The 57,671-nt window shown below is 39.7% G+C and carries 46 protein-coding genes, 1 tRNA gene and 1 other annotated feature (1 of these 48 running past the window's edge); of the genes, 28 read left to right on the forward strand and 19 right to left on the reverse strand.

Annotated elements, in window-relative coordinates:
* Positions 1–272: 272 nt before the first annotated feature.
* A complete protein-coding gene (locus FFO06_RS10785) occupies positions 273–707 on the forward strand; it encodes a response regulator (protein ID WP_137908045.1) in 435 nt (144 codons plus the stop codon).
* A 151-nt stretch (positions 708–858) separates the two neighbouring features.
* On the opposite strand, the gene FFO06_RS21520 is transcribed toward FFO06_RS10785, so the two are convergent.
* Positions 859–1,032, reverse strand: a complete 174-nt coding sequence (locus FFO06_RS21520; RefSeq protein ID WP_190371439.1) for a hypothetical protein — start codon at positions 1,030–1,032, stop codon at positions 859–861.
* Positions 1,033–1,170: 138 nt separating this feature from the next.
* On the opposite strand from FFO06_RS21520, the gene FFO06_RS10790 reads away from it, so the two are divergent.
* Both FFO06_RS10790 and FFO06_RS10795 read left to right on the forward strand, forming a co-directional pair.
* A complete protein-coding gene (locus tag FFO06_RS10790) occupies positions 1,171–1,716 on the forward strand; it encodes a DUF2854 domain-containing protein (RefSeq protein WP_137908046.1) in 546 nt (181 codons plus the stop codon).
* Between the two features lie 74 nt (positions 1,717–1,790).
* Positions 1,791–3,482, forward strand: coding sequence for a bifunctional serine/threonine-protein kinase/formylglycine-generating enzyme family protein (locus tag FFO06_RS10795; protein ID WP_137908047.1), 1,692 nt, complete (start codon positions 1,791–1,793; stop codon positions 3,480–3,482).
* Positions 3,483–3,752: 270 nt separating this feature from the next.
* Here FFO06_RS10795 and hflX read toward each other — a convergent pair whose 3' ends face one another.
* The gene (gene hflX, locus FFO06_RS10800; RefSeq protein WP_137908048.1) at positions 3,753–5,489 is read right to left on the reverse strand and encodes a GTPase HflX; all 1,737 of its coding nucleotides are present in this window, start codon (positions 5,487–5,489) and stop codon (positions 3,753–3,755) included.
* Between the two features lie 400 nt (positions 5,490–5,889).
* On the opposite strand from hflX, the gene rplS reads away from it, so the two are divergent.
* From rplS to rplL, 8 genes are all read left to right on the forward strand, one after another.
* Positions 5,890–6,252 carry a 50S ribosomal protein L19 gene (rplS, locus tag FFO06_RS10805; RefSeq protein WP_028084803.1) on the forward strand — a complete coding sequence of 121 codons (363 nt, stop codon included), beginning with the start codon at positions 5,890–5,892 and terminating at the stop codon, positions 6,250–6,252.
* A 161-nt stretch (positions 6,253–6,413) separates the two neighbouring features.
* Positions 6,414–6,486 (forward strand) — tRNA-Trp (locus FFO06_RS10810).
* Positions 6,487–6,669: 183 nt separating this feature from the next.
* Positions 6,670–6,891, forward strand: coding sequence for a preprotein translocase subunit SecE (gene secE / locus FFO06_RS10815; protein ID WP_137908049.1), 222 nt, complete (start codon positions 6,670–6,672; stop codon positions 6,889–6,891).
* A complete protein-coding gene (nusG, locus tag FFO06_RS10820) occupies positions 6,891–7,523 on the forward strand; it encodes a transcription termination/antitermination protein NusG (protein WP_028084802.1) in 633 nt (210 codons plus the stop codon). Before secE ends, nusG begins: the two co-directional genes overlap by 1 nt.
* A gap of 6 nt (positions 7,524–7,529) precedes the next feature.
* Positions 7,530–7,955: a 50S ribosomal protein L11 gene (gene rplK / locus FFO06_RS10825; RefSeq protein WP_137908050.1), complete on the forward strand. Its 426-nt coding sequence runs from the start codon at positions 7,530–7,532 to the stop codon at positions 7,953–7,955.
* Between the two features lie 129 nt (positions 7,956–8,084).
* On the forward strand, positions 8,085–8,801 hold the full coding sequence (rplA, locus tag FFO06_RS10830) for a 50S ribosomal protein L1 (RefSeq protein ID WP_137908051.1): 717 nt from the start codon (positions 8,085–8,087) through the stop codon (positions 8,799–8,801).
* Positions 8,802–8,889: 88 nt separating this feature from the next.
* Positions 8,890–9,057: a sequence feature (ribosomal protein L10 leader region), on the forward strand.
* 101 nt (positions 9,058–9,158) lie between these two features.
* Complete coding sequence (gene rplJ, locus FFO06_RS10835; protein ID WP_028084799.1) at positions 9,159–9,704, forward strand: 50S ribosomal protein L10; 546 nt, start codon at positions 9,159–9,161, stop codon at positions 9,702–9,704.
* Between the two features lie 106 nt (positions 9,705–9,810).
* Complete coding sequence (rplL, locus tag FFO06_RS10840) at positions 9,811–10,197, forward strand: 50S ribosomal protein L7/L12 (RefSeq protein ID WP_137908052.1); 387 nt, start codon at positions 9,811–9,813, stop codon at positions 10,195–10,197.
* 52 nt (positions 10,198–10,249) lie between these two features.
* Here the strand turns inward: rplL and FFO06_RS10845 are convergent, their stop codons facing one another.
* Both FFO06_RS10845 and FFO06_RS10850 read right to left on the reverse strand, forming a co-directional pair.
* Entirely contained in the window at positions 10,250–11,806 is a 1,557-nt protein-coding gene (locus FFO06_RS10845; RefSeq protein ID WP_137908053.1) for an NAD(P)H-hydrate dehydratase, read from the reverse strand.
* 96 nt (positions 11,807–11,902) lie between these two features.
* A complete protein-coding gene (locus FFO06_RS10850; protein ID WP_137908054.1) occupies positions 11,903–12,607 on the reverse strand; it encodes a hypothetical protein in 705 nt (234 codons plus the stop codon).
* Positions 12,608–12,777: 170 nt separating this feature from the next.
* Here FFO06_RS10850 and mnmA point away from each other — a divergent pair, with 170 nt between their 5' ends.
* Positions 12,778–13,833 (forward strand): tRNA 2-thiouridine(34) synthase MnmA, encoded by a 1,056-nt coding sequence (mnmA, locus tag FFO06_RS10855; RefSeq protein ID WP_137908055.1) that lies wholly within the window; start codon positions 12,778–12,780, stop codon positions 13,831–13,833.
* Between the two features lie 87 nt (positions 13,834–13,920).
* Here the strand turns inward: mnmA and FFO06_RS10860 are convergent, their stop codons facing one another.
* The 3 genes from FFO06_RS10860 to arsS all read right to left on the reverse strand — a co-directional run bounded on the left by FFO06_RS10860 (position 13,921) and on the right by arsS (position 16,519).
* Positions 13,921–14,697 (reverse strand): class II aldolase/adducin family protein, encoded by a 777-nt coding sequence (locus FFO06_RS10860; RefSeq protein WP_137908056.1) that lies wholly within the window; start codon positions 14,695–14,697, stop codon positions 13,921–13,923.
* 184 nt (positions 14,698–14,881) lie between these two features.
* Entirely contained in the window at positions 14,882–15,310 is a 429-nt protein-coding gene (locus FFO06_RS10865) for an EVE domain-containing protein (protein ID WP_137908057.1), read from the reverse strand.
* A 234-nt stretch (positions 15,311–15,544) separates the two neighbouring features.
* Positions 15,545–16,519 (reverse strand): arsenosugar biosynthesis radical SAM (seleno)protein ArsS, encoded by a 975-nt coding sequence (gene arsS, locus FFO06_RS10870; protein WP_137908058.1) that lies wholly within the window; start codon positions 16,517–16,519, stop codon positions 15,545–15,547.
* Positions 16,520–16,866: 347 nt separating this feature from the next.
* On the opposite strand from arsS, the gene FFO06_RS10875 reads away from it, so the two are divergent.
* Positions 16,867–17,673: an Rpn family recombination-promoting nuclease/putative transposase gene (locus FFO06_RS10875; protein ID WP_137908059.1), complete on the forward strand. Its 807-nt coding sequence runs from the start codon at positions 16,867–16,869 to the stop codon at positions 17,671–17,673.
* Between the two features lie 105 nt (positions 17,674–17,778).
* On the opposite strand, the gene arsM is transcribed toward FFO06_RS10875, so the two are convergent.
* Positions 17,779–18,747: an arsenosugar biosynthesis arsenite methyltransferase ArsM gene (gene arsM, locus FFO06_RS10880; protein ID WP_137908060.1), complete on the reverse strand. Its 969-nt coding sequence runs from the start codon at positions 18,745–18,747 to the stop codon at positions 17,779–17,781.
* Positions 18,748–19,090: 343 nt separating this feature from the next.
* Between arsM and FFO06_RS10885 the strand changes: the two genes are divergently transcribed.
* The gene (locus FFO06_RS10885) at positions 19,091–19,708 is read left to right on the forward strand and encodes a TMEM165/GDT1 family protein (protein WP_137908061.1); all 618 of its coding nucleotides are present in this window, start codon (positions 19,091–19,093) and stop codon (positions 19,706–19,708) included.
* Positions 19,709–19,781: 73 nt separating this feature from the next.
* Here FFO06_RS10885 and FFO06_RS10890 read toward each other — a convergent pair whose 3' ends face one another.
* Positions 19,782–20,657: a tetratricopeptide repeat protein gene (locus tag FFO06_RS10890; protein WP_137908062.1), complete on the reverse strand. Its 876-nt coding sequence runs from the start codon at positions 20,655–20,657 to the stop codon at positions 19,782–19,784.
* A gap of 495 nt (positions 20,658–21,152) precedes the next feature.
* Here FFO06_RS10890 and patR point away from each other — a divergent pair, with 495 nt between their 5' ends.
* Positions 21,153–22,145 carry a heterocyst master regulator PatR gene (patR, locus tag FFO06_RS10895; protein WP_137908063.1) on the forward strand — a complete coding sequence of 331 codons (993 nt, stop codon included), beginning with the start codon at positions 21,153–21,155 and terminating at the stop codon, positions 22,143–22,145.
* A 90-nt stretch (positions 22,146–22,235) separates the two neighbouring features.
* On the opposite strand, the gene FFO06_RS10900 is transcribed toward patR, so the two are convergent.
* Positions 22,236–23,405 (reverse strand): homocysteine biosynthesis protein, encoded by a 1,170-nt coding sequence (locus FFO06_RS10900; RefSeq protein WP_137908064.1) that lies wholly within the window; start codon positions 23,403–23,405, stop codon positions 22,236–22,238.
* 132 nt (positions 23,406–23,537) lie between these two features.
* Positions 23,538–24,836, reverse strand: a complete 1,299-nt coding sequence (gene hisD / locus FFO06_RS10905; RefSeq protein WP_137908065.1) for a histidinol dehydrogenase — start codon at positions 24,834–24,836, stop codon at positions 23,538–23,540.
* A gap of 473 nt (positions 24,837–25,309) precedes the next feature.
* Between hisD and rpsT the strand changes: the two genes are divergently transcribed.
* The 7 genes from rpsT to FFO06_RS10940 all read left to right on the forward strand — a co-directional run bounded on the left by rpsT (position 25,310) and on the right by FFO06_RS10940 (position 39,415).
* The gene (rpsT, locus tag FFO06_RS10910; protein WP_028090342.1) at positions 25,310–25,597 is read left to right on the forward strand and encodes a 30S ribosomal protein S20; all 288 of its coding nucleotides are present in this window, start codon (positions 25,310–25,312) and stop codon (positions 25,595–25,597) included.
* Between the two features lie 174 nt (positions 25,598–25,771).
* Entirely contained in the window at positions 25,772–26,557 is a 786-nt protein-coding gene (locus FFO06_RS10915) for a TatD family hydrolase (RefSeq protein ID WP_137908066.1), read from the forward strand.
* Positions 26,558–27,356: 799 nt separating this feature from the next.
* Positions 27,357–30,731, forward strand: coding sequence for a DNA-directed RNA polymerase subunit beta (gene rpoB / locus FFO06_RS10920; RefSeq protein WP_137908067.1), 3,375 nt, complete (start codon positions 27,357–27,359; stop codon positions 30,729–30,731).
* Positions 30,732–31,034: 303 nt separating this feature from the next.
* Positions 31,035–32,927, forward strand: coding sequence for a DNA-directed RNA polymerase subunit gamma (locus FFO06_RS10925; protein WP_137908068.1), 1,893 nt, complete (start codon positions 31,035–31,037; stop codon positions 32,925–32,927).
* Between the two features lie 149 nt (positions 32,928–33,076).
* Positions 33,077–37,177, forward strand: coding sequence for a DNA-directed RNA polymerase subunit beta'' (locus tag FFO06_RS10930; protein ID WP_137908069.1), 4,101 nt, complete (start codon positions 33,077–33,079; stop codon positions 37,175–37,177).
* 156 nt (positions 37,178–37,333) lie between these two features.
* Complete coding sequence (locus tag FFO06_RS10935; RefSeq protein WP_137908070.1) at positions 37,334–37,879, forward strand: GIY-YIG nuclease family protein; 546 nt, start codon at positions 37,334–37,336, stop codon at positions 37,877–37,879.
* Between the two features lie 657 nt (positions 37,880–38,536).
* The gene (locus tag FFO06_RS10940; RefSeq protein ID WP_137908071.1) at positions 38,537–39,415 is read left to right on the forward strand and encodes a DUF975 domain-containing protein; all 879 of its coding nucleotides are present in this window, start codon (positions 38,537–38,539) and stop codon (positions 39,413–39,415) included.
* Positions 39,416–39,470: 55 nt separating this feature from the next.
* On the opposite strand, the gene FFO06_RS10945 is transcribed toward FFO06_RS10940, so the two are convergent.
* The 5 genes from FFO06_RS10945 to FFO06_RS10965 all read right to left on the reverse strand — a co-directional run bounded on the left by FFO06_RS10945 (position 39,471) and on the right by FFO06_RS10965 (position 44,950).
* Positions 39,471–40,346 carry a fructosamine kinase family protein gene (locus tag FFO06_RS10945; RefSeq protein ID WP_137908072.1) on the reverse strand — a complete coding sequence of 292 codons (876 nt, stop codon included), beginning with the start codon at positions 40,344–40,346 and terminating at the stop codon, positions 39,471–39,473.
* A 35-nt stretch (positions 40,347–40,381) separates the two neighbouring features.
* Entirely contained in the window at positions 40,382–41,659 is a 1,278-nt protein-coding gene (locus FFO06_RS10950; protein WP_137908073.1) for a M16 family metallopeptidase, read from the reverse strand.
* 146 nt (positions 41,660–41,805) lie between these two features.
* The gene (locus FFO06_RS10955) at positions 41,806–42,696 is read right to left on the reverse strand and encodes a retron system putative HNH endonuclease (protein ID WP_137908074.1); all 891 of its coding nucleotides are present in this window, start codon (positions 42,694–42,696) and stop codon (positions 41,806–41,808) included.
* Positions 42,696–44,033, reverse strand: a complete 1,338-nt coding sequence (locus FFO06_RS10960; protein WP_137908075.1) for an AAA family ATPase — start codon at positions 44,031–44,033, stop codon at positions 42,696–42,698. Before FFO06_RS10960 ends, FFO06_RS10955 begins: the two co-directional genes overlap by 1 nt.
* 203 nt (positions 44,034–44,236) lie before the next feature.
* The gene (locus tag FFO06_RS10965) at positions 44,237–44,950 is read right to left on the reverse strand and encodes a hypothetical protein (RefSeq protein ID WP_137908076.1); all 714 of its coding nucleotides are present in this window, start codon (positions 44,948–44,950) and stop codon (positions 44,237–44,239) included.
* Between the two features lie 207 nt (positions 44,951–45,157).
* Between FFO06_RS10965 and crtD the strand changes: the two genes are divergently transcribed.
* Positions 45,158–46,672 carry a C-3',4' desaturase CrtD gene (gene crtD / locus FFO06_RS10970; RefSeq protein WP_137908077.1) on the forward strand — a complete coding sequence of 505 codons (1,515 nt, stop codon included), beginning with the start codon at positions 45,158–45,160 and terminating at the stop codon, positions 46,670–46,672.
* A gap of 333 nt (positions 46,673–47,005) precedes the next feature.
* On the opposite strand, the gene FFO06_RS10975 is transcribed toward crtD, so the two are convergent.
* Positions 47,006–49,078 carry a chromosome segregation ATPase gene (locus FFO06_RS10975; RefSeq protein ID WP_137908078.1) on the reverse strand — a complete coding sequence of 691 codons (2,073 nt, stop codon included), beginning with the start codon at positions 49,076–49,078 and terminating at the stop codon, positions 47,006–47,008.
* A gap of 136 nt (positions 49,079–49,214) precedes the next feature.
* Entirely contained in the window at positions 49,215–50,120 is a 906-nt protein-coding gene (gene hslO, locus FFO06_RS10980; protein ID WP_137908079.1) for an Hsp33 family molecular chaperone HslO, read from the reverse strand.
* A 96-nt stretch (positions 50,121–50,216) separates the two neighbouring features.
* Here hslO and FFO06_RS10985 point away from each other — a divergent pair, with 96 nt between their 5' ends.
* Complete coding sequence (locus FFO06_RS10985) at positions 50,217–50,603, forward strand: hypothetical protein (RefSeq protein WP_137908080.1); 387 nt, start codon at positions 50,217–50,219, stop codon at positions 50,601–50,603.
* Positions 50,604–50,707: 104 nt separating this feature from the next.
* On the opposite strand, the gene FFO06_RS10990 is transcribed toward FFO06_RS10985, so the two are convergent.
* Complete coding sequence (locus FFO06_RS10990; protein WP_137908081.1) at positions 50,708–51,427, reverse strand: response regulator transcription factor; 720 nt, start codon at positions 51,425–51,427, stop codon at positions 50,708–50,710.
* 306 nt (positions 51,428–51,733) lie between these two features.
* Here FFO06_RS10990 and FFO06_RS10995 point away from each other — a divergent pair, with 306 nt between their 5' ends.
* From FFO06_RS10995 to FFO06_RS11010, 4 genes are all read left to right on the forward strand, one after another.
* On the forward strand, positions 51,734–54,568 hold the full coding sequence (locus FFO06_RS10995; protein WP_137908082.1) for an ATP-binding protein: 2,835 nt from the start codon (positions 51,734–51,736) through the stop codon (positions 54,566–54,568).
* Positions 54,569–54,775: 207 nt separating this feature from the next.
* Positions 54,776–55,981: a hybrid sensor histidine kinase/response regulator gene (locus FFO06_RS11000; RefSeq protein ID WP_137908083.1), complete on the forward strand. Its 1,206-nt coding sequence runs from the start codon at positions 54,776–54,778 to the stop codon at positions 55,979–55,981.
* Between the two features lie 262 nt (positions 55,982–56,243).
* Positions 56,244–57,095 (forward strand): polysaccharide deacetylase family protein, encoded by an 852-nt coding sequence (locus FFO06_RS11005; RefSeq protein WP_137908084.1) that lies wholly within the window; start codon positions 56,244–56,246, stop codon positions 57,093–57,095.
* Between the two features lie 246 nt (positions 57,096–57,341).
* Positions 57,342–57,671 carry the 5' portion of a hypothetical protein gene (locus tag FFO06_RS11010; protein WP_137908085.1) on the forward strand. The gene runs 6 nt beyond the window's last position, so 330 of the gene's 336 nt are visible here — the first part of the coding sequence; its start codon is at positions 57,342–57,344; its stop codon lies beyond the right edge, outside the window.

Consider the following 57,671-nt stretch of genomic DNA (forward strand, 5'->3'; position numbering starts at 1 on the left):
CACCACCCCCCTTTTAATGATATGTATTCTCATTAAGCTTATTTCTCTTTAATTGATCGTTAGTTATTATGTACTACTATCTCTGCTTTTTTGATCTGTGACAGTTCAGGGTGCGGAATGTGGGTTACTAATAATCATAAACTATAAAAGTTCATACTATTTGCGATTTTAAATTGTCAATAAATTACTAAATCAGCACAAAATTGACAACTTTTTAGCTGCGACAATCATTTCTCAAATTAGTATTAATTTACATTTATTCTTTCTCTGGAATGTTAATGTTGTCCCCTGAGTGTTCTAACTTGGATATTCTCGTAGTTGATGATCATGAACTGACTCGTTTAAGCTTACAATTAGTTTTTTCTATTCAAGAAAATATTCATGTTGTTGGTTTAGCCGCTAATGGTCAAGAAGCTATAGAAATGGTTAAATTATATCAACCTCATGTCGTTATCCTCGATTTACAAATGCCAATTATGGATGGTTGGGTAGCGTCTCATTACATTAAAGATATATCTCCAAATACTCAGATTTTAGCTTATTCATCTATAGATGAAACATCTTTTCAGCAAAACCAAACTCAGCATAAATTTGATAAAATTTGCAAAAAAGATATTCGTACAAAAGAACTCATTACCTTAGTTAAACAGTTAGGACAGCGAGTTAAGTATTTTTCCTATTCAGCAGAAAAATTTAACCCCGTCTAGTCTAGTATCAATTAGAAATTATAAATTATCAATTCTGTCACTGTCAAAATTCTTGTCAAAATTCTTATCAAAATTAAATTGCGTCGGGTATATTGTTCATAACAAACACCCGACGCTAATCTTTATTATTAATTAAATCTGCTTAATTATTTCACGCATTAGGAACAGTGCGTTTAAATTCATCCAGTAGATCATCTAGTTCTTCCAATGCTTGATTAACATCAACCCTTAACGTTCCTAAATTAGGTTGTTCGAGTAAACTCAGCAACCGTTCACGTTTAGCTTGAACCGCGCTAATTCGGTCTTTAATTGTCTGAATATCCATTTTTTGCTTCCAGTCCTTAAACACTTCAAATCTAAAGTTAACGCAAAAAACAAGAATATTAATTTCTGTGTCAATTTGCCCCTAATCAGCGATGATAATAGAACTAAGAATGAAAATAAATTATACTAATCTCAAATTATGCTCGGCGGAATTTCTTTGGGAACACTTGGTTTAACAATCGGTAGTATACTCACTATTACAGGTTTTGTTGCCTATTTTGCAGATAACGCTACCCTCAATTTAGTGGGGTTTTTCTATGGTTTTCCGCTGCTATTGGGAGGTTTAGCTCTCAAAGCTAATGAACTCAAACCCATACCCTTCAGCCAAGCCACCACACCATCAATTTTAGCACTCAGAAAACAACAAGCAACTGTCACACAAACTAAAATCCGTAAAGACATCACACGCTACTGCTATGGACAAAAAGCCCATTTAGACGAAGCCCTAGCTTATCTAGGTTTAAGTCCCACGGACGATTCCAGACCAATAGTGACAGGTTTACGAGAAACCGAAATCAATGGGGCTTATACCCTCATTTTAGAATTTGATTCGCCATTAATTAGCTTTGATGCTTGGCAACAAAAGCAAGAAAAAATGACCAAATATTTTGGACCTAATGTAGAGATTAGCATGACACAGCCCAGAGAAGATTATATTGAACTGTCTTTGATGAAGCAGAAATAGTAGCAGCGGGGTTTCCCCGCTTATCTTGTTTCCTGGTATAGTATAATCATCCCTAGAAATACCCAGCAGCTACCATGAGTCAATGTCTTAATCCTACCTGTCTTCATCAAAATCCCCAGGGTACTAACTTTTGTGAAAACTGTGGGAGTAAAATCCTTTTAGATGATCGTTATCGTCCCATTAAATTTCTCGGAGAAGGTGGTTTTGGCAGAACATTTCAAGCAATAGATGAAAAAAGATTAAATACTCCCTGCGTCATTAAACAATTCTTACCCCAACAAGCTGGAAGTGCGGCTTTAGCAAAAGCCACCGAATTATTTCAACAAGAAGCCAAAAGACTGCAAGAATTAGGAAAACATCCGCAAATACCAGACTTAGAAGCCTTCTTTCCCCAAGATGGTAGACTTTATTTAGTCCAAGACTTTATTGATGGTCAAAACCTATTAGAAGAGTTTCAAAATCAAGGTAAATTAAAAGAACCACAAATCAGAATTATCCTCACAGAATTATTGCCAGTTTTGCAATTTATCCATGACAATCAAGTTATTCATCGAGATATAAAACCCGAAAATATTATTAGAAGTAAAACCGGTCAATTATTTCTAATTGATTTTGGCGTTTCCAAAGAAACAAGTGGAACTATTTTAACTAGAGTGGGGACTGTTACAGGTACTCCTGGATACGCACCCCCGGAACAGTTTCGGGGTATGGTTTATCATAGTAGTGATCTCTATAGTTTAGCTGTTACCTGTGTCAGATTATTGACGGGACATTTTCAAGAAGCTGATGGTGCAGATAAATTATTTGATACCAGAAAAATGCAATGGCAATGGCAAAAGTATGTTTCTTTAAGTCAGGAATTAACAACGGTATTAGAAACCATGTTGCAAGATATTCCTACTCGTCGTTATGACTCAGCAGCAGAAGTTTTAGCCGCATTAGCAAATCAAAAAACAATAGTTATTCCCACAGCCACAAACCCACCCAAACCACCAGCAAATATTAACGTAAATATCAATCCCCAATCATCATTTACCGAAGATTTAGGAAAAGGTATTAAATTAGAAATGATCGCCATACCGGGAGGAACTTTCTGGATGGGTTCACCAGCAAATGAAGCAGAAAGGGGTGATAATGAAAGTCCCCAACATCAAGTTACAGTTCCCAGCTTTTTTATGGGCAAATACCCCTTGACACAGGCACAATATCAAGCTATTATAGGGGATAATCCGTCTGGCTTCAAAGGCAATAACCGCCCAGTTGAAACTGTCAGTTGGGATGATGCGGTTACATTCTGTCAAAAGTTAAGCCAAAGGACAGGAAAAAACTACAGATTGCCCAGTGAAGCAGAATGGGAATATGCTTGTAGAGCGGGGACAAAAACGCCATTCTCTTTTGGTGACAACATCACCACGGATTTAGTAAACTACAATGGTAATTATCCCTACAAGTCCGCACCTAAAGGTAAATATCGAGAACAAACTACAGATGTGGGAACTTTTCCCCGGAACGCTTTTGGCTTGTACGATATGCACGGGAATGTGTGGGAGTGGTGTGAAGATGACTGGCATGAAAATTATATAAACGCGCCTACAGACGGTAGTGCTTGGAACAGTCTAAGCGGCAGTAATATAAAGTTAATTCGTGGCGGTTCTTGGCGCCGCAATGCTGGGTACTGTCGGGCTGCGGCTCGCGATAGGGGTTCGCGCGGACTTCGTTACTACTACTGCGGTTTTCGGGTCGTGTCTTCGTTCAGGACTTTGTAGCCCTTTATACTCTTATTCTTTTACTCTCTGCCCTTCTTTTTTTCCCTTCTTAACCTCTCCGCCTCTAGCGTAACAATTTTACAGAAATAACATAGAGCCACTTCACGAATATAGCACACAGATTGTACAAATGGCAATAAAAAGAGAATTATGAAAATACTAATGTAGGGTGTGTTAGCGACAGTGTAACGCACCATAATTGCTGGATCGTTGAATCATCTTTAAGCTTAGATCCCCGACTTCTCAAAGAAGCCAGGGATATGAAAATCATCAACCACCATCAACAGCGTACTGAATAAGCAGAGATAAACGTTGACGCAATGTCTCCAGACCTAAACGCTGACTAGCAGAAATGAAAACCGCTAGGGGAAACTCTTCCCGCGCTAAAGCCAGGGTTTCACTACTAACCTGATCAATTTTATTAAAAGCCACTAAAGCAGGTCCCGGTGTAATGGGCATTTGCGCGAGTATGTCCCGAACTGAGCGAATATGACTTAACCAAGCAGGATGAGATAAATCTACTAAATGCAGTAAAGCATCCGCCTCTGTTACTTCCTCCAAAGTAGCGCGAAAGGCATCCATTAAAGACGCGGGTAATTCATGAATAAACCCTACAGTATCCGTCATTAAAGTTTCCTGGGGTGCGCCGGTTTCCGCGTGGGGAAGCATTAACCGCCGTGTGGTCGGGTCAAGGGTAGCAAATAATTGGTCAGCCGTATATACTTCCGAATTAGTGAGAGCATTAAGTAAAGTAGATTTACCAGCATTGGTATAACCAACTAAAGCCACAGAGGGAACTTCTCGGTGTTGTCGCCGTTGACGTAATCTACAACGATGTGCCTGTAATTGATTAACTTCCTGTTGTAGTCGAGAAATGCGTTTTTGAATAGCCCGACGTTCCGTTTCTAGCTTAGTTTCACCAGGTCCTCTAGTTCCAATACCACCTCCCAATCTGGACATGGCTTGACCCCTGCCAGCGAGTCGTGGCATCATATACTCTAACTGCGCTAATTCTACCTGTAATTTACCTGCACCAGATTGAGCGCGTTGGGCAAAAATATCTAAAATTAATTCCGTACGGTCAACTACTCTGACCCCAATTTGGGACTCTAAATTGCGGACTTGGGAAGGTGAAAGATCACGGTCAAATACTACCAAATTAGCACCTAGAGTTTGCACCGTGAGAGCAACTTCTTGGACTTTACCTTCACCGATAACTGTTTGGGGATGAATACGCGATCGCTTTTGTTGTAAAGTCTGTAATACATCACCCCCCGCCGTATCTACCAACCGTGCCAATTCTGCTATAATGTCCTCGAATTGTTGCGGGCTAGTATTATCCGTTAATACTCCTACAATTACCACCCGATCATGATCAGTGTCTACTTCCTGAGCTACATATTCCCGACTAAATTCCGCTTCTAGACTTTCCACCAATTCGAGAAAATCCTGGTCAGCCAAAGCATCTAAACTTAGAGGCGGTGATATGTGGGAATATATACTAGCGTCAACCATGCTCATGTCAGAGGATTTAGTAGTCACTAACTGTCTATTATTAGCCACAAGGTGAGCTAAATAAGCTTCTTTCACGTATCCAGTTGCACCACCACCACGCTTAGTAAATCCGCCCCCAGTAATATTTAAAACTACTAAAGCATCCAATCTTTGTAAAGCCATAGCCGTTAATGCTGACTCATTTGGTGGTTCTGACTTGAGATTAGTAGATAAACAGCGAATTCCGCTCAGACGTTCTGCACCGTAGCGAGGTATTTCCATGGGTGGGATTTGAGTTTGACGCGGAGTACCCACACCAACCCGAATTACTTGTCCACGACGGTTGATATAAGTACAAACAGGCTGATTAATTTCCGTACTAACTGCTGCAAGACGTTGTGCAAACTCAGATGTAGTAATACAATCCCCTGATATCCGCTGATGGTACAGCCGCTGGAGTTGTTTTAGCTGGCTGGACTTTAAACCTTGAATATTACCAAAAATAGTCTCTATAGGCGTTTAAGACCAGTTACCTGGTTCCCCCTGAATCCTGATACTGTCTATTTTACAACAGAAATTGGTCAGTTGACAGGTGACAGGTGACAGGTGACAGTTGACAGTTGACAGTTGACAGTTGACAGTTGACAGTTGACAGTTGACAGTTGACAGTTGTTAGTTGTTAGTGGACAGTTGTTAGTTGTTAGTGGACAGTAAATAGGTGATAGTAGACAGTAGACAGGTGATAGTAGACAGTTGTTAGTTGTTAGTTGTCATTAGTTAATTTTATTCTTCCTTCTTTCCTTCTTTCCTTCTAACTCCTAACTCGGTGACTCCTTTAATAAATAGCTGGACTATGGGGCGATTATAGATTTATAATTAATGATTGTGAGTTTTTTCAGAAAACAGAAAAGTAATGAACGCCCAAGAGATTATTCGCTCAATTGAAGCGGAACAATTGAAATCTGATTTACCTGATATCTATGTCGGTGACACAGTAAAAGTCGGAGTCAAAATCAAAGAAGGTACTAAATACCGCGTCCAACCCTACGAAGGCGTAGTTATAGCCATGCGGAATGGTGGTATTAACGAAACCATTACAGTTCGCAAAGTTTTCCAAGGTGTGGGTGTAGAACGGGTATTTTTACTCCATTCTCCCCGCATTGAGAGCATTAAAGTATTACGTCGTGGTAAAGTTAGACGTGCTAAACTTTACTATTTACGCGCCCTAGTCGGTAAAGCAACCCGCATTAAACAAAGATTCGACCGCGCCCTCTAATTCCATAGAGGGAATTAACAGACAAAACCCAAGCTGTGAGCGGCATTCGCCGCTAACTTGCCAAAAATAAAAAAATAAGTAACAATTTAGATGACAATTAAAGTCGAATTGTGCTAAACTAAAAAAAGTTGATCACAATGACCGGAAAGAGAAAAGCTTGTGCGCTCTTAGTTCAGTTGGTAGAACGCAGGTCTCCAAAACCTGATGTCGGGGGTTCAAGTCCTCCAGGGCGCGCTCAAAAAGAAAAATATTGCCCGAAGCAATAACGTCACTGCCAAAACAGCAGAAAACGTCAATTATTTCGGGTATAATTTTTTGAAAATATAGCTTTCCTATTGCCAGTCAATTGAGGTCAAAACTGTAAACCTTGAAAAAATGACAAGGTGAAGCTATTCAAGAAACGAGGGTATAACGACTGTGGCCAAAAAAAACGAAGCAGAAATACCAGCAACCGAAAATGGGTTTAGCTTAAACAATTTTTTCCAAGGAACAAAGGAAGAACTTGAAAAAGTAGTTTGGCCCAGTCGGAAACAGTTGGTGAGTGAATCAGTAGCTGTACTATTAATGGTTACACTCTCCGCCTCCTTGATATACTTGGTCGATGGATTGTTCAGTTGGGCAGCAAAACAGGTGTTCTGATGACTTCTGCAACAGACGAACCACGTAATTTAGAATTGCAGTCGGAGGAAGCACTGGGAACAGCGTCTAAAGAGTTACGCTGGTATGCGGTGCAAGTAGCTTCTGGCTGTGAGAAACGAGTCAAGACAAACTTAGAGCAACGTATCCAAACTTTTGATGTAGCTGATAAAATCATCCAAGTGGAAATTCCCCACACACCAACGGTGAAAATCCGTAAAGATGGTAAACGTCAGCCCTCAGAAGAAAAGGTTTTTCCTGGATATGTGTTAGTACGGATGGTAATGAGTGATGATACATGGCAAGTGGTAAGGAATACCACCCACGTCATTAACTTTGTGGGCGCGGAGCAGAAGCGTGGTAGCGGTAGAGGTCGTGGCCACGTGAAGCCAGTTCCCTTAAATCCTGCGGAAGTTGAACGCATATTCAAACAAGCCACGGAACAAGAACCAGTAGTCAAAATTGATATGGCTACTGGTGATAAGATAGTGGTGCTTTCTGGTCCATTTAAGGATTTTGAAGGCGAGGTAATTGAAGTTTCCCCAGAACGGAGTAAACTAAAAGCTCTACTCTCAATCTTTGGACGAGATACACCAGTAGAACTAGAATTTAATCAGGTTAAAAAACAGAGCTAAATACAAATGGCGAAGAAATTAGTAGCGGTCATTAAGTTGGCCCTGAATGCTGGGAAAGCCAACCCAGCACCGCCCGTTGGTCCTGCACTGGGTCAACATGGTGTTAATATCATGATGTTCTGCAAAGAGTACAACGCCAAAACAGCAGACCAAGCGGGAATGGTGATACCAGTAGAAATTTCTGTTTATGAAGACAGAAGTTTTACATTTGTACTCAAAACACCACCCGCATCAGTATTGATTCGGAAAGCGGCGAAAATTGAAAGAGGCTCAGATCAACCCAACAAAAAGAAAGTTGGTAGCATTAGTAGAAATCAATTACGGGAAATTGCTCAAACCAAACTTCCCGACCTCAACGCTAACGATATTGACGCAGCCATGAAAATCGTGGCAGGAACTGCGAAAAACATGGGCGTAACTATCACAGATTAATTAAGTGATTAAGTGATAAATCTTGAGTTTGTGCTTTTGAGTGAATAACTAATAGCCAAATCGAAAATCCCAAATCTAAAATCATATCGGGGGAGAAGCATAACTTCGAGATTACCCCAGGAGAAAAAAATGGCAAAAAAAGTATCACGCCGCTTGCGGGCGTTACTAGAAAAAGTAGAAGATAAGGATTATACACCCTTAGAAGCATTGGCTCTGTTAAAAGAAACAGCAACCGCTAAATTCGCCGAAGCTGCTGAGGCTCATATCCGTTTAGGAATTGATCCTAAGTACACAGACCAACAATTGCGGACAACAGTAGCACTACCTAAAGGTACGGGGCAAATAATCCGGGTAGCAGTGATCGCTAGAGGGGAAAAAGTCACAGAAGCGACTAATGCTGGTGCCGATATAGCTGGTTCAGAAGAACTGATTGAGCAGATTCAGAAGGGCTTCATGGACTTTGATAAGCTGATTGCGACACCAGATGTAATGCCACAGGTAGCAAAGCTTGGTAAATTGCTAGGTCCGCGTGGTTTGATGCCGTCACCCAAAGGTGGTACAGTAACCTTTGATATCGGTAGTGCGATCGCCGAATTTAAAGCTGGTAAATTAGAATATCGGGCTGATCGGACTGGGATTGTTCATGTTATGTTTGGTAAGGCTGGTTTTTCACCTGAAGATTTATTAATCAACCTGAAGGCATTACAAGAGTCCATTGACCGTAACCGTCCTTCAGGTGCTAAAGGTCGTTATTGGCGGTCATTGTATGTGTCCTCGACTATGGGGCCATCAATTGCCATTGATATCAGCGCCTTACGGGAATTAAAACTCACCGAAGCTGCATAATTTGGTAATTGGTAATGGGTAATGGGTAATTGGTGATAGATGAGTATAATCAGCAATGACTAATGACCAATAACTAATCCTAATAACCAAAATTAAATAGATAAAGCCGGAGACAGCAGGTGCTAATAGCTTAATATCCTGCCGAGGTTGTAATTTTAACTACCTAAAGTTTAAACAGTAAAACTGTGACAACGACAGTATTAAAAATACCACTTTGAAACCCTGGCTAAGATAGCTGGGGTTAACTGTTTTCGGCGGGTCAGCAAAAAGGTAATGGGTGATAGGTGACAGGTGACAGGAAATAGAGTCAAAACTAACAACTGACCACTGACAACTGACATTGGAGGTGAGATAAGTATGGGAAGAACGTTAGAAAACAAAAAAGAGATAGTAGCTGATCTCAAGGAAACCTTGAGTAAGTCAACTTTAGCACTGGTAATTGATTATCAGGGGCTAACAGTTGCCGAAATCACCAATTTGCGTCAGCAACTCCGTCCTAGTGGTGCTATATGTAAGGTGACAAAAAACACCTTTATGGGCATTGCCATTAAGGATCAGAAACAGTGGGAGCCAATGTCGGAACTGCTGAAAGGCTCTTCTGCATTTCTGCTAGTTAAAGAAGATTTATCCGCGATTAAAGCTTATCAAGCATTCCAAAAAGCCACCAAGAAAACAGAAATTCGCGGTGGTGTCATGGAAGGTCGTGTCCTGAGTGAAGCTGATGTTAAGGCTCTAGGAGACTTACCATCTAAAGAACAACTCATGGGTCAAATCGCTGGTGCTATCAACGCTGTGGCTACCAAGCTGGCTGTTGGTATCAACGAAGTTCCCAGTTCCTTGGCTCGCGCTTTGCAAGCTATCGCTGAAAAAGAAAATGGTGATAGTTCCGAAAGTGCTTCTTAGTGTATATTAGCAAATACAGAACGCACTAATTAATCGTGGTGGTGCTTAACCACTAACAAATGACAACTGACAAATCAAAACAAATCAAAAATTAGGAGTTATATCCATGTCTGCTGCAACCGAACAAATTTTAGAACAATTGAAAGCCCTCACCTTATTAGAAGCTTCTGAATTAGTCAAGCAAATCGAAGAAGCCTTTGGTGTGAGCGCTGCTGCTACTGGTGGTATGATGATGATGGCCCCTGGTGCTGCTGCTCCTGCTGAAGAAGTAGTAGAAAAGACCGAGTTTGATGCAATTTTGGATTCTGTACCTGCTGATAAGAAGATTGCTGTCTTGAAGATTGTCCGTGAAATCACAGGTTTAGGTCTGAAAGAAGCTAAAGAATTGGTAGAAGCTGCTCCTAAAGCTGTTAAGGAAGGTGTAGCTAAGGACGCTGCTGAGGATATCAAGAAGCGGATTGAAGAAGCTGGTGGTAAGGTAGTAATTAAGTAGTTGCTATCTGGTAATTGGTAATTGGTAATTAGTAATTGGTAAAAACTAATTATTACCCTTTACCTTTTGCCTTTTTTATGACTGGTAATAAATATTGTGTCAGTGTAAAAGCATCAACTCCTAATTCTGTTCTTGCTTGTGCTGCTAAAATTCCTGCTTGAGAATGCCACCAAGTCGCACTTGCGACTACATCCTCTATGGTAAGTTCTGGGGGAGGAATTTGCGCTAATAGTCCACCTAACAGGCCAGTTAATACATCACCGCTGCCTCCACGGGCTAAGGCCGGGGTGCTTTCGGGATTTATCCAAACACTACCTTGAGGATTAGATATAGCCGTTCTTGCCCCTTTGAGCAGGACTACAGCCCCACTTTCGTGGGCTGCTGTTTGTACTGCTTTGACTCTATTTGTGTAATCAATATGGGGAAATAAACGCTTAAATTCTCCCGTGTGGGGTGTAATTACAGTGCCTGATTTTCGTGATTTTAATAGGGGAATAGTTCCTAATTGTGCGAGAATATTTAAAGCATCAGCATCGAGAATTAGAGGACATTCACATTCAATTATTTCGGGAAGAATAGAAATATTATCTGTAGTTAAACCCGGTCCGCAAGCAATTGTAGTAAATGAATTTAAGTCTATAAGGTGCGTTACGCTATCGCTAACACACCCTACTAATGGTAAATTAGCAATTGCTCCTTTTTCTGTTTCAGGACAACCGATAATTAACGCTTCTGGTAAATGGGAAACTAACGACATTTTTAGAGATTCTGGCACAGCAATTGATAACATTCCTACACCAGAAGCTCGCGCACCCAAACCTGTTAAAATTGCTCCACCTGCGTAACGTCGAGAACCACAAATTAATAGTAAATTTCCTTGTTTATATTTGTGGGTAATGAGGGGACGGGGTAAGGGTAGGGTAGATAATGCTGTTGTTTTAGTAATGCGTTTGATTTGGGGGACATTATCTAAAACCGCATGAATATCTGTTAAGGGAATATGAAAATCAATTAATTCAGTTTTACCAACATAAGGTAATGCTTGTTCTTGTAATAAACCCTGTTTCCATAAACCCAAACAAAATGTATAACTTGCCTGAATAGCTGTTCCTAAAACCTCCCCTGTGTCTGTGTGTAAACCGGAAGGTATATCAATACTAATAATAGGCTGATTTCTTTGATTAAAATAATTAATTGCAGCAGCTATAAAGTCGGTAATTTCTCTTTCTAAACCAAAACCAAATAAACCATCAATTAAAAAATCACAATTTGGTAATTCGTTAATTTCTTGATAACAGGGAATTTCCAAACTTTGAATATATTGAAAATGTTGTGAAGTTAATTCTTTCAATTTAGAAAAAGGTTGATAAATCCAAACTTTATAACCGTGAAAATACAATTCACGCGCTACTACTAAAGCATCACCTCCATTATGACCTGGACCGGCTAAAATGCCCACACATTTATCTGGAGAAATAATAGTTTGTAAGCGTTGGAAAATTAATCCCCCTACCTTTTCCATTAAAGCAGCTACAGGCATTCCCGCAGTAAATATTCTGGTTTCAATATCCCGCATTTGCGCTGCGGTAACTACTTGTTCTTTTGTCATTTGTCAATTACCAATTACCAATTACCCATTACCCATTACCCATTACCTATTACCCATTACCCATTACCAATTACCCATTACCAATTACCCATTACCCTATTTTCCATAATAAACTCTAGCATTACCGTAACCTGAATTTTGAAAATAGCTATTCCATATTTCTGCTTCATATTTGTCGCTAAAAGGTCCTATAGCTATATGCGCTCCCCGTGGTTGAGTTCTCATAAATACATTAATATTTGCACTTATTTTCTGTCGAATTTCTGTACCAAAAGAACGTAAATTATTAGGGTGACTAGGAATCACTATATAGTAGTATTTTCTTGCTTCTTGTTGATAGTTATTTGGATTGTTTTGGTTGTTATCATAGGCTGTTTGTTGACCAGAATTATTGGGTTTTATTTCTAGATTTGCAGAATTAACAATTCTAGCACCAAAAACACCATTTAATTCCAATTCTCTCACCCTGATTTCAGCATTAGATTGTTGATGAAAAACACCACATTGAATCACATTCCGTCCATTATAATTGCGGATATAAGCATTGCCTTCAACTTGCTGAACTCGTTGCAATACTTGAAAATCGCTGCTATCAACATAAACAAAATATCGTTCAAAATTTTGGTTATACTGGTTTAATTCCCCAGGTTGTACTTGCTGCGTCCCCTGTGCTAAAAATTGACTATTCTTGGGGATTTGAGCCTGAACTGGAGTACAATCGAACATAAACGCCCAATACCCACCCGCAAGTAAAGATAACATAGATAAAGGAGTAAAGTAACTGACTCTTAAGTTAGACATATTTGTTACTAGCTCTTACAGAAATTTTCTATGAACTATTCGATATATGGACTACCTTAACAGGAAAATTTCTCCTATATGCTACAATCGGAAAACCTCGCACTTTGTGAGTAAATAAAAAACCCCTTTCTTACGAAAATAAGCCGCAAGCACTTTGAAAAGTGTGAATTATGAAAAAAGTTGTCGTTGGTCTTTCTGGTGGCGTTGATAGTTCCGTAGCCGCCGCTATGCTACATAATCAGGGCTATGATGTAATTGGTTTAACCCTTTGGCTAATGAAAGGCAAGGGGCAATGTTGCTCTGAAGGAATGATCGACGCGGCTGATATTTGCCAACAATTGGGTATTCCCCATGAAATTGTTGATATTCGGGATGTCTTTCAAAGGTCAATTGTTGATTTTTTGGTGACAGGTTATAGTGCGGGAATTACGCCATTACCTTGTTCTCAATGTAACAAAACGGTCAAATTTGGTCCGATGGTGGAATATGCACGGGAAAAATTAAAATGCGATCGCATCGCTACAGGTCATTATGCCAAAATTCGTTACGATGACGCTACTAATCGTTACCAATTGTTACGAGCCGTTGACCGCAATAAAGATCAATCTTATTTTCTCTATGATTTATCCCAAGATTTATTAGGGGCTGTAATTTTTCCCCTAGGTGAATTGAATAAAACCGATACCCGGAGAATTGCTACAGAATACAACTTAAAAACCGCCGATAAACCGGAAAGTCAAGATTTATGCTTGGTAGAAAGTAACGGTTCTATGCGGGCATTTTTAGATAAATATTTAGCTCCCAAATCCGGTGATATTGTTGATACTACTGGCAAAATTTTGGGACAACATGATGGTATTCATCATTATACCATTGGCCAGCGAAAAGGCTTAGGTATTGCTGCGGCCGAACCCTTGTATGTGATTTCCTTAGATGCTGTTAATAACAGGGTAGTTGTAGGCGATCGCACCAAAGGAACTCAGTCAGAATGTACAATAAATAGAGTAAATTGGGTTTCTATTGCTGAACCAGTCACACCTGTACGAGCAGAAGTACAAATTCGTTATCGTTCTCAACCCGTAGCTGTGACAGTAATTCCTTTAGCAGATTCCCGCGTGCGCTTAGTATTTGATGAACCACAGTTTAGCATTACACCCGGACAAGCTGCGGTTTGGTACGACAAAGACAAGGTATTAGGTGGGGGAATTATCGAACAGTTTAGTTAAATCAAAAACCCGTAAGGGCGCAGGTCTTGCACCCTAGATTGTATCCCATACTACTAATAACTTTTCCTAGCTCCTATAATCGCTATATTATTCCAGTAAATCTGGTTCTTGCCGTACAATCATCTCATACAAGGGTTGAAAACTAAACCAACCCATCTCAGCAGAACCCACTTGACTATAAGCTATCTTGGCATACTCTGGTTTAATTGGGCTGGGTGTTCCGGCTGCTTCTGCCAATAATTGCGCTTGACAAGAGCGGTCCATTGTGATAAACCACCAAGCAGCCTCATCAATAGTTTTACCTACTGTCAATAAACCGTGATTTTTGAGAATGACGGCTTTATTTTTTCCCAAAGTTTCAGCAATGCGCTTGCCTTCTTCCAGGTTGAGAACAACTCCCGTATAATCAGTAAATATACTATGATCTTCGTAAAAAGAACAAGCATCTTGAGTTAGCGGGTCAAGCAGACGGCCGAGACTAGACCAGCTTTTACCATAGATAGAATGGGCGTGAGCTGCTGCTACCACCTCAGGACGGGCTGCATGAACTTGAGAATGAATAGCAAAAGCAGCACGATTTACCGGACGATTACCGTAAATTACATCACCTTGCTGATTAACTAATATGAGGTCACTAACTCGAATTAAACCAAAGTACATTCCAAAGGGATTTACCCAAAAATGTTCAGGTTTTTCCGGGTCACGGGCTGTAATGTGTCCAGCAACACCTTCATCAAATCCAAATCGGGAAAATAGCCGCAATGCAGCCACTAGTCGCTGTTGACGGTGCAATCTTTCCTCGGTAATGGAGGTAAATGTGGGAATTGTGGGACTATTGGGTTTTTGTATGGGTGTTTCGGTCATATAGGAATTGAATTTATAGGTGATTTTATCAAATTACCCAAATCAGAAAATAAAAACCGCAAAATACTATATTTTACGGTTCTAAGTATGGTGTGAGGAGTTAAACTTTCCATCATTATAGAATATCAGCCAGACAAAAACTCTTTCATAACACTTTGAGGAACAAAATTATTTTTAATATTTCCTACTTTTCCTGAATTAATTTCTGTACCTGTTCCCACTCTTCTGAACTTACCTTAAAATTAGTCGAATTGGGAGCGCGAAGCACCAATAAATTTTTAAGTACAGAATCTTCTTGTAACTGATTTTTCTGTAAAGGAGATTCTACAAATTTATTTGTAAATCTAATTATCGCTTGTTGTTTTCCCAAAGCTCTTGTAGAGTCTACCCAATATTTCTTATCTGGTATTTCCGTCAAGAATTGAGCGGGTTCTATCACTTCTGCTGTCGCATAAATTCCCCCTTGACTACCAGATAACCAAATAATAACACCATCACCAGGAGCGATATCGTTAGCATAACGAGTTACCAACCAAGGAATTGCTTCTAACTCCTTGATAGCTTCTAAAACCCGATAATACTTGGGATTTCCTTGAAATAACCAATAGGCCATATACTTTTCTGATAATTACCAGGTCAGATTATACCATTTTTGAGATTTTTGATCTTACTTAGCCATAAAAAATAAAAACCGTGAAAAAATAAATTCACGGCTTGAATAAAAATGTGGTGTGAGGAGACTTAACTCCCTTGATCATACTAGATATTAAAATTAGAAGTTCAATTACCACAAATTTCTTTACAAAGTAATTATTTCCTGACATATATATTTTTAATATTTGTCAATTTATACTATAGCACCACCACAACTAGAACCACAACCCGCAGTACAACCATAGCAATATTCAGCAGTTTGGACTTCATTAAATATATCCAAACTACCAATTTCTAACAATTTACTCACAGTCAAATTTTCACCATTACTAGTTTTAGCAGGTAAATTCATCATTTGATTAAAATCACAATCATAAATATTCCCTAAATAATCAATTGAAAGTTGTTCACGACACATTAAACCATCAATTGTATTTGCATTAAAGTGAGATTCCAAAAAATGCAAATAGCGAGAATAAAGCTGTTTTCTTTCTAAATGAAACTTTGTTCTCCCCACAGGTATATTAGTAATAGTGAAAAGATGATTAAATCGAATATCAAATTTTTCAGACAAAAATGTTTTATAGTCTCCTTCTAACTTTTCCTGTTCAGGAGTGAGAGAAAAATCATCACTACTTGGTAATGGAGAATTATACACCAAATCTAACACTAAATTGGGATTTTGACCATAACCGATTTTATTCAACCATTGTAAAGCCTTAATTGATTGATCAAAAACACCATTTCCCCGCATTTTATCCACATTATCGGCTAAATAACAGGGAAGAGAAGCGACAATTCTGACTTGATTCTCAGCAAAAAAATCTGGTAAATCCTCAAATCCCTGCACAAAATAAATTGTCAAATTTGATCTGACAATGACCTGTTTACCTGCTTTATTTGCAGCTTCTACCAAAGACTTAAAACCATAATTCATTTCTGGAGCGCCACCAGTTAAATCTACCGTTTTAATTTGCGGAAAACTACCAATTAAAGTAATTAACTGCTGACAAACTTCCGGTGTTAATTCCTCAGTTCTTTTCGGACTAGCTTCCACATGGCAATGGTTACAAGCTAAATTACAAAGTTTTCCCAAATTAACTTGTAAAACATTAATTTGCTGCTTTGTTAAAGGTGAATTTATCTGCTGAGAAAAAGGTGTAATCATAGAAGCATCTCTAGCTAAATTAAACCATAATTAGTTGAGAAATAAAAGCAAAGATGATAAATATGAGGATTTTACCCCATTTTCTCTCTAGTTTCTCCTATTTCTCATGCTGTCTCTCGTTCTCTCGTTCCCATGCTCTGCGTGGGAATATAGTTAAGAGGCTCTGCCTCTATTATACCTGGAGGTAGAACCTAGAACCTCAAAGATGACATTCCCAGTCAGAGACTGGGAACGAGGAACGAGGATGCTTTGTGTGGGAACGAGAATTTCCTTTCTTTGCGTCTTTGCTCCTTTGCCTCTTTGCGCGAAACCTCAGCTAGATTAGATATAAGAATTACTCAATTACCGTGAAAACCGATACAATTTTCTATAGCTTATTTCAAGCATTTCCTAGCATCTTTTTTGAATTAATTAACCAGTCTCCCACAGAAGCAGGTACGTATGAATTTACCTCTCGTGAAGTTAAACAACTGGCTTTTCGTTTAGACGGTTTATTTTTACCAACCACCAAAGATGCCAAAAAGCCATTTTACATTGTTGAGGTTCAATTTCAACCCGATGATGATTTATATTATCGTCTCTTTGCAGAGCTTTTTCTCTACCTGCGACAATACAAAACTCCTCATCCTTGGCAAGCTGTCATCATCTATCCTAGTCGTAATATAGAAAGAGAACAGAATGTACAATTTGGGGAAATCTTACTGCTTCAGCGAGTTACACGCATTTATTTAGACGAGTTGGGAGAGAGTTCTTTAGGGGTGGGAGTTGTTAAACTAGTAATAGAAACAGAGGAATCTGCACCAGCATTAGCAAGACGCTTAATTGCCCAAGCAAACCAACAACTAACTGATACCAAAATTAAACGGGATTTAATTAATCTGATTGAGACAATTATCGTCTACAAATTACCCAAAAAAAGCAGAAAGGAGATTGAAGCCATGTTAGGTTTAAGTGAGTTGAAACAAACCAAAGTTTATCAAGAAGCTTTAGAAGAAGGTAAAGCTGAAGGTAAACAAGAAGGTGAAGCTGAAGCAACCAGAAAGTTTGCTTTGAAATTGTTACGAACAGGTATGAATTTACAACAAATTGCTGAATTTACAGAATTATCTCTTGAACAAATTCAGGCTTTACAAAAGGAAATTCAAGAATCATAGTAGTTCTGGCTCTAATAAAATACTATTGAGGACGGGGAAACCCCGCCCTTGCGGGTTTGAGGATAAAAAACTGTACTTCATAACGGAGGAAAATACTGTATAGAATTAACAACATCCTCCACCATCATAATACCATGTAGAATCAGTAATAATGATTTCTTCAGCATTGATAACAGCTAACTTTTCCGCCGTTTTATCACAAACAGCCACAGGAATTCCCCTTTGTAAAATATGTCCAGATAGATCATCAAAAAATTCTTCCTTACCCGCATAAATTGCTGTTTTACCAGTAAAAATACAAGCCCCGTCTGGGGGGATTTCCACCTTAAAAGCCACAGAATCAAGACTTTCTAAAAGGATATTTTCCTGTAGCTGATAACTATGTTTATCTAATAAACGATAAGGACGACGTGCGCGAATTTCCACTTGTCCAAAACCAGCATTAATTATTAGTTGAGTATATTCTGGATATGTAAGAGCGCCGGATAAACACAAAGCGCGTAAATGTTCATTTTGTTGTAAATGATCAGGAATTGGACTGGTAGCAATTGGATCACTCATTTGTAAGCGACCGCCGGATTTTAATACCCGATATGCTTCCTTTAAAGCGCGAGTCAAATCCGTTGGTTCAAAGATATTGAAAAGGCAATTTTGCGCTACTATATCCACCGAAGCATCAGCCACAGGTAAATTAAAAGCGTCTCCCGGACGAATTTCAACAAAGCTAGTATCAAACCAGGGGTTTTCCGTTGCAGCAATTTCTAAGTTACGCATTGCAGCTTCTCGCATAGCCTCCACAGGTTCAACAGCAATAATCGCACCAGGACGAGGAGAGAAATAAGCAAATTGTAACGCTTCTAAACCACCACCGACACCAACATATAAAACTGTAGGTTGATTATTAAGTTCGTTGTGATGAACTGTAGTTCCACAACCATAGTTCATTTCCTGCATAGCCAGAGGAATTTTCAGCCCTGGTAATTGTAAAGGTGTACTTTGGACACAGCATAGCCCCACTTCCGGTGTTTGAGCAACTTGGCTGTAAAATTGGGCTGCGGTTTCTAAATAGGTCATAGTCTCAAATTAGTATCAATTCATTCTAACAGAACTGTTTCTGGCTTGACCATCGCCGTGCTGCAATATTTTTCCTTCCCAAAAGCCTTGACTTTTAATCTCAGCAAGAGTATTATGTAGAACTAATAGAAGGGGAGTAGCTGCTGACAGTAAATCAAGATTTTCTGTTCAGTATATCTAAATCAACATACTGGTGATGAGCCTGGTTTAGATAGCGAATAAACAAAGTATTTGAAAGCGAGACCTTCACTGACGACACATTGAAAAGTGTGGAGTTCAGTGAGGTTTTATGGCTCTCATTGATACTCCACACGGGTAAAAAATCCTTCAGGAGTTTGAGAGAGTGTTAACAGCCTTTACCGCCGGTTTATTACTAATTACCATTTCTGAACTAGGTGATAAAACCTTTTTTATCGCTGTAATTCTGTCCATGCACCACCCACGGCGCTTGGTATTCTCTGGTGTGATAGCTGCTTTAGCGGCTATGACTATCTTATCAGTTGCATTTGGGCAGGTAGTGTCTTTATTACCAAAAATCTACATTCATTATGCCGAAATAGTTTTGTTTATTGCCTTTGGTTTGAAGTTGATTTATGATGCCAATAAAATGGCTGTATCTGCTACCGAAGAAGTCGTAGGGGAGGCACAAGAGGCGGTAGAAAAGGCAGATTTAGATAATTCCCAGCAAAAAAGTGTTTGGTCAATTTTACTAAAATCCTTCGTACTAACATTTATAGCAGAATGGGGCGATCGCACACAAATAGCCACCATAGTCCTCGCAGCCAGTAATAACCCCATTGGTGTTACAGCCGGCGCAATATTAGGACACGCAATTTGTGCAGCGATCGCCGTTATCGGTGGTAAATTAATAGCAGGTAGAATTTCCGAAAGACAAATTACCTTCTTAGGCGGTTTTCTATTTATCATCTTTGGCATAGTCGCCGCCATAGAAGGAAAATAATCCGTAGCAACAGTAGCTCAGTCAGGACAAAGAAAGAAACAAATTTCTTCCCCTATCCTATCTCCCCTCTCCCCTATGGACTAGCGGTAGGAGATGATGTAGAATTAGGCTCAGAAATTGCTGCTACCTTATTGATTTCGTCCTTATACTGAGCCGGAGCTAAGGCTGTAGCTTTATCAAATAAAGGTTTTGCTTCAGCAAGCTTCCCTTGTTGCTTAAACAGCATTGCTTTCGCTAAAACGGGACGAAAATCTTGAGGCTCTTGATTAATTGCTTGATCATACACAGAAATAGCTTGAAGATCCTGCTTCTGAAAAGCGTAGACATTACCTAAAAGGACTTGAATAGCAACTACATCCCCACTACCTGGCTCAATAGCATTAGCCTTCTTTGCAGCAGTTAAACCTGCTTCTAATAAGCCAATAGCTGCTTCTGGACGCTTTTCACTTAATTGCAAACTGACCATACCCTGCAAAGCCTTCAAATCTGCCGGTTTTGCACTTAAAATAGTACGATAAGTTTGGGTTGCTCCTTCCTTATCGCCAATTTGTTGTTTAGCTTGAGCCAGTAAAACCCCGTACTCTGACTTTTGGGGATTAAGTTTAGCAAGTTTTTCCAAAGGTTCAATCACAACTTGAATATCAGCCGGTTTAACTTCCCCTTGTCCTTTTTGACTCAACAACTGTAACCGGGCTTGCAAAAGTCCCTTGAGTGCAGTTTGATTTTCTGGCTCTTTCTGTAAAACCAATTCATAGCCCCGGACTTGATCTTCTAATTTTGACTTTTGCTGAAATGAAGATCCTTGATTCTCAGTATTGGCTTGATTCGATGGTAATGATTGGGGTTTGTTAAATGTTGTAATTATGGGCATAACAGAAACCCCCACAAAAGCAACAACAGCGAAAGCCAAGACTACTCGAACCATCCAGCGATTACGCGATTCAGACACAATATTATTCTACTCCTAAATGTTAACAAAATGTAAGTATATAGAACCAAAGTCATGCTACACTATCAGCAGATTTTAAATTTTGGATTTATTCTTGATCTAAATTCCGACAATGACATTAATTACAAATTAATTACAAATTGCAAAGTTAAAAATTTCCAAAACTTTGCGGAATACGGTGATTTGTCTGTGAATTTTATAACAAATAAATATCTATCCTGCTAAAGTAAGTGATGACTTTAGGAAGATCCGTCAGAATTATAGCTATGCTATGCTGCCGATAACCTAGCGTGGCCTTAGCCTCAATGGTTGTGAAGAGGCTAAATTACACATTTAGTGTATAAATGTGATATTTTGCGTACTTCTGTTCATATAAAGCATCAAGCGAAAGGCTAGATTAAAAGGAAATATACTTTGATCAGCCACACTTGCTCTTTTCTACCTGTCTTTGTCAAATCCTACCAAGGGATACGTCTTGTGCCGCAAGGAGTTTTTATGAATTCCGACCTGATGCCATCTTCTCAATCCTCAAATTCCACAGCCTCTAAACAAGGCAGAAAAGAGATTTCACCCCCTGTTAATGCTCATACATTAGCAGACCAACCCTCTCAACTGGAAAATTCTGTCATTGACCTGAGTAAATCCGATGCTAACGGGCATTTAGTTAATCGAGAACAACCAATTCCACCTCCGAGCGAACCAACCCAGTACCGAGCTATTGGCCTAGTTCGCGGGTGCTATCATGCCAGTAGTGAACAGTTTACCCAAGGAACACTACTGACTAGCGATGGGGTTGAACTTAATGCCGTCCTATTAGGTCGGATTATGAGTCTAGTCAAAAATCACTTAGACCTAGAAAAAGAACATCTATGGGTAGTTTATCCCCGCACCAGACAAGAAAATGACGCATTACACCTGCAAATTGTTGGCGTTTGGGAACCAGAAAATCTGGCGAAAAATGCACTAGATGAACATAGCCCAGATGCGATTACTCAAAAGTTACACAACTCGACAGTAGTTTGTGATGATCTCAAACCCTCATCAGCTGTTCCTGATGGCGGTTTTTCTGTGCGCGGTGAGGTAGTTTACCAGTCTTTTGATGAAAAGAGTTTGGTTGTGAAAATCAAGCAATCTCCCCGGAAAACTACTGATAAAGCTAAATATTTTAAGTTGAAACTCAAGGGCATATTAACGACCAAAGCCGTCAGTAAGTTCTGGGACTTCAATGTGAAACGGGAATCAGATGCTTTAGTAGTAATTAATGCCGAAGCGATCGCTGATTTACCCAAAAAACGTAGACCGCCATTCAAAGCCGCGCCCCGTGGTGTTGCTAACAGCGGTACTAGAAGACCATTCCCCCCTCGACGCAATGGTGAAGCCCCACGTCCCATTAGAAAGACAGCAGGTGATCCCACGGTTATTACTAAACCTATACCGAAAACCCCCACTCCTATGCCTATTAAGAGGCCTAAGCCGACCGGGGAATAGGTAATTGGTCAGTTGTCTGTTGTCAAATGATGATTAGTGAGTACAGAAACACGGAATTTCCCTCTTTGTCTTTCTTCTTTCTCACTACTTCTAAAACTCAGTCCAACGATCTTGAGGTAAAAAAGAACGCTCCATTGGTATCGGGGCTACTGGTTCAGTTAGGGTAAATATCCCCTCTTTGATCCATTGTTTCAACTCTTGGGCTACTTTTCGGGAAAGAAATAAGCTCGCTAAAGATGCTACTCGTACCGTTCTCCCTTCAATAGTGATACGTCCAGACTTAAGTTGGGCGTAACTCACTAAACCGAAGGTAGGACGGACACGACGAGGAATGGAAAAATCTACAATTGGTGCTACTAAGTCTCTGTCTTGGACAGCACACCGTTCTATCACTCCCACATTTAAAACTGGTAACGGCACGCCTACACCCATCATCATGGACGGTCCATAGCTTTTAAAGTAACAACCTCGTATCCATCGGGCATCCATCTGTTTGGCATCGCCAATTAACGCTAAAGTGGCTGAAGGCCCAATCGGTGTCCGATTTTCTAACCGCTTTTGCAAAGGGAAATGTTGTGTCCCCTCCCAAGCTACATAACCAATACCCCCAGCTAAAAAAATCTTTGTCCCAATACCAACGATTTGTAAATCGGGGTCATTCAGCAACGGTGACAGCGAACCAGGGTTAGAATAAACTGCATTCCCTAAACGTGGCTGTAACGGTCCTAAATACGTATACAGTGGGCGATCGCCACCATTCACACCAACAATAAAATTTTGATAAAGATTACGCGGATTAAATAAGTAAAACTGATTGATGGTGTCACGGGTGATAGTGGTTTCAAACGTAGCCCTGGGATAACAATCGGTAACTTGTCCAATAGCACGTACTTGGATAGATTTACCCGCAATTAAATCCTCAATCACATGACCCCCTCCACGTTCTCGCACTTCTTCCCCATCTATGGTGTCAACTGGACAACTAGCACCTAAGTATAAATCCACAGCCCCAAAACCAGAGTATGCTGGTACTCCATCTAACCAGCAACGCCGAATTTTTATCGGTGGATCAGTATGTCCTAAGTTAATAATTGCACCACTTGACTCCATTGGTTCAAATGTACCAGTGGTAATTACATCTACTTCCTTAGCAGCTTTATTAACACCAACTTCTCCAACTCGTGCTTTCAATTCTTCAGCAGTCCAGACTATCGCCCGTTTTTGGCTGATTTTCTCATTAATATCCGCAATTGTTCGCATTTTTAATTCAGTTGTAGGTTGGGTTTAAAAAAACCCAACATTTCCGTGTTGGGTTACACCTTCGGCACGCTACGTGAACACTCCGTTTTACCCAATCTACAATCTAACAGTATACCCGTGTTGTACCACCTATCACCTCTCATCTACCCTGAATTTAACAGAATCAGCATGGGAAGGTAAACCCTCTGTAGTTGCTAATATGTCAATAGCCAATGCCACTTTTTCTAGTGCAGTTTGTGAGTATTGGATAATACTTGAGTGTTTTAAAAATGTTTCTACCCCTAAAGCCGAAGCATAACGGGCGGCACCAGAAGTAGGTAGGGTATGGTTTGGACCTGCCAAATAGTCTCCCACTGCTTCAGGTGTAGAACTACCCATAAAAATTGCCCCCGCATGGCGAATATGGTTAATTAAAGCCCAAGGATCAGCAACTTCTAATTCTAAATGTTCCGGTGCAAACTCGTTAGAAAGTTCCGCTGCGGCAGACAGGGATTCCACCACCACAATTAAACCATAATGGGCGATCGCTTTTTCCGTATCTAGCCGGCGCGGGTGATCTACCAATTGTCTTTCTACCTCGATTTGCACTTTTTTAGCCACAATAGCATCTGTTGTCAGCAAAATCGCAGCGGCCATAGGATCATGTTCTGCTTGCGCTAACAAGTCCGCAGCTACATACACAGGATTAGCCGTTTCATCAGCAATTATTAGCACTTCGCTAGGACCTGCTAAAGAATCAATACCCACAGTTCCGTAAACTAATTTTTTCGCCAAAGTGACATAAATATTACCCGGTCCTGTAATTACATTTACTTTGGGAATAGTTTCTGTCCCATAAGCCAAAGCCCCAATAGCTTGAGCACCACCAATTCGGTAAATTTCCTGAACTCCCGCTTCTTGAGCCGCTACCAAAACCGCAGGATTAACCATTTTACCTCCTCTCACAGGTGTCACCATTACCACCCGTGGCACACCCGCTACTTTCGCCGGAATGGCATTCATTAACACTGTACTGGGATAACAAGCCCGACCTCCTGGTATATATAAACCTGCACGGTCTACGGGCGTGTAGCGCTTACCTAATACTACCTCATCATCGCCAAATTGTACCCAGCTTTTGGGAACTCGCTGACGGTGAAAAGTCTCTATTTTTTCGCAAGCTAGGCGAATAGAGCGCAGCAAATCCTTAGATACCTGTTGATATGCTGCATCTAATTCTGAGCCTGTTACCTTTAGTTCTTCTGGTTTTAGGGTTTGCTGATCAAATTCCGCTGTATAGTGTAGTACAGCCTTGTCCCCTTGGCGCTTCACCGCTTGCAACACTTCGCGTACTGTTGCTTCTTTGTGAATTACCTGTTCATCCTGGGTGCGTCCACAGATCCTTTGCAGTTCTGCTCTAACGTCAGCTTGCTCAGTAATAATTCGCAGCATGGAGTAATGACAATGCAAAATTTTACAATCTTCTCAAACCAGAACCAGGTTTAGGCTTTTTACTCGCCGCTACAGCATGACATCAATAGCAAGTTATTCAAAAATAGCTAAAAAGCTCATCATGTAAGCTTTTTGACCTTTGATTCTTGACTTTTGAATCCGCCCTGCTTGACTTAGGTTATCAACCTGGATCTGATTCTCTTCTCTAGCTTAACCTGGATTTTTTTTGATACTACTTTATAAAACTCAACCAACTCAGGAAATTTCACCATCTCCCACAATTAATTCCCGCAATTACACCCCTTTTTTTCTCAATTATCCATTTTACCCTATTTCCCCACTTCTCAATTTCAAGCCCTTCTGGTCCAAATAAAAAATTTTTTTCTGGAAATTATAACATTGGCGAAAATGATGCTATATTAATTAAACCTAGTAGTGTGTGTACATAATTAATAGTCTTTTTTGGAATTACTGTGGCGAATACAAAGTCTGCTCTTAAACGCGCCCAAATCGCAGAACGCAACCGACTGCGTAATAAAGCATATAAATCAGCCGTAAAGACGCTGATGAAGAAATACTTTAGTTCTGTAGAAGCTTATGCTGCTAATCCGACAACAGAACTCAAGCAGGAAGTAGAAGTAAAAATGTCCGAAGCTTACAGCAAAATTGATAAAGCTGTGAAGAAGGGCGTGCTTCATCCCAACAATGGGTCCAGGAAAAAGTCAAGACTGGCTCACAAACACAAAACCCTCACGGCTTAGTCAAAAATTCGGTAGGGGCAATCCCCCCGTGGTGGCCCCAGTTTGTAGGACAATTGCCAAAATATAACAGGAAACCCCATTCTCAGGGGTAATTCACGAATTACCCCACGTTCTATTTTGCCAAAGTCCTGGTCGGTTTAGCCCTGACCACTGAACATTGACAACTAACAAGCCATGCAACTCATAGATACCCACGTACACATTAACTTTGACATTTTTCAGCCAGATTTAGCAGCAGTACGCGCCAGGTGGCAAGCAGCAGGAGTAGTCCGATTGATCCACTCCTGTGTTCACCCGCAAGAATTTGCCAGCATTAGCCAAATAGCAGCGCAGTTCCCTGAACTTAGCTTTGCTGTAGGGCTACATCCTCTAGATGCTGATAAATGGGATCACCAAACGGCTACCCTAATCAAGTCTTTGGCCAGTTCTCATTCCCAAGTGGTAGCCATTGGGGAAATGGGGTTAGATTTCTACAAAGCAGATAACTATCACCATCAGCAAGAGGTATTTACATCACAATTGGCCATCGCCTGTGAACTGAATTTACCGGTGATCATCCATTGTCGTGATGCTGCACCAGTCGTGAGGGATATATTGCAAAAATGGCGGGATTTGTATGGGGAAAAGTTACGGGGTGTCATGCACTGCTGGGGAGGGACACCAGAAGAAACTCAATGGTTTTTAGATCTAGGTTTCTATATTAGCTTTAGTGGAACAGTGACATTTAAAAATGCTCTAACTATTCAAGAGAGCGCGGCCATTGTAAGTAGCGATAAATTGCTCATAGAAACAGACTGCCCGTTTTTATCACCCGTACCTAAACGCGGTGAAAAACGCAATGAACCTGCTCATGTTTATTATGTAGCGGCAGCATTAGCCAAACTACGAGGAGAAACAATCGAGGAAATTGCCCAGAAAACCACCGAAAACGCTTGTAAATTATTCGGTCTAGCACTATAGATGACAATCACCCCCCTAAGATGAATATTGATTTAACTCATCATGATACATCTGGAAGATAGAAATGTGCTAGAATTATTCACTCCAAAACATTTAGGTTAAGCCATAATGATAGAGAAAGGATAATAATTCTTAAAGATCCAGTAAATGTGATCGTCTTGACTGTACTCCGCCGAGAATTCCTGGTTTTAAGCCCCTGAATGAATCTCAACAATCATGCTCATTTCACAACCAAATCTAAAATCCCAAGTTGTCCGTCCATCCACTTAAATCTCCACAAACGGATGCTCTCAATCACCATCACTCCGTGGTAACAAGCATAGTGGCTGAAAATTTGGCAAACAACAATTCAGTCCCGGTTATGCCGCTATCGGTATATCAAACCTATAGAAAATCCTTAAAAGTAATTGTCTTATCCAGACAATCATAGCAATATTAAATCCATAATGCTATGGCCAGCACCACGCCCCAAAATCCCACCCTCGCCAAAATCATCAGTTTTGGGAGCAATTAATCTATCGCTTTGGGCTAAAGTGTGTAAGTCTACTGAGGGATAATTGAAGTAGAAAGTAAAGTCTAGTTTTGTCTAGGTTTTATATAGCAGATCACAGTCAGGAATGCAGTACAAGGCATGAAGTGTGAAGTAGAAAAAATGACCCAGGCAAAAGCCCAACAACAGGCTTTTGCCCGCAATTTATAGACTTCATCATTCCCGATTTACATTTTAGCACAAAGCCTAAGTCCAGGCTACACCACCCAAGCTATTAGCAAGTTTAACCAGGTTGACAAAGGTAAAGGCATGACTAACGACAAATATATGGAATCCGCCTTTCTATTACCCGACTTAATTGAAATCCAGCGTTCTAGTTTTCGCTGGTTTCTAGAAGAAGGACTAATAGAAGAACTGAACTCCTTTAGTCCAATTACAGACTACACTGGCAAACTAGAACTCCACTTTTTAGGAAATAATTACAAACTCAAAGAGCCTAAATACAGCGTCGAAGAATCTAAGCGTAGAGATAGCACTTATGCAGTGCAGATGTATGTTCCTACCCGTCTATTGAACAAAGAAACAGGAGACATCAAAGAACAAGAAGTATTTATTGGCGATTTGCCCTTGATGACAGACAGAGGCACGTTTATTATCAACGGAGCAGAGCGGGTAATAGTCAATCAAATTGTGCGATCGCCTGGAGTTTACTATAAATCAGAAATAGATAAAAACGGACGACGGACTTATTCTGCCAGCTTAATACCTAACCGGGGCGCGTGGCTCAAATTTGAAACAGATCGTAACGACCTAGTTTGGGTACGGATAGACAAAACCCGGAAATTATCAGCCCAGGTACTTCTGAAAGCACTAGGACTATCAGATAATGAAATATTTGATGCCCTGCGCCATCCAGAATACTTCCAAAAAACCATAGAAAAAGAAGGGCAATTTTCCGAAGAAGAAGCTCTAATGGAATTATATCGGAAACTTCGCCCCGGTGAACCGCCCACAGTTTTAGGTGGACAACAACTTTTAGACTCCCGCTTCTTTGATCCTAAACGCTATGATCTGGGGAAGGTTGGTCGTTATAAACTTAATAAAAAACTCCGCCTTTCCGCCCCTGATACCATGCGAGTCCTCACCCCTGGGGACATTTTAGCCGCCATTGACTACCTAATTAACCTAGAATTTGATATTGGTAGTATAGATGATATTGACCACCTGGGAAATCGCCGAGTCAGAAGCGTGGGTGAATTACTGCAAAACCAAGTCAGAGTCGGTTTAAATCGTTTAGAAAGAATTATTCGAGAACGGATGACAGTATCCGATGCTGAAGTTCTCACCCCCGCATCCCTGGTTAACCCCAAACCCTTAGTAGCAGCCATTAAAGAGTTCTTTGGTTCCAGCCAACTAAGTCAGTTCATGGACCAAACCAACCCCCTAGCAGAATTAACCCATAAACGCCGCCTCAGTGCCTTGGGACCTGGGGGTTTAACTAGAGAAAGAGCCGGGTTTGCAGTCAGAGACATCCACCCTAGCCACTACGGACGGATTTGTCCCATTGAAACACCAGAAGGACCAAATGCCGGACTAATTGGTTCGTTGGCTACCCATGCCCGCGTCAATCTCTATGGTTTTTTAGAAACACCCTTTAGACCCGTGGAAAACGGTAAAGTTCTTTTTGACCTTCCTCCTGTCTATATGACAGCAGATGAAGAAGATGATTTGCGGACAGCAACAGGGGATATTCCTCTAGATGAAAATGGTTATATTAAAGGACCTCAAGTACCTGTTCGCTATCGCCAAGACTGGACAACCACAGAACCTGAACAAGTAGATTATGTAGCGGTTTCTCCTGTGCAGATTGTCTCAGTTGCTACTAGCATGATTCCTTTTTTGGAACATGATGATGCTAACCGGGCATTGATGGGTTCTAATATGCAGCGCCAGGCTGTACCGCTGTTGAAGCCAGAACGCCCCTTGGTAGGAACCGGTCTGGAGGCACAAGCAGCGAGAGATTCTGGGATGGTGATAGTTTCCCGTACAGACGGTGAAGTGGTGTATGTAGATGCCACGGAAATTCGTGTCCGGGTCAGTAGTGAATGGTCAGTGATTAGTGGTCAGTCCTCATTGGCAGAAAAACGGGTGACGGATGATGAGGATTTCAGTACAGATAAGGTTCAAGAGATTAGATACAATCTGTCTAAATACCAACGTTCTAACCAAGATACTTGTTTAAACCAAAAGCCCTTGGTGAGAATTGGGGAGAAAGTAGTGGCTGGTCAGGTATTGGCCGATGGTTCTTCTACAGAAGGGGGAGAACTGGCCTTAGGACAAAATATTGTTGTAGCTTATATGCCTTGGGAGGGCTACAACTATGAAGACGCGATTCTCATTTCTGAGCGTTTGGTACAAGAAGATATCTATACTTCTATCCACATTGAGAAGTATGAAATTGAAGCTAGACAAACTAAACTCGGACCAGAGGAAATTACTAGGGAAATTCCTAACGTCGGTGAAGATGCCCTGAGACAATTGGATGAGCAGGGTATTATCCGCATTGGGGCTTGGGTAGATGCTGGTGATATTTTGGTCGGTAAAGTGACTCCTAAAGGAGAATCAGACCAACCACCAGAAGAGAAGCTGCTGCGGGCTATCTTCGGTGAAAAAGCTCGTGATGTCCGTGATAATTCACTGCGTGTACCTAATGGCGAGAAAGGTCGGGTAGTTGACGTGCGGCTGTTTACCCGAGAACAAGGTGATGAATTGCCACCAGGGGCGAACATGGTAGTACGGGTTTATGTCGCTCAAAAGCGCAAAATCCAAGTTGGGGACAAGATGGCTGGAAGACACGGTAATAAAGGTATTATTTCCCGAATTCTGCCAGCGGAAGATATGCCTTTTTTAGCAGATGGTTCCCCTGTAGATATTGTTCTCAATCCCTTGGGTGTACCTAGCCGGATGAACGTGGGTCAGGTGTTTGAGTGCCTTTTAGGTTGGGCTGGGCATAATCTAGGCGTGCGGTTTAAAGTCACTCCTTTCGATGAGATGTATGGAGAAGAGACTTCTCGGCGTTTGGTACATGGCAAGCTCCAGGAAGCTAGGGAAGAAACCGGTAGGGATTGGGTATATAACCCGGAAAATTGCGGCAAAATCATGGTTTATGATGGTCGCACTGGCGAACCTTTTGACCGTGCCGTTACGGTGGGGGTAGCATATATGCTTAAACTTGTGCATTTGGTTGATGACAAGATTCACGCTCGCTCTACTGGACCCTATTCTCTGGTTACTCAACAACCTTTGGGTGGTAAAGCGCAGCAAGGTGGACAAAGGTTTGGTGAAATGGAGGTTTGGGCTTTGGAGGCCTTTGGGGCTGCCTATACTTTGCAGGAGTTGTTGACGGTGAAGTCTGATGATATGCAAGGACGTAATGAAGCTCTAAATGCGATCGTCAAGGGAAAAGCTATTCCTCGTCCGGGTACTCCTGAATCCTTTAAGGTGTTGATGCGGGAGTTACAGTCTTTGGGTTTGGATATTGCAGTTCATAAAGTGGAAACTCAAGCTGATGGTAGTTCTTTAGATGTGGAGGTGGATTTGATGGCGGATTTGGCACCGCGACGTACGCCTTCTAGACCAGTTTATGAGTCGCTTTCCTATGAGTCCTTGGAGGATGATGATTAGTTTTTGGTGACAGGGGACAGGTGACGGTCTGGAAAAGGGTTTTTCAATTTACTCTCAATTTTGAAAACGCGCTGCTTGCAAAATAACGAATCTGGAATCTAAGTAGATAAACAGAAAAAACCGACATAAGTAAAGAAAAGTAAAATTGCCCAAAACCTCTTCCCTGTCCCCGTGGCGTAGCACCTCTTCCCTACCTTTTAATCTCAAATCCAAAATCTCAAATCCAATATCCAAAATAGGGAAACTGGATTCTAAATAATCTAAAATCCAAAATCTCAAATCCAAAATCTAAAATCCAAAATTATGAGACCTGCCCAATCTAATCAATTTGACTATGTGAAAATTGGTATCGCTTCACCAGAGCGGATTCGCAAGTGGGGTGAACGGACTTTACCCAATGGACAGATAGTTGGTGAAGTGACGAAACCGGAAACTATTAACTACCGGACTCTGAAGCCGGAAATGGATGGTTTGTTTTGTGAACGTATTTTTGGACCTGCTAAAGACTGGGAGTGTCATTGTGGTAAATATAAGCGTGTTCGCCATAGAGGTATAGTCTGCGAGCGCTGTGGTGTAGAAGTTACTGAATCCCGTGTTCGTCGTCACAGGATGGGCTTTATTAAGTTGGCTGCTCCTGTGGCTCATGTTTGGTATCTCAAGGGTATTCCTAGTTATATTGCTATTCTCTTGGATATGCCTCTACGAGATGTGGAGCAAATTGTTTATTTCAATTCTTACTGCGTGTTGCGTCCGGGTAATGCGGATACTTTGAGTTATAAGCAACTCTTGAGTGAGGATCAATGGCTGGAGATTGAGGATGCTATTTATAGTGAAGATTCTCAATTGGAAGGTGTGGAGGTGGGTATTGGTGCGGAGGCACTATTACGGCTTTTGGCGGATATTAATTTGGAGCAGGAGGCGGAGTCTCTACGGGAGGAAATTACTAACGCGAAGGGACAAAAGCGGGCGAAGTTAATTAAACGTTTGCGGGTAATTGATAATTTTATCGCTACTGGTTCTAAGCCGGAGTGGATGGTTTTAGAGGTGATTCCGGTGATTCCTCCAGATTTACGCCCTATGGTGCAATTAGATGGGGGTAGGTTTGCTACTAGTGATTTGAATGATTTGTACCGTCGGGTGATTAATCGTAATAATCGTTTGTCGAGACTTCAGGAAATATTAGCGCCTGAGATTATTGTCCGTAATGAGAAACGGATGTTACAGGAGGCTGTTGACGCTTTGATTGATAATGGTCGTCGTGGCAGGACTGTGGTGGGTGCTAATAATCGTCCTCTGAAGTCTTTGTCAGATATTATTGAGGGTAAGCAGGGTCGGTTTAGACAAAACCTGTTGGGTAAACGGGTGGACTATTCTGGACGTTCTGTGATTGTGGTTGGACCTAAGTTGAAGATCCACCAATGCGGTTTACCCAGAGAAATGGCGATTGAGTTGTTTCAGCCGTTTGTGATTAATCGCTTGATTCGTTCGGGTATGGTGAATAATATTAAGGCGGCGAAAAAGTTGATTGCTCGCAATGACCCCTGTATTTGGGAGGTGTTGCAGGAGGTGATTGAGGGACATCCGGTGATGTTAAACCGAGCGCCGACGTTGCACCGGTTGGGGATTCAGGCTTTTGAACCGATTTTGGTAGAAGGTAGGGCTATTCAGTTACATCCTTTGGTTTGTCCGGCTTTTAATGCTGATTTTGATGGGGACCAAATGGCGGTTCATGTGCCTCTGTCTTTGGAAAGTCAAGCGGAGGCGCGGTTGTTGATGTTGGCTTGTAATAATATTTTGTCTCCTGCTACGGGTAGGCCTATTGTTACGCCTAGTCAAGATATGGTATTAGGGGCGTATTATTTGACTGCGGAAAATCCCCAGGCTACTAAGGGGGCGGGAAAATATTTTTCTTCTTTGGATGATGTGATTATGGCTTATGAAGCTAAACAGGTGGATCTTCATGCCTATATCTATGTGCGTTTTGATGGGGAGGTTGATTCAGGTGAACCAGATACTGAACCTTTAGAGGTGATAGAAGATAAGGATGATTTGGGTAAGGTGAGGGGCAGGACTTTAAGGTATAAGTTCCGTCGGGTTCGTGAGGATGCTCAAGGGAATTTAATTTCTCAATACGTTTATACGACTCCTGGACGCGCTATTTATAACAAGGCGATTCAGGAAGCGATAGATGCTTGAGGGGTGCGGGGTTTTTTAATTTACTCTCGATTTTGAAAGTCCGCTTTTTGCCAAATCAGGAATTGGTTGGTGGTTGGTGGTTGGTGTTTAAAACTTTGTAAGGGCGAACGGCTGTTCGCCCCTACTAACAACAGATAAAGGATAAATCTATGACGACTAAAGCGGTTTTTCGCAATCTTGTGGTTAATAAGGGTAAACTGAGAGATTTGATTTCTTGGGCGTTTATTCACTATGGAACGGCGCGGACGGCGGTGATGGCGGATAAGCTCAAGGATTTGGGTTTCCGCTATGCGACTAAGGCGGGGGTGTCTATTAGTGTGGATGATTTGATGATTCCTCCTTCTAAGAAAGAGTTGTTGGAGGCGGCGGAAAGGGAAATTCTGGCGACGGAGGAACGTTATCAACGGGGAGAAATTACTGAGGTGGAACGTTTCCAAAAGGTGATTGATACTTGGAATAGTACGTCGGAGTCTTTGAAGGATGAGGTTGTTACTCATTTTAAGAAGACTAATCCGCTTAACTCTGTTTATATGATGGCTTTTTCAGGGGCGCGGGGGAATATTTCTCAGGTGCGGCAATTAGTAGGGATGCGGGGACTAATGGCGGATCCTCAGGGGGAAATTATTGATTTACCTATTAAGACTAATTTCCGTGAGGGGTTGACTGTTACGGAGTATATTATTTCTAGTTATGGGGCGCGGAAGGGTCTGGTAGATACGGCGCTGCGGACGGCGGATTCTGGTTATTTGACTCGTCGGTTGGTGGATGTTTCTCAGGATGTGATTGTCCGGGAAATTGATTGTGGGACTACCAAGGGTTTGGCTGTGCGGGCTATGACGGAGGGTAGTAAGGTTTTAATTAAGTTGGCTTCACGGTTGATGGGTCGGGTGGTGGCTGAGGATGTGGTTGACCCGGTGAGTGGTGAGGTGATTGCGGTGCGGAATACTCCTATTGATGATGATTTGGCGATCGCTATTCAAAAGGCGGGGGTGAAGGAGGTGATTGTCCGCAGTCCTTTGACTTGTGAAGCTGCTCGTTCTGTTTGTCAACATTGTTATGGTTGGAGTCTGGCTCACGCGAAGATGGTGGATCTGGGTGAGGCTGTGGGGATTATTGCGGCTCAGAGTATTGGTGAGCCGGGTACTCAGTTGACGATGCGGACTTTCCACACTGGTGGGGTGTTTACTGGTGAGGTGGCTCAACAGGTGCGTTCTCAGGTGGGGGGGACGGTGAAGATTCCCCGGAAGTTAAAAACTCGTCCTTATCGTACTCGTCATGGTGAAGATGCTTTGTATGTGGAAGCTGATGGAATTTTGATGATTGAGGGGGATAAGAAACTAGGTAATACCCAAAGTCAAGAAATAGCGGTTACTCAAGGTTCTACTCTATATATTCATGATGGTCAGCAGGTGTTGGCGGGTCATTTAGTGGCGGAGGTGGCTCTGGGTGGTAAAACGACGAGAACCAATACGGAGAAGGCTGTTAAGGATGTGGCTACGGATTTGGCTGGTGAGGTGAGATTTGCGGAGGTGGTGGCGGAACAAAAGGTAGACCGTCAAGGTAATACTACTACTACTGCTTCTAGGGGTGGGTTGATTTGGGTTCTGTCTGGGGATGTTTATAATTTGCCGCCGGGGGCGGAGTTGGTGGTGAAAAATGGTGATGCGATTGCTACTAATGGAGTTTTGGCGGAAACTAAGCTGACTACTATTCATGGTGGTGTGGTTCGTTTACCGGAAATAGCACCGGAGAAGGCGACTAGGGAAATTGAGATTATTACGGCTTCTGTGGTTTTGGATCAGGCTGCGGTGACGGTTCAAAGTTCCCAAGGACGTAATAGCTATTTAATTACGACTACTAATAACCAGGAGTTTAATCTGCGGGCTACGCCGGGGACTAAGGTTCAGAATGGTCAGGTGGTGGCGGAATTGATTGATGATCGTTACCGGACTACTACGGGCGGTTTTTTGAAGTTTGCTGGTATTGAGGTGCAGAAGAAGGGTAAGGCGAAGCTGGGTTATGAGGTGGTGCAGGGGGGAACGCTGCTATGGATACCTGAGGAAACCCATGAGGTAAATAAGGATATTTCTCTGCTGTTGGTGGAAGATGGTCAGTTTGTAGAACCTGGTACGGAAGTAGTTAAGGATATTTTTTGTCAGACGGGTGGTGTAATTGAGATTACTCAAAAGAATGATATTCTCCGGGAGGTTGTGATTAAACCGGGTGAGTTGTTGATGGTGGATGATCCAGAAACGGCGATCGCTCATGATAATACTTTCTTACAAGCGGGGGAAGAATTACAGGGTATGATTGCTACAGAATTGCGTTATATCCAATATGTAGAAAGCCCGGAAGGACCGGCGTTGTTGAGCCGTCCGGTGGTGGAGTTTGCTGTACCAACGACTCCAGATGTACCTTCTACTACTTCCATTAGTCAACACACGGGGCGCTCTATTCAATTGAGGGCGGTACAACGGATTCCTTATAAGGATTCGGAGCGGGTGAAGTCTGTGGAGGGTGTGGAGTTGCTGCGGACGCAGATAGTGTTAGAAATTGAACAGGCAACGGAAACGGAACACGGTACTTCTCCTTTGGCGGCGGATATTGAGTTAATTCCTGATGGGGAAGATGAGGAAATACAGCGTTTGCAGTTGGTGATTTTGGAGTCTTTGGTGATGCGTCGAGATATTGCGGCGGATACTACTCAAGGCAGTACCCAAACTAATTTGGAGGTTGAGGATGGTGAGACTATTGCTCCGGGTGCGGTTGTAGCTCGGACTAAGATTTTGTGTAAGGAGGGGGGAGTTGTCCGGGGTGTGCAGCAGAGTGCGGAAACTGTGCGGCGTTGTTTGGTGTTGCGAGAGGAGGATTTAATTACTATCAGTACCAATGAGTTACCTAGGGTGAAGGTTGGAGATTTGGTAGTTGAGGGTGGCGAGATAGTGACCGGGGTAAGGGCTATAGAATCTGGACAAGTTGTAGAAGTGGTCAGTAGCAAGACAACTGAGGATGGACAATTAACAAAGGACGGTTCAGCTTACACTATTACTCTTCGCGTTGGTCGTCCTTACCGAGTTAGTCCAGGAGCGGTATTACAGGTAGAGAATGGGGATTTGGTGCAACGGGGGGATAATTTGGTGTTGTTGGTGTTTGAACGGGCGAAGACTGGGGATATTATCCAGGGTTTACCCCGGATTGAGGAGCTTTTGGAAGCTCGTAAACCTAAGGAAGCTTGTATTTTAGCCCGTCGTCCGGGGGAGGTGAAGGTGATTTATGGGGATGGTGATGAGGTAACGTCTATTTCCCGTGAGGCTTATTCTATAAAAATTATGGAAAGTAATGGGACGGTGACGGATTACCCCCTTGGACCTGGACAAAATTTGATTGTTCCTGATGGGGCGCAGGTGGTGGCGGGTCAACCTTTAACGGATGGCCCTTCTAATCCCCATGAGATTTTAGAACTGTTTTTTAGTTTGGGGTCGGAGGACGGTGTTTATACCTGTGCTAGTCTGGCTCTGCAAAAGGTACAAACGTTTTTGGTGAATGAGGTACAGATGGTGTATCAGTCTCAAGGGATTGAGATTGCGGATAAACACATTGAGGTAATTGTGCGCCAGATGACGAATAAGGTACGGATTGATGACGGTGGGGATACAATCATGTTACCTGGTGAGTTGGTGGAACTACGACAGGTGGAACAGGTGAATGAGGCGATGGCGATTACTGGTGGTGCAAAGGCACAATATACACCGATGTTGTTGGGGATTACTAAGGCATCTCTAAATACTGATAGTTTTATTTCTGCTGCTTCTTTCCAGGAAACTACAAGGGTATTAACGGAGGCGGCTATTGAGGGTAAGTCTGATTGGCTGCGGGGTTTGAAGGAAAATGTGATTATTGGGCGGTTGATTCCTGCGGGTACTGGTTATAACACTTTTGAGGAAGCGGGAGCGATTGATGATTATGTAATGGATATGGGTTTTGGTGGATCTGGGGATGGGATTTTAGATGAGGTTGATGATTCTTTGGATATGGTTTTAGATGACCGTACGGCTAAACTCTATAATTTGGATAGTCAAGGAATGGGAGAAGGGGGCTTTGGTGGTAACTTTTTTGGTAGTGGGGAACGTTTGATTTTAGATGATGATGATGATTTGATTGTTGATGAAATTAATGATTTGGTTATAGAAGATGATGATGCGGATGATGATGATTTTGATGATGATTTTGAGGAAAACGATGAGGAATAAAATCTAGTAAACTGTAGGGTGTGTTAGCGACTCTTAACACACCTTATCAGGTTGTTCGATTTGAAGTAGATAAACTAAATAGATTTTCTATTCTCTCTACTTAAGAACCAAAATTAGCTAAATTATGATTGTGATCAATAACTTTTAAATTCATTTATGACAACGGAAATCAAAATACCAACTTTAGCCAGCCTTGAATATTATGCTTATATTGATGAAGATGGTGAATTAATAACGGACTTTCAAGGAAAAATTGGAGTTTATGCTATTTTTAATGAAGATAAAAAACTGGAATTTATTGGCTATTCCCGTGATATTTATCTGAGTTTAAAGCAGCATTTAGTCCGTCAACCTGAGAACTGTTATTGGGTGAAGGTGCAAACTATAGAACGTCCTAATCGCACAATTTTAGAAAATATTGAAAATGCTTGGATTGCTGAAAATAAGGCTACTTTTATTACTGAAACTTTATGTAAACAAAAATGGACTAGTTCTATAGATGTCAAGGAATTAATGACACCAGAGGAACAGGACAATTACCAGAATATAGCTATTGATGAGGTGGGAAAAGGTAAGGTTTTGAAAAGTGTAGCGCGGCGTGTTGAAGAGGAAATTTTGGCAAATCTAAAAGCACGGGGAGTGAAAACACAAATCCGCTTTAATCCTAAGTTAAAGGAAGTAGGATTGTTGGATTTAAAGTGAGTGGGGTGAAGGGATGTTTTTGATGTCTATAATGCGAGTCTATATAATCTAAAATCTAAAGTCTAAAATTTTATTGGGGACTGAAAACACAAATTCGTTTTAATCTTAAGTTAAAGGATGTTTTTAATGTCTATAATGCGAGTCTATACAGTACTTCTCGGTGTTATGAGGTATATACAGCAAGTAGCTTTGAGTGAGGTACACTTTGTGCGGGCAAGATGCCCGCACCACAAGAGTTTTATGATTCAACTTTGTACTTCATAAGAGCGGGAACTGCTGTATTTAGCGGGCAAGATGCCCGCACCACAAGAGTTTTATGATTAATATCTGTATTTCATAAGAGCGGGAACTGCTGTATTTAGCGGGCAATATGCCGGCACTACAAGAGTTTTATGATTAATATCTGTATTTCATAAGAGCGGGAACTGCTGTATCTAGGGGGCAAGATGCCGGCACTACAAGAGTTTTATGATTAATATCTGTATTTCATAAGAGCGGGAACTGCTGTATCTAGGGGGCAAGATGCCGGCACTACAAGAGTAATTACTACTGTTAATAACTAAAGGTTTAAGTTATGTAAATTTGTCAATATTTGGTATAGATTAACTTAAAATAATTTCCAGGTAGCTGCTGTATTTTCAGGAAAAAATTAACGTCATGTCTAAAAATTTTAATTCTCCTAACTTTATTGAACCTTTAAATATCTTTAATGTTATCGGTACGGCAATGGGATTGTACCGTTGTCATTTAAAAAAATATTTTCTCATAGCTCTTAAGGCTTGTGTTTGGTTACTAGTTCCTATTTATGGCTGGGTTAAATTTTACGCGCTCTTAGCTTTGATTTCTCGTTTATCTTTTGGTGAATTGGTTAACCAACCTGAAAGCGTTTCATCAGGTGAACGATTTGTTAATTCCCGTTTATGGGATTTTTTTGTGAATATGATTTTCATGGTTGCTATTGGCTTATGTGTTGGAGTTGTATTTAAACTTATTGGTGGTTTACTAATAGGTATATCAGAGATATTAATATCACAAGATGTAACTGTAACTAATAGAATTATTTATCGTTTAATAGCGATTGTATCTGTGATAATTAGCTGTATGGGTATACTGTGGATAGGAATTAGATTTTATTTAGTAGATGTTTGTTTAGCAGTTGAAGATGATGTTAATGGTAGTTCAACGATTAATCGGAGTTGGGAACTAAGTAAGGGAAATGTGGGCAGGATTGTGTTAATTTTTTTAATTGGGTTTTTAATTACTGTTCCTATCCAATTTATCATCAAAATCATTATCAATATTATTATTACTATTATTAGTATTATTGGGTTAATTATTATGCCTTTTTTAAGGGAAAATGATCTGATTTTTTCAAAGATTTTTTCTATGATTTCTTTTTTGTTAATACTTGGAATACGTTTTGTGGGTGTTGCTTTCATTCTTCCTTTTCTGCAAACTGTGAAGGCTGTGGTTTATTACGGTGTTAGAAGTCGGCATGAAGGGTTAGGTTTACAATTACGTAATCACGATGTTTAATTATAAATTCTGCTGTGTTAGTCCTGTTGGTAGAGGATTTTGGGGTGTACTTTACTCAAAGCTGAGTTTGCAATATCTTCTCAATCATCTGATTGGCTTGGGAAGAATAACTACTACCAAATAAGTTAAAATGATTTAATATATGATAGAGATTATAAAGCGGTTTTCTGTATTGATAACCTTGATCTAAGGGAAACTCTTTTTGATAACTTTGATAAAAGGCTAATGGAAAACCTCCAAATAGTTCGGTCATGGCTATATCAACTTCTCTATCTGCAAAGTAAGTTGCGGGATCAAAGATAACAGGTTCATTTTCTATGGTAAAGCCTACATTTCCACTCCATAAGTCTCCATGAACTAGGGACGGTTGAGTTTGATAATTTGCAAATAGTTGGGGAATAAGTGCTAATAATTTATCTGCGTGGGGAAAGATTCCTCCCTGTTTTTTTGCTAATTGTAGTTGATAGTTTAAACGGTTTTGAAGATAAAATTCTGACCAAGAGGTATGAAAGTTATTGATTTGGGGTGTTGAACCAATGGTATTATCCATGTCCCAACCAAAACTTTTATTGGTGCTAAATTTGTGCATGACTGCTAATTTACGTCCCATATCTGCCCAAGATTGATGATTACCATGGGTCATTTCTAGCCATTCTAAAACTATATAACTAGAGGTTTTTGTAATTCCCCAACAAAGTGGTTTAGGAACGCGGATGGTTTTAGTATTATAGATTTGTTGTAAGCCCAGTGACTCGGCTATAAACATTGATTTTTGGGAAGGTTGGTTAAGTTTAACAAAGTAGGTGATTTTACTATTGCTAATGGCATAACTTTGGTTGATACAGCCACCACTGATGGGTAAGTGCTGATTACTAACGAATTTTTCTCCGGTGATTTGACTAATGTGGTGATCAATTTCTGGCCAGGTCATGATTTTTTAATTGTTTATTAATTGACTAAATGGGACTAAATAGGTTTGACAATAACAATACCATAGGCGTTTGGGGATAGGTAGTTTTTGGCTGCTTGGATTAAGTCAGTTGCTTGTTGTGCGTACATAAGTTGGGGATAGTTAAAGGCTGGTTCTAAGTCACCAATTAAAGATTGATAATAACCATATAATCCAGCGCGATCGCTTGGTGTTTCGTTGCTAAATATAAACCGATTGGCTACACGTTGTTGAACGCGGGCGATTTCTGATTCTTTGACTAATTCTGTTTGTAATATGTGAAGATGTTGAGCGATCGCTTTTTCTACTGCGGCTAAGTTTTCTACATTACATTTAGCGGAAATTGAAAATACTCCTTGCCATAAGTTACTCATATTATTAACAGAAATTGAAGATACTAATTGCTGTTCTTCTCGTAAATCATGGACTAATCTGGAAGTTCTGCCTTGTGCTAAAATTCCGGCAATAATATCAAGTGCATAGGTTTGATTTAATTCTTTTAATCCAGGGACTCGCCAAATCATGACTAGTCTTGCTTGTTGGAGAGTTTTGTCAATAATTTCTTGACGCACAATTTCTGTGAATGCAGGTTCAGGAATTACAGGTGTTTCTGTTGGTTTATTGGTTATTTGTTGATAATTTTGATTAAATTCTGTGGCGATAATTTCTATTAATTCCTCTACTGGTAGATTACCCACGGCTACGGCTGTGATTGACTGGGGTTGATACCAATGAGTATGAAAATCGCGCATTTGTTGGGGTTTGACTTGAGAAATAACCGCAGCAGGTCCAAGGACTGGACGACGATAGGGTAAGGTATCAAAGGCGGTTTCCATGATATGACGATAAATGCGTCGTCCGGGGTTGTCTTCAGAGCGTCTAATTTCTTCTAAAACCACTAATCGTTCCCGTTCAAAGGCATGATCAGGAATGGTAGGATTACAAACAATATCTATTTGTAGAGGTGCTAATTCAGCGAAGTCTTTAGGTGCGGTTGTGATATAATAGTGGGTATAGTCTTGGCTAGTAGCAGCATTAGTGACAGCGCCGCGTTCTTCAATGCGACGTTCAAACTCACCGCTGATGAGTTTTTGTGTACCTTTAAAGACTATATGTTCTAAAAAGTGAGCCATACCATTAATAGCGTCAGTTTCCATTGCAGAACCTGTTTTTACCCACAAATCAAGATTAACCGCGTCTATTGGCATTTGTTCAGCAATAATAGTCAAGCCGTTAGGTAAATGGTGCAAGGTGGGTGCATGAAGACGGGGAAGTTTCGCCAAAGTTGATGTCATTGCTTATAGTGGTTTCAGCTATGTTACTTCTTCTATATTACAACTTTCTTGATGGTGTAAACCTTCTCATCTATAAACTGTTAGTATTTAGTAGAATATTTTTCTGGTAATATAAAGCACTATAATTTGATTGCAAATCATATTAATTATTCATATTTATTCAATGATGATAAATCATCAATACGAGCAAATTTAGCATAACTAGGACTTCGTTTACCAACTTCTTTAATCATTTCTATGGCTTCGGAAATATGTAATGCGTGAGGAGCGTGAGCAAGATAAGGAAGAATATAGAAAAGAGCAAAAGCAGTATATTCCTCATCAAATTTACAAGATTGTATTAGGCATTCTATCGCTTTTTTATAGCTGGCATCTTCATCCCTGGCCTTTTTATCCCTAGTTTCTGTAAGTTGAATCAATAATACTATTAATGGTTTAAGCTTTCCACTTCGATGTTGTATTAAATCATTTCTATTAAGACTTAATATTTCTGCGACAACCTTTCCACGTTTATCTTTTCCGTTAACATGAGCTAATTGAGCTTTTTCATCCCAATAAAATTCAAGATATTGGTATATATCACAATCTTCATCAGTGGGATCAATCAATAATGGAGTACCATCACAATCAAGAGGAAATTTATTTCCTTTATTTTCGGCATTATTACAAACTTCACAAGCATAAAGAAGGTTATTCCAATCAAAAGTTAAATCAACATATTGAGATTTAGGTCTAAAATGCTCAATTCTTCCTGCTGAAATTTCAACCTTCCGTTCACAAAAAGCACATTTACCAGAAAACATATCATATAGTGGCTGCTTTACAGTATTTATCTTATGTTTTGCAGTTTTGCCTGGATTATATTTATCTTGGGCATTTTTTACTTTTTTCTTTGCTGCTTGAATTTGTTCTTTGCTTGATGTCGGATCATTCTCTATTTCTTCAAGATTGATAATAGCTTCTTGAAGTTTTTTTAACCATTTATCAGCATTTTGTTTGAGAATATCTGGTGTGCTTGTTCTTTTAACTGGAATCATTACAAATTTTCCTCTAAATACTTATTAATTTTATCCTCTAAACTACCCGGTTCTGGTTTACCTCCAATGGGTCGAAATTCTTTCATAAATTGTCTTAATTTTTCATATTCCTCAATTTCTTCCCCTTGTAAATGATTTCTATTAGCTGTCAGATAATTATAACGATCTATTTTCTCTTGTGTAGCTGGAGAATGAGTAGAAACTAAACCAAAAGCAGGACTTTTTAAAATATAATCAGCATCATAAGCTGCAATATTCTCAACTGGTTCAATTTGGACTTCTCCATTAATCATTTTGACAGTTAAAGTAAGTGTATCATCTCCAGCACCAGCAGCAACAAAAGGACTATGAGTAGCTACAAAAAATTGTAGGTTAGGAAAAACGGTTCTTAGCTTTTTAGCAATCAATCTTTGCCAAACTGGATGTAAATGAATATCTAATTCATCTATTAAGACAATACCTGATCCTTGACGAGGATCGGTTTCTAGATGGGAAAAGGTTTGAAATAAACGCCAAATTAAATCCCCAACTAAAGCGATAATACTGCGAAAACCATCTGATAATTGAGTAATAGGAATTAACTGATTTTCTAAGGAAAAAAGAATAATTCCATCATTTGTAACTTGATCAAATTTAATATTTCCAGGTAAAAGTTCAATAATAGCTTTTTTTCCTAATTCCATCATCTGTTTAGATTTAGCATCATCAGGATTTTTAGCAATACGATAATCTAAAAAAACCATCCATTCTTGAAAAGTTTTCAAACTATCATTTTCTTCAAACTGTGTCCTAAAATTACTTTCACGATCTGCCCTTTGGAGTTCTCTTAAGTTTACCGGATTGCCTTCACTACGAGAAAGACGACGAAAAGGACCATAACCAGCAGCAAACCACCCTTGAGAATCTAAAGTAAAGGCATTTGTTCTTAACCATTCCAGAGTTTCTGAATTTTTGGGATTTAGTGTATTTGCTGGATAATTTTCTCCACCAATTCGGGTATTTTTATTACCTATGATCAAGTAAGAATAATCATAAGAGAATTTGTTTCTACCTTTATTTAGCATCATGCCTTCATCATCATTATTTCTTTGTATTGTCGCTGTTAATTGACCATATTCCGAATTATTCCTTACCCAATTTTGAGGAGATAACATAAGTTTTTTAGCCCCATCTGAACCGGCTAAAAGTAAGGCAATTGCTTGAAGCAATGTACTTTTTCCTACTCCATTTTCACCTAATAATGTGATCCACTTATAGGGATTATTTTTATTGTGAAATGAAATAGTTTGTTCTCGAAATCCTTTGACATCTTTAATTTTAATACTCTTTAGCCACATAATAGTATATCTCTCTGAGAAAATATTAGTTTTAATCAACTCTTTGGGATAATTCAATTTTAACTCATATCGAGTAGTTTAGATCAAAAAATACCATTGTATAAAAACAATAACACAATATTAGGTTAGGCAAAATGCCCAACCTATAAAATAGCAAAATTAGAAACGCAGAAATACCTCTACAGTCTCTACACTAAATTAACTCAATTCAAAAACACCGAACCACTAATTGCTTGTCCAGAAGAAGATAATGGCAAAAATTTCTCCACTAGCAATTCCTGGAAAGTTTTGACATCATTTTGCCAGTTACCAATTACTTGTTGTAAGTCTTGGATTTTTTCGGTGATGGTGTTACCTAATAGGGGATAATTTAAGTTACCAGAAAATAAAATTGCTGGTGTTACCTGTTCCCCAAATTGAACATTTACTTGATTAATAGCTAAATTCAAAACTCCGCGCTTTAAGGGGTAAGTTAACTCCAAGGAAGCATTGACTTTACTCCCCCCAAATTCTTGCCACGAACCAGGAGATAAAAGCTTACCACAGATATATTGATAAGCATCCGTTTCTGATGGAAAACCGACAAATCCTTTGGGGTTAATTCCCACTGCTTGATACTCTATTTGAGATAACTTTTCTATCAATTGACTCGCAATTGCTGCTACTTGAATCTCTGCTTGAGTTTTCGGTCCTATCATCTCTAAGACATTTAGTCGGTTCGGTTGGACAATGATTCCCACACCGTTTTTATAAACCAACTGTACTAAATTGTTATTGTACACTGGTTGATTTGCTAATTCCCAATCAGCAGGAATAATTCCCGTATATTTGAGAAAATCTGGGTTTAAAACTGCGGGATTGAGATTTTTAGCGACGATAGAAACCGCTATTTCTGAGATTTGTAAACTATTGCTCATAAACTCCTGGTTATTGCTGAATTTATTAACAGTATAAACACTGTCAAAACTAGTATAAGTCAAAAATCAAATATTTGTAAGTGTAAACTGTTTGTTTACATTGTCTTAATATATACACGCTAAATATAGATCAATTGCTTTTAAACTAATTTGTTGACAATAAATAAATTTTTTATTGTAAACTAATAATTAGTAATATTAAGAATTATGTCAAATTTATCTCATACAAAAAATCAATCCCGTGTGATTGTCATTGGTGCAGGTATAGGTGGACTTACGGCAGGTGCATTATTATCCAATAAAGGTTATAACGTCCTTGTACTTGACCAAGCAATAGTTCCTGGTGGTTGCGCTTCCACCTTCAAACGTCAAGGATTTATTTTTGATGTTGGTGCGACCCAAGTTGCAGGTTTAGAACCTGGGGGAATTCATCACCGCATTTTCTCGGAATTAAATATAGAATTACCCGCAGCTACACCTTGTGACCCAGCTTGTACGGTATATCTTCCCGGAGAGTCTATACCTATTAATGTGTGGCGTGATGCGGAAAAATGGCAAGAAGAACGCCAAAAACAATTTCCGGGAAGTGAATCTTTTTGGCAATTATTAACAACTTTATTTAATGCTAGTTGGGAATTTCAAGGACGTGATCCTGTGCTACCACCGCGTAATTTATGGGATTTAAAACAATTAATTAAAGCAGTGCGTCCAAGTACATTTATAACTGCACCTTTCACCTTTATGACAGTGGGAGATGCTTTACGATTATGTGGTTTAGGAAATGACAAAAGACTGCGGACATTTTTAGATTTACAACTCAAATTATATTCCCAAGTTAGCGCGGAAGAAACCGCCTTACTTTATGCAGCCACAGCTTTGAATGTATCCCAATTACCCCAAGGATTATTTCATCTCCAAGGCAGTATGCAAGTATTGAGCGATCGCTTGGTAGAATCTTTAGAACGAGATGGTGGTAAATTATTAATGAGACATACCGTCAAAAAAATCAAAGTTGAAAATAACCAAGCTAAATCTGTAATCATTAAAAATCAGAAAACAGGGGAAATTTGGACAGAAGCAGCAGATCATATAATTGCTAACGTTACAGTTGAAAACTTAGTTCAACTATTAGGAGAAAACGCCCCTTGGGGATATAAACAAAGAGTAGAAAAACTACCTCCTGCTTCTGGCGCTTTTGTTGTTTATATAGGTGTAGATAAGAGTGCAATTCCTGCCAATTGTCCACCGCATTTACAATTTTTATATGATATTAATGGACCAATTGGCGAAAATAATTCCCTATTTGTATCTGTAAGTCATGAAGGAGACGGCCGCGCACCATTAGGAAAAGCCACAATTATCGCTTCTTCCTTTGTTGATTTTACTCCCTGGTGGGAAACTGAAAATTACGAAGAGTTAAAACAAAAATTCACCCAAGAAGCAATATCCAAACTTTCCCAATATTTCTATTTAAAACCAGAAACCATCATTTATGTAGAAGCAGCCACACCTCGTACCTTTGCTAATTATACAGGTAGAGAAAAGGGAATTGTAGGCGGTATTGGTCAAAGAATTTCCACCTTTGGACCCTTTGGTTTTGCTAATCGTACTCCTATTAATAATTTGTGGTTAGTTGGTGATTCTACCCACCCTGGAGAAGGAACTGCGGGGGTAAGTTATTCGGCTTTGACGGTAGTTAGACAAATTCAAAATCAAGGGTAAAATTCTTTTTTTTCACGCAGAGTCGCCCAGACGCGGAGGAGAGATTTTACAGAAGAATAGTTAGTGATTCAAAATTAGGACTTTGCTACAGCAGTTCCCGATATTATGAAGTACAGATATTAATAATAAAACTCTTGTGGTGCGGGCATACTTCGACCAATCTCAGTACAAGTCTTGCCCGCACAAGGTGTACCTCACTCAAAGCTACTTGCTGTATGTTTAAGTATGAAATTAAAAAATCAAGAATTTCTCACTCTTAATCTTTCCGTCTTTGCGTTTTTGCGTCAGACTAATTCATACTTAAAATTAGCAAAATTATAAATTAATTACTAATTAATTACTAACTTCTGAAGGCTGAGATTCTTCTGCTGGTGTTGCTTCTGGCGTGGATTCCACTGATGGAGTAAGTGGTGATTTGGGAACCAGCAATTGCCGCCAAGTTCTAATTTGTTCCCTAGCATCAGTATAAGCACTACTACCGCGAGGAATTAACTTCGCTGTATTAATAGCTTTGGCAACATCATCTTCACTTTGAGAACGTGCTATTTGTAATAATTGTTGACTCCATTGGTCAATGGCAATGTTCACATCTAAACGCAAACTGTTACGATTAGATACCCGATTTGCCAACTCCATAGCCTGAACTAAAGCTTCTGGTGTGCCAATCTCTGCAACTTGCTTGGCTTTTTGCCAACTTTCCTGAGAGCGAATTTGGTCTTGCCAGGTATCTATAGCCGTTTGGGCTTCATCCGACAAAGCCCGTCCTGATGCAGCGATTTTTTGAGCTTCACTAATCGCAGTTTTAAAATCACCATTATCGGCCAATACCCTAGCCTGATCTAAGTATGGTTGATCTTGAATACGCTCAATTTTTGCAGTCCATAGCCGAATCTTTTTCCTCGCTTCTGGATATAATGCTCGCCCTGAACGAATTTGACTAACTTCAGCGATCGCAGTTTGTAAAGAGCTAACATCTTCACTAATTGCGATTTGTTCAGCCCGTTCTAAATATGGTGTATCTTCAATCGTCTCCACCTGGCCACGCCAACGCCCCATTTCCTGACGGGCTTCCTTCCCACGGGGATTACTACTAGGAATTAATTGTACCTCAGAAATAGCCGCAGTTAAATCACTAACCGTACCTTGACTAGCTAAATTCCGGGCTTTTTCTAAGCGAGAAACATCTTCAATTTCTAATTGCCAACTAGCAATTAATTGCTGTGCTTCATTATAATTTTCCCTAGAAGCATCTATTTGTTGAGCTTGAGAAATCGCCGTTTCTAACCCAGCCACAGTACCAATAAAGGCGCTTCTTTTCGCCTCACCCAAAAACAGAAAATCATCAACTTCCGCCTGTAATGCCGGAATAGGGGGGATTTTTCGAGCAATTTCCAGTGCTGTATCAGCATCTCGCCCTTTCATCTTCCCTTGTGCTAATTTAAGTATTTTCCGCGCAAATCCAGTGATTAGCTCCTGGGCTTTTTGGTATAAATAACTTTCTGGTTTAATCGTTTTAGCTAGTTTAATCGCTTTGAGTAAATTATCTAAACTCCGGGTTTCTGCTAAATTTTCAGCTTTGTAAAGTTTATCCCCATCTTCCCGCGCCGTGACAATAATATTATTTAATTGCTCATATTTAGTATTTGCCCAGTATTTATTATTTACCCGCAGTAATCTAGCTGTGAGCATAAAAGCCGATTGCCAATGTCTTTGGCGCAGTTCCTGTTCCGCTTCTTGGTAGATTCCTTCGGCTTTTGACCAAATTGACTGCCATTTTTCAATTTGCTCTTCTACTAATTTACTCGCTTCTAAATCCGCTGGAATTTGACGAGCAGTAGCGATCGCCCCCTGCAAATCCCCCGACTGAAAAGTCTCATCAGCTAGTTGTAAAATATCCCGTGACCATTTTTCTAAAAACCGATTGATTTCCCCCCGTAGAGGGTGATTTTCTGGTAACTGTTTCACCAAAGCGATCGCTTGGAGCAAATCATTAACTGTTTGCTTAGAAGCCGCCAACTGAGCGCAGTGTAACCTAACTGACGCACTCGCTAAAGGCCAGAAAATTTGCGGGCAATTAGGAGCAGAAGGCAGTTTAAACAACATAGATATTGCCAAAAACCCCACACTCCCAGGAATCAAAGTTAGCACTACCGCTAAAGGTATCCATCCCTTCATCCAAGGTGGCATTTTCTCAGTTATAACACTGATATAAAAATTAGCTTTAGAAGCATTATTTATAGATAGGCCAGTGCCATCTTGATTTTTTCCATTCTTCACAGACTTAAAATGAGAACCAACAGCAGTAGTATCAGCCGTTTGATTATTTGGTATATAGTTGGGCTGAAGCCCAATAGATTCATCTACTTGGTCCAAAGGCCAATTATCTGGAATATCCCGTTCTGTCATTGCTCACACCACAGTAATTAATTGAATAGCGATATGAAAGTAGGTAGATCAATAAATATAGATAATATTATGCTTAATATCCTCACTTTCCCATCAATAACATTACTATTATTTGGTTTGAGTATGACTAATTACATTAACCAGAAATTAAAGATTCTTTTTGTAAATCTAGAATTAGCTGAGTTAAATCATCACTAGTTGCCTGATAAACATTACCACAAAAGTCACAAATTGCCTCCGCACCATTATCTTTAACAATCATGTCCTCAAGTTCAGCCTCTCCCAATATTTTCAGCGCCCCTAGCACCCGCTCAAAAGAGCAACCACAATGAAAGCGTAGCATTTGACTTTCGGGAAATATGTTCAATCCCATATCTCCTAACAAATCATGCAAGATTTCCGTCAATGTTTTCCCCGCTTGTAGTAGTGGTGTAAAACCGGATAAAGCGGAAACTCTTGATTCTAAAGTCGCTACCAGTTCTTCATCTTTAGCCGCCTTAGGTAACACTTGTAGCAGTATTCCCCCGGCTGCTGTTACCCCCTGTTGTCCCACAAATACACCCAAAACTAACGCCGAAGGAGTTTGTTCCGAATTTAGGAGATAATGGGCTACATCCTCACCTATTTCCCCGGAAACCAGTTCCACTGTACTAGAGTAAGGATAGCCATAACCAACATCTCGGACTACATAAAGATAGCCCCCACCCACAGCAGAACCAACATCCAGTTTACCTTTGTGATTGAGAGGCAATTCCGCAGATGGATTACCGACATAACCCCTAACAGTTCCATCTAAACCTGCATCTGCTAATATACCACCTAAAGGACCATCTCCTTTAACGCGAACATTTACCCTAGAGCCTTGTCGTTTCATGCTTGAAGCCATTAACAAACCAGCCGCCATTGTTCTTCCTAGTGCTGCTGTCGCCACATAGGACAATTTATGGCGAACCCTTGCTTCTTCCGTTAACCGGGTGGTAATCACACCTACTGCTTTAATCCCCCCATTCGCCGCAGTCCCACGAATTAATTGATCTGCCATGAAAAACCTTACAATTCTTTTGGTGACTTTTGTATTTTAGCTTAAACAGTAGAAGCCGTTGATTAACCCATTACCCATTACCCATTACCCATTACCATGCTAGGTACATTTCAACAAAGCCAAATCCGCATCGAAATTCCAGCATCAGCTGATGCCATTCATGATAGTATTCTTCATCCAGTACAATTGAAAAAATGGCTCTTAGGACAAAATTTCCCCCCGGAAATGCCCACAGAATTGCCACCGGGCTTTGAATTTACTACTTGGACAGGACCTGTATCCATTCATCATCGAGTAGATGTGGTAAAACCCAATTGTTTGCGATTACTACTCAGTGGAGCCATTGATGGCTTTCACGAATGGTACTGGGGTGAAGGTTGGGTACAGTCACGCTTAGAAGGTGTATCTATGTTACCTCTCAATTTAGGTCAAAGCCTCAGTTTATTTAGCTTGCGTCAGTTTTTATCAGGGATAAGAAATTAACCGCAGATAAAAAAATATCCCCTATTCCCTACAAGAAAATGGGGATTTTCTGTAAACTTTTTGACTTTTCAAACATCCTCTGAACAGCAAATTACCTGTTAATATTAATTAATCTCCAGTAATTTATAATCTCGGAGCAATTTTGTGTTTTCAGCACTTAATAATTCCCGCAGGCTATCAATCTCATTTAATATCTCGATTTCCCGTCTACATTCTTGTTGTAAAATTGATAAGTAGCGCTCGCGCTGCTTTTCTGTTTTGGCCTCTTTGAGCATACAAATGGCCATGTTAATGTTAGAAACAGGATTGGATAAGTCTATAGAAACTTTTCTTAATAGGCTTTCTCGAACCTGTGCCAGTTCGTTGGAGTTTTGCAACTCAAGCTGATTGGTTTTGATTTCCTTTTGCAGTCTTGCTGACTTCCGAGCTTCTTTTAGATAGGCTTGACCAGGGATTAAACGTTTTTGCAACCTAGCTTTTACTGCTTGTAATATTTCCAAAGGCTCAAAAGGTTTAGTAATGTAATCATCAGCACCTAGACACATACCTTGACGTAAATCACTCCGGTTGGCTCTAGCAGTGAGAAAAATCAGGGGGATATCAGCACACTTGGGTTCTTGTCGCAGTTTTTGTAAAACCTCATAGCCATTGATTCCTGGTATCATAATGTCACAGATGATTAAATCAGGATTTTTATTTTTCGCCAATTGTAGCCCGGTTGTTCCGTCTACAGCGGTAATAACGTTGAAATCTGCCAATTCTAAAATTTCTTGCAGATTTGAGAGAATTTGAGTTTCATCTTCGATTACTAAAATTAAGCTCATGACTCAAAGTTGACCTCTAGGGAATTATCTATGTATATTTCCGACAATTTTTTTGTGATTTTATTCACTTAATGCCGGCCATTATACAGCAAATTGTACATACTCAACTTTTAAATAATGATTTAATAACGAATTTTGCTACTCCGAAAATTTTTTCCCTCATACCACAATACTGTTCAGTTAGAGCCGCCAAAATTAAATTATCTTTACTTTGTATCCTTACCTTAACAGTATTGGTGTATAATAGACTATGGTATAGTTCCATGGACGCACCCAAATCAGGTATTGACCACATTTACTTAAATAATGAAAAGCTATAGCGCGAATATATTAAAAGAAATACCCCTGAGATTAGTCCTAATTGTTCCCTTTGTCTTGCAAATTGTCGGGGCTGTGGGGTTAGTTGGTTATCTTTCATACTATACTGGGGAAAAGGTAGTAGAGAATATGGCTAAACAATTGATCACAGAAATTTCTGACCACATTGATCAAAGTCTAGATGATTATTTGGAACACCTAATACAAACTAGCGAAAATAATGTGGCTCTGATCAAATTAGGTATTATGAATTATCAGGATTTAGCCACAGTAAAAAACTATTTTTGGCGGCAGTTACAAATAATTGATCACATAAATGATGTTGCCATTGCTACAGAGAAAAACAGATTTTTGGCAGTAGCTAAACAAAAAGATGGATCTGGGATGATTATTCTCAGAGATCAGTCAACTAATTATAAATGGAATACCTACTTCACTGACAATCTAGGGAATTACAATCAGTCTAAAAATATCATTAATTCTCAAACCGAACCCTCGGAAGATACTCGATCAAGTCATTGGTATCAAACAGCGAAAAATGCAGCAGGAGAGGGAATTTGGCACTTTATTGTTTCAAGAAATAACCACAATGAACCAACTTTAATTATTGGCTATTTATTAGCATTCTTTGATCAGAATAATACTTTTCAGGGAGTTGTTAGTACCTCTGTTCCTCTATCTCAACTAGAGGATTTCCTGCGAAAATTGAAAATAGGTAAGACAGGTCAAGCTTTTATTTTAGAACGGAGCGGGTTATTAGTTGCTAGTTCCACTGGTGAAGATCCTTTTCTTTTAGGTTTATCAACCTCTTTCAATTTTTCTAAACCAGATAATTTGAGTAAATACAGATTAAATACACTGAACAGTCGTAACGATCTAACTCGGGAAACAACTCAAAACCTATTAGCACATTTCCAGGGAATTGAGCGAATAACAACAAAACAAAACCTGATCTTTGTATCCAAAAATGGGCAACGGCATTTTGTCGAAGTTATACCAGCGTCGGTTGATAGAAATTTAGATTGGCTAACAGTTGTTGTGATTCCTGAAACCGATTTTCTTAAAGAAATTAAGAACAATATTGATTTGACCATTGTATTGTGTGGTCTAACTCTACTGATTAGCACGGGGATGGGTTTTCTCACCACTAGATGTGTAAATAAATCCATTCTACAGTTAAATAGAGCCACTCAAGCTCTAGAACTAGCCAACTGTCAACCATTTTGGAGAGAATCAGATCTTGCTTTAATGGAAGTTAAATGTATTAAAGAATTGGTAAATCTGTCCAATTCCTTCAAGAGAATGGCTATTCAGTTACAATCATCTCTAATAACTTTGGAAGAGCGAGTTGAGCAAAGAACCGCAGAATTATTCATTGCTAAAGAAAAAGCTGAAATAGCAAATCAAGCCAAAAGCGAGTTTCTTGCTAACATGAGTCACGAATTGCGTACACCCCTAAATGGTATTTTAGGCTATGCCCAGATTTTGAGCCGGACACAACTTACTCAGGAGCAACAGCGGGGAATTGCTGTGATTTATCAATGTGGTACTCACTTACTCACCCTGATTAACGATATCCTTGATATTGCCAAAATTGAAGCCCGGAAAATGGAACTTGATCCTGTACCTTGTTATTTACCATCTTTATTACAAGGAGTAGCGGAAATTGCCAGAATTAAAGCAGAGGAAAAAAGCCTAGATTTTATTTACGAATTAGCAGAAAATATGCCATCAGGAGTTATTCTAGATGAAAAGCGGGTTAGACAAATTTTGCTAAATCTCTTGAATAATGCCATCAAGTTTACAAATAGAGGACAAGTTATTTTTAGAGCTATTATTAGTGATAATGATATAAAAACATTGACATCCTCTTCTGTGAAAATCAAGTTTCAGGTTGAAGATACTGGAATTGGCATGAACAGCGAGGAATTAACAAGAATTTTTATGCCTTTTGAACAGACGGGAACATCTAAACAAAAAACAGAAGGAACTGGTTTAGGTTTAGCAATTAGTAAAAGTTTTGTAGAAATGATGGGTAGTCACTTGGAAGTTAAAAGTGAATTGGGAATTGGCACTTTATTTGAATTTGAGATCCAGTGTTCTTTGGCTGATAACTGGGCTAAAGCTAATACTATGACTAATTTAGGCCAAATTGTGGGATATTCTGGCCAGCGTAGACAAATTTTAGTAGTTGATGATCGTTGGGAAAATCGCTCTGTAATCGTTAGTTTACTTGCTCCCTTGGGTTTTATAGTTATAGAAGCTAACAATGGTGAAGAAGCTTTACAAAAGGCTATAGAAAATCCTCCTGATCTGATAATTTCTGACCTAAAAATGCCGATTATGGACGGGTGGGAAATGCTGACTCAAATACGTGAATTAGCCGAGTTGAGAAACACAATCGTGATTATTTCTTCTGCTAGTGTATTTGATGCAGACCGTCAAAAAAGCTTGCTTATCGGTGGACAGGGTTTTTTACCTAAACCAGTGAAAACAGAAGAACTTTATTGGATATTAGCCCAACAACTTCATCTGAACTGGATTTATGCAGAATCCATGACAAATGACACTAAAACATCCATGGAAGTTACTGATACAGAAATGGTTGTGCCACCAGCCTCGGATTTAACCATATTGCTAGAATATGCTATGAAAGGACAAATTCGGGAAATAAATCATGAGCTAAACCGTCTGGAGCAAAGCGGTGAAATTTACCGTCCCTTTATAGATAAAATGACTTTGATGCTGCGAGGATATAAAATTGTTAAGATCCGTGAATTTCTGCAAAATATCAGTAAACAAAAAACATCTTTACCTAAATAGTGTACTCTAGAAAAGAGAGTCTTGGGATTTAATCTCAAAATAACGTAGTATACTGGGGTTAGTCGTATTTAAACTCAAGATGAAATACCTAACCCATGAACAAGTTTATAAACAATTCAGCACTATGAAACTCAAAGTTAAAAATCAGTTAACCGTTACGAGAATCGCTATTTTCATTCATAATTTATAAATCATAAGGAAAAGATTTTGAAAACTTTAACTAAGCAGTCCATAATTTTAGTAGTTGATGACAATCCCACCAATTTAGAAATTCTTGATCATGCTTTGAATCAAGAAGGGTACAAAGTGCGAATCGAAGCAGAGGGGTTAAATGTCATGAAACAAGCCCGTTTGAGTATTCCTGATTTAATCCTATTGGATATTATGTTGCCTGATATTAATGGATTTGAGGTTTGTCAGCAATTGAAAGCCGATCCCTTGACCAAGTCTATACCTATAATTTTTATGACTGCTCTGGCTGATACTGTTGATAAAATTAAAGGGTTAAATTTAGGTGCCGTGGACTATATAACTAAGCCATTTCAAAAACAAGAATTACTTGCTCGTGTGCGTGGACATTTGCAGTTACGAGAATTAACTAAAACTTTAGAAATCCAGAATCAACAACTCATAGAACTGAAAAGTGAGCTAGAAAATCGCGTTGCTGAACGGACAGCAGAATTAAGTCAGGCTCTAGAAAAAGAAAAGGAAGTAAATCAATTAAAATCCCGGTTCATTACCATGGCATCCCACGAGTTTCGCACTCCTTTAGCGATTATTTCTTCATCATCGGGTATTTTACAAAATTTTAGCGATCGCCTCAGTGAAAAAAGAAAACAGGAACATCTAGAAACAATCCAAAATACAATCAGGCATATCATCCAAATCCTTGATGATGTCCTCATGATTAACCAAGCTGAAGCTGAAAAAATAGAAGTAAACCTAGAACCATTAGATATCATTAAGTTCTGTCGTCATCTCAAGGAGCAAATAGAAGCTAGCTTTACCTCCCATGGAATTGATTTTTATATAGATTTAGGTGATGAAATTTTCAGCAATTATCAGATTGTTCAAGTAGACAAAAAACTGTTGCGGCAAATTATAACCAACCTCCTGACTAATGCTATTAAGTATTCTCCTAATCACAATTTAGTTAACTTTAGTTTGTCTAAGAAAGATGACCAACTTATCTTTAAAATTAGTGATCATGGTATTGGTATTCCTGAAGCAGACCAAGTTCATTTATTTGAGTATTTTCAGCGCGGATCTAACGTCGGGACACTTCCTGGTACAGGTTTAGGTTTGTCCATAGTCAAAAAATGCGTGGATTTGCACCAGGGGGAAATTACCTTCTATAGTGAATTAGGAAAGGGAACAGTATTTACAGTGATTCTTCCTTTTTTAAAGGGCTGAAAATTTGATCAATTAGCAGTTTTGTTGCTCATACTTTCACTGTTGTGATACTGAAATCGGTAAATTTGAACACATAAATACTATTTACACTGATTGATATGCAAAGCATCCAGGATTCTATTAATCAGATCATCATCTAAAGTTTATATTAGTTTAATCTACAATGGTCAAGAAAAGATAAATTTAGAATCATAACTAGCTCAGGCACAGGATTCTTATAAAATTCTCAACAAAATTCTCAACAAAATTCTCAACAAAATTTATGTCCCCAATTAACAATTATACCCCGACAGACAGCCACAATCAAAAACTCAAAATCATTGGTATGGCCACAATATTATTATCTTTAGCTGCTTGTACTAACGTCCAAAGTCCCAACCAGTTAAAAACAAATGACAAACCATTAAAAGTTGCTATTCCTGAACATGAATTTCCAGGAAAATCACAACTATCAACTAAAATTGAAAATCTAAATTTTACCGTCCCCAGCAAATATCAGGGGAAGACAGTTTATCAAGTCGAACCCAGTAATAAAGAGAAAGTAATTGCGTTAACTATTGATGATGGTCCTTGGCCAAAAACAACCTTAGAAATGCTGGATATCTGCAAACAAAATAATGTCAAAGTTACATTTTTTTGGGTAGGAAATGCTTTACAAGCTAACCCCGAAATTGCTAAACGAGTTGTAGCTGAAGGCCACGCTATCGGTAATCATACTTGGCATCATTGGTATCGAAATATGGATGCAGCTACAGCAAAAAGTGAAATTGAACGCACAAATGACCTAATTTACAAGACAACAGGCGTTAAAACATCTTTTTTCCGCCCTCCAGGAGGCTATTTAAACAACGGATTAGCTGCTTATGCCAAAAATCAAAAAAACTCCGTTGTCCTCTGGTCTGTCACCTCAGCAGACACCGATCCTCGCGCTAAACCTCAAGCCTTTGTGAAAAATGTTCTTAAAGGAGCAAAACCTGGAGCAATTGTGTTAATGCACGATGGTGGAGGAAATCGGGAGAGAACAGTGAAAGCCTTACCAGAAATTATTAGCGGGCTTAAACAGCAAGGATACCGATTTGTCACAGTTCCTGAACTCTTGAAAATGCAGCCATAAATATCCTCTTCTATTATTCTAGATTTGCTTGTATATCTATCTAAATATTTTTTGCAAATGTTAGCTTATCAATAAACACAAAGACTTAACCACAATTTACCCAGTAAGTTCACTGTCACAGTTGTTGAAGGGTTTAAAACGGTTCTCTCCCCTCAAATATGAAATCTATTTTGCTATATTGAACATTTTTTTAAAGATACTACACTTGTATTACTACTCTGTATATATCTGTAAGGAGAAAAAATCATGCAAACCATTACACGCATTTCAACAACTGATATGGAAGTTACTAGTATTCGTCTAGAACGGGTACTAAAGGATAAACTTAAAGATATGGCTGGTAATCAAGGATATCAGTCTCTAATTCGAGATATCCTGTGGAATTATATCCAGCAAAAATCTGGTGAGTGGAACCCGCGTTTTTCTAAATCTGATATTCGTGCCAGTATTTGTGCTATAGCGGAACAAGAACAACGTTGTGTCCTCACAGGTAAATTAATTGAACCACAACAGTCAATGTTGTTAGGATTAACCAGAAATGGTGATATGCTTCCTCTGAGCTTGGAAAGTTTATCT

The organism is Dolichospermum planctonicum (genome assembly GCF_005402965.1).
GTDB lineage: Bacteria > Cyanobacteriota > Cyanobacteriia > Cyanobacteriales > Nostocaceae > Dolichospermum > Dolichospermum planctonicum.

What these genes read in the sequence shown, in the direction of transcription:
- FFO06_RS10785 (WP_137908045.1), top strand. Translation starts at nt 273, where the DNA reads ATGTTAATGTTGTCCCCTGAGTGTTCTAACTTGGATATTCTCGTAGTT.
- hslO (WP_137908079.1), bottom strand. Translation starts at nt 50,120, where the DNA reads ATGGCAGATCAATTAATTCGTGGGACTGCGGCGAATGGGGGGATTAAA.
- FFO06_RS10865 (WP_137908057.1), bottom strand. Translation starts at nt 15,310, where the DNA reads ATGGCCTATTGGTTATTTCAAGGAAATCCCAAGTATTATCGGGTTTTA.
- FFO06_RS10935 (WP_137908070.1), top strand. Translation starts at nt 37,334, where the DNA reads ATGACAACGGAAATCAAAATACCAACTTTAGCCAGCCTTGAATATTAT.
- FFO06_RS10940 (WP_137908071.1), top strand. Translation starts at nt 38,537, where the DNA reads ATGTCTAAAAATTTTAATTCTCCTAACTTTATTGAACCTTTAAATATC.
- FFO06_RS10945 (WP_137908072.1), bottom strand. Translation starts at nt 40,346, where the DNA reads ATGACCTGGCCAGAAATTGATCACCACATTAGTCAAATCACCGGAGAA.
- FFO06_RS10845 (WP_137908053.1), bottom strand. Translation starts at nt 11,806, where the DNA reads ATGACAAAAGAACAAGTAGTTACCGCAGCGCAAATGCGGGATATTGAA.
- FFO06_RS10795 (WP_137908047.1), top strand. Translation starts at nt 1,791, where the DNA reads ATGAGTCAATGTCTTAATCCTACCTGTCTTCATCAAAATCCCCAGGGT.
- rplK (WP_137908050.1), top strand. Translation starts at nt 7,530, where the DNA reads ATGGCGAAGAAATTAGTAGCGGTCATTAAGTTGGCCCTGAATGCTGGG.
- mnmA (WP_137908055.1), top strand. Translation starts at nt 12,778, where the DNA reads ATGAAAAAAGTTGTCGTTGGTCTTTCTGGTGGCGTTGATAGTTCCGTA.
- crtD (WP_137908077.1), top strand. Translation starts at nt 45,158, where the DNA reads ATGTCAAATTTATCTCATACAAAAAATCAATCCCGTGTGATTGTCATT.
- FFO06_RS10900 (WP_137908064.1), bottom strand. Translation starts at nt 23,405, where the DNA reads ATGCGAACAATTGCGGATATTAATGAGAAAATCAGCCAAAAACGGGCG.
- FFO06_RS10985 (WP_137908080.1), top strand. Translation starts at nt 50,217, where the DNA reads ATGCTAGGTACATTTCAACAAAGCCAAATCCGCATCGAAATTCCAGCA.
- arsS (WP_137908058.1), bottom strand. Translation starts at nt 16,519, where the DNA reads ATGATTACACCTTTTTCTCAGCAGATAAATTCACCTTTAACAAAGCAG.
- FFO06_RS10975 (WP_137908078.1), bottom strand. Translation starts at nt 49,078, where the DNA reads ATGACAGAACGGGATATTCCAGATAATTGGCCTTTGGACCAAGTAGAT.
- FFO06_RS10995 (WP_137908082.1), top strand. Translation starts at nt 51,734, where the DNA reads ATGAAAAGCTATAGCGCGAATATATTAAAAGAAATACCCCTGAGATTA.
- FFO06_RS10850 (WP_137908054.1), bottom strand. Translation starts at nt 12,607, where the DNA reads ATGTCTAACTTAAGAGTCAGTTACTTTACTCCTTTATCTATGTTATCT.
- nusG (WP_028084802.1), top strand. Translation starts at nt 6,891, where the DNA reads ATGACTTCTGCAACAGACGAACCACGTAATTTAGAATTGCAGTCGGAG.
- FFO06_RS10930 (WP_137908069.1), top strand. Translation starts at nt 33,077, where the DNA reads ATGACGACTAAAGCGGTTTTTCGCAATCTTGTGGTTAATAAGGGTAAA.
- FFO06_RS10915 (WP_137908066.1), top strand. Translation starts at nt 25,772, where the DNA reads ATGCAACTCATAGATACCCACGTACACATTAACTTTGACATTTTTCAG.
- rplS (WP_028084803.1), top strand. Translation starts at nt 5,890, where the DNA reads ATGAACGCCCAAGAGATTATTCGCTCAATTGAAGCGGAACAATTGAAA.
- rplJ (WP_028084799.1), top strand. Translation starts at nt 9,159, where the DNA reads ATGGGAAGAACGTTAGAAAACAAAAAAGAGATAGTAGCTGATCTCAAG.
- rplL (WP_137908052.1), top strand. Translation starts at nt 9,811, where the DNA reads ATGTCTGCTGCAACCGAACAAATTTTAGAACAATTGAAAGCCCTCACC.
- FFO06_RS10955 (WP_137908074.1), bottom strand. Translation starts at nt 42,696, where the DNA reads ATGATTCCAGTTAAAAGAACAAGCACACCAGATATTCTCAAACAAAAT.
- patR (WP_137908063.1), top strand. Translation starts at nt 21,153, where the DNA reads ATGAATTCCGACCTGATGCCATCTTCTCAATCCTCAAATTCCACAGCC.
- FFO06_RS10790 (WP_137908046.1), top strand. Translation starts at nt 1,171, where the DNA reads ATGCTCGGCGGAATTTCTTTGGGAACACTTGGTTTAACAATCGGTAGT.
- FFO06_RS11005 (WP_137908084.1), top strand. Translation starts at nt 56,244, where the DNA reads ATGTCCCCAATTAACAATTATACCCCGACAGACAGCCACAATCAAAAA.
- hisD (WP_137908065.1), bottom strand. Translation starts at nt 24,836, where the DNA reads ATGCTGCGAATTATTACTGAGCAAGCTGACGTTAGAGCAGAACTGCAA.
- FFO06_RS10990 (WP_137908081.1), bottom strand. Translation starts at nt 51,427, where the DNA reads ATGAGCTTAATTTTAGTAATCGAAGATGAAACTCAAATTCTCTCAAAT.
- FFO06_RS10965 (WP_137908076.1), bottom strand. Translation starts at nt 44,950, where the DNA reads ATGAGCAATAGTTTACAAATCTCAGAAATAGCGGTTTCTATCGTCGCT.
- FFO06_RS10960 (WP_137908075.1), bottom strand. Translation starts at nt 44,033, where the DNA reads ATGTGGCTAAAGAGTATTAAAATTAAAGATGTCAAAGGATTTCGAGAA.
- arsM (WP_137908060.1), bottom strand. Translation starts at nt 18,747, where the DNA reads ATGACCTATTTAGAAACCGCAGCCCAATTTTACAGCCAAGTTGCTCAA.
- FFO06_RS10925 (WP_137908068.1), top strand. Translation starts at nt 31,035, where the DNA reads ATGAGACCTGCCCAATCTAATCAATTTGACTATGTGAAAATTGGTATC.
- FFO06_RS10860 (WP_137908056.1), bottom strand. Translation starts at nt 14,697, where the DNA reads ATGACCGAAACACCCATACAAAAACCCAATAGTCCCACAATTCCCACA.
- FFO06_RS21520 (WP_190371439.1), bottom strand. Translation starts at nt 1,032, where the DNA reads ATGGATATTCAGACAATTAAAGACCGAATTAGCGCGGTTCAAGCTAAA.
- FFO06_RS10950 (WP_137908073.1), bottom strand. Translation starts at nt 41,659, where the DNA reads ATGACATCAACTTTGGCGAAACTTCCCCGTCTTCATGCACCCACCTTG.
- rplA (WP_137908051.1), top strand. Translation starts at nt 8,085, where the DNA reads ATGGCAAAAAAAGTATCACGCCGCTTGCGGGCGTTACTAGAAAAAGTA.
- rpoB (WP_137908067.1), top strand. Translation starts at nt 27,357, where the DNA reads ATGACTAACGACAAATATATGGAATCCGCCTTTCTATTACCCGACTTA.